This is a genomic window from Nitrosospira sp. Nsp2 (assembly GCF_003050965.1).
In the GTDB taxonomy this organism is placed as follows: Bacteria; Pseudomonadota; Gammaproteobacteria; order Burkholderiales; family Nitrosomonadaceae; genus Nitrosospira.
In genome coordinates this window covers 1-57,671 of record NZ_QAOU01000006.1, presented here as the reverse complement: position 1 = coordinate 57,671, position 57,671 = coordinate 1, and the positions used below count along the sequence as shown (strand labels likewise).

The 57,671-nt window shown below is 55.7% G+C and carries 51 protein-coding genes, 1 tRNA gene and 2 pseudogenes (1 of these 54 running past the window's edge); 22 read left to right on the top strand and 32 right to left on the bottom strand.

Annotation, left to right across the window (positions count from 1 at the left end):
* Window positions 1-5,419, top strand: the 3' end of a protein-coding gene (locus C8R31_RS12590) for a LysM peptidoglycan-binding domain-containing protein (RefSeq protein ID WP_107694426.1). It extends 7,196 nt beyond the left edge of the window; the window shows 5,419 of its 12,615 coding nt (coding positions 7,197-12,615); its start codon lies beyond the left edge, outside the window; the stop codon is at window positions 5,417-5,419.
* A gap of 670 nt (window positions 5,420-6,089) precedes the next feature.
* On the opposite strand, the gene C8R31_RS12585 is transcribed toward C8R31_RS12590, so the two are convergent.
* The 3 genes and pseudogenes from C8R31_RS12585 to C8R31_RS12570 form a co-directional block, all read right to left on the bottom strand.
* Window positions 6,090-6,659: an N-acetylmuramidase domain-containing protein gene (locus tag C8R31_RS12585; RefSeq protein WP_258192707.1), complete on the bottom strand. Its 570-nt coding sequence runs from the start codon at window positions 6,657-6,659 to the stop codon at window positions 6,090-6,092.
* 36 nt (window positions 6,660-6,695) lie between these two features.
* Window positions 6,696-7,776: pseudogene (locus C8R31_RS12580) on the bottom strand (IS3 family transposase).
* Between the two features lie 206 nt (window positions 7,777-7,982).
* Entirely contained in the window at window positions 7,983-9,794 is a 1,812-nt protein-coding gene (locus C8R31_RS12570) for a di-heme-cytochrome C peroxidase (RefSeq protein ID WP_146164592.1), read from the bottom strand.
* Between the two features lie 514 nt (window positions 9,795-10,308).
* Here C8R31_RS12570 and C8R31_RS16805 point away from each other — a divergent pair.
* Together C8R31_RS16805 and C8R31_RS12560 are read left to right on the top strand one after the other, a co-directional pair.
* Window positions 10,309-10,476 carry an SOS response-associated peptidase family protein gene (locus tag C8R31_RS16805; protein ID WP_107694421.1) on the top strand — a complete coding sequence of 56 codons (168 nt, stop codon included), beginning with the start codon at window positions 10,309-10,311 and terminating at the stop codon, window positions 10,474-10,476.
* Between the two features lie 79 nt (window positions 10,477-10,555).
* Window positions 10,556-10,765, top strand: coding sequence for a hypothetical protein (locus C8R31_RS12560; protein WP_107694420.1), 210 nt, complete (start codon window positions 10,556-10,558; stop codon window positions 10,763-10,765).
* A gap of 586 nt (window positions 10,766-11,351) precedes the next feature.
* Here the strand turns inward: C8R31_RS12560 and C8R31_RS12555 are convergent.
* Window positions 11,352-11,855, bottom strand: a complete 504-nt coding sequence (locus C8R31_RS12555; RefSeq protein ID WP_181320590.1) for a class I SAM-dependent methyltransferase — start codon at window positions 11,853-11,855, stop codon at window positions 11,352-11,354.
* Window positions 11,856-12,019: 164 nt separating this feature from the next.
* Between C8R31_RS12555 and C8R31_RS12550 the strand changes: the two are divergent.
* Window positions 12,020-12,800: pseudogene (locus tag C8R31_RS12550) on the top strand (IS3 family transposase); the annotation flags it as partial.
* A gap of 146 nt (window positions 12,801-12,946) precedes the next feature.
* Here C8R31_RS12550 and C8R31_RS12545 read toward each other — a convergent pair.
* Complete coding sequence (locus C8R31_RS12545) at window positions 12,947-13,813, bottom strand: hypothetical protein (protein WP_107694418.1); 867 nt, start codon at window positions 13,811-13,813, stop codon at window positions 12,947-12,949.
* Between the two features lie 426 nt (window positions 13,814-14,239).
* On the opposite strand from C8R31_RS12545, the gene C8R31_RS12540 reads away from it, so the two are divergent.
* Window positions 14,240-14,479, top strand: a complete 240-nt coding sequence (locus C8R31_RS12540) for a helix-turn-helix domain-containing protein (RefSeq protein ID WP_107694417.1) — start codon at window positions 14,240-14,242, stop codon at window positions 14,477-14,479.
* Between the two features lie 149 nt (window positions 14,480-14,628).
* Entirely contained in the window at window positions 14,629-15,378 is a 750-nt protein-coding gene (locus tag C8R31_RS12535) for a hypothetical protein (protein ID WP_219907527.1), read from the top strand.
* A gap of 420 nt (window positions 15,379-15,798) precedes the next feature.
* Here C8R31_RS12535 and C8R31_RS16080 read toward each other — a convergent pair whose 3' ends face one another.
* Window positions 15,799-15,954: a hypothetical protein gene (locus C8R31_RS16080; protein WP_181320589.1), complete on the bottom strand. Its 156-nt coding sequence runs from the start codon at window positions 15,952-15,954 to the stop codon at window positions 15,799-15,801.
* A 32-nt stretch (window positions 15,955-15,986) separates the two neighbouring features.
* On the opposite strand from C8R31_RS16080, the gene C8R31_RS12530 reads away from it, so the two are divergent.
* Window positions 15,987-16,367: a hypothetical protein gene (locus C8R31_RS12530; RefSeq protein WP_258192697.1), complete on the top strand. Its 381-nt coding sequence runs from the start codon at window positions 15,987-15,989 to the stop codon at window positions 16,365-16,367.
* A gap of 63 nt (window positions 16,368-16,430) precedes the next feature.
* On the opposite strand, the gene C8R31_RS12525 is transcribed toward C8R31_RS12530, so the two are convergent.
* The 6 genes from C8R31_RS12525 to C8R31_RS12490 form a co-directional block, all read right to left on the bottom strand.
* Entirely contained in the window at window positions 16,431-16,961 is a 531-nt protein-coding gene (locus C8R31_RS12525; protein ID WP_181320588.1) for a terminase small subunit, read from the bottom strand.
* A 192-nt stretch (window positions 16,962-17,153) separates the two neighbouring features.
* Entirely contained in the window at window positions 17,154-19,646 is a 2,493-nt protein-coding gene (locus C8R31_RS12515) for a DUF3987 domain-containing protein (RefSeq protein ID WP_181320586.1), read from the bottom strand.
* Window positions 19,643-19,957, bottom strand: a complete 315-nt coding sequence (locus C8R31_RS16800; protein WP_107694413.1) for a CHC2 zinc finger domain-containing protein — start codon at window positions 19,955-19,957, stop codon at window positions 19,643-19,645. The genes C8R31_RS12515 and C8R31_RS16800 overlap by 4 nt, the downstream gene beginning before the upstream one ends.
* Complete coding sequence (locus C8R31_RS12505; protein ID WP_219907526.1) at window positions 19,954-20,424, bottom strand: helix-turn-helix domain-containing protein; 471 nt, start codon at window positions 20,422-20,424, stop codon at window positions 19,954-19,956. The genes C8R31_RS16800 and C8R31_RS12505 overlap by 4 nt, the downstream gene beginning before the upstream one ends.
* 151 nt (window positions 20,425-20,575) lie before the next feature.
* A complete protein-coding gene (locus C8R31_RS12500) occupies window positions 20,576-21,346 on the bottom strand; it encodes a hypothetical protein (RefSeq protein WP_107694412.1) in 771 nt (256 codons plus the stop codon).
* Window positions 21,347-21,706: 360 nt separating this feature from the next.
* A tRNA-Arg gene (locus C8R31_RS12490) sits at window positions 21,707-21,782 on the bottom strand.
* Between the two features lie 30 nt (window positions 21,783-21,812).
* Between C8R31_RS12490 and C8R31_RS12485 the strand changes: the two genes are divergently transcribed.
* From C8R31_RS12485 to C8R31_RS12475, 3 genes are all read left to right on the top strand, one after another.
* Window positions 21,813-23,075 (top strand): MFS transporter, encoded by a 1,263-nt coding sequence (locus C8R31_RS12485; protein WP_107694411.1) that lies wholly within the window; start codon window positions 21,813-21,815, stop codon window positions 23,073-23,075.
* A 167-nt stretch (window positions 23,076-23,242) separates the two neighbouring features.
* A complete protein-coding gene (locus tag C8R31_RS12480) occupies window positions 23,243-23,785 on the top strand; it encodes a peroxiredoxin (protein ID WP_181320584.1) in 543 nt (180 codons plus the stop codon).
* 48 nt (window positions 23,786-23,833) lie between these two features.
* Window positions 23,834-24,229, top strand: coding sequence for a TraR/DksA family transcriptional regulator (locus C8R31_RS12475; protein ID WP_107694410.1), 396 nt, complete (start codon window positions 23,834-23,836; stop codon window positions 24,227-24,229).
* A 64-nt stretch (window positions 24,230-24,293) separates the two neighbouring features.
* Here C8R31_RS12475 and C8R31_RS12470 read toward each other — a convergent pair whose 3' ends face one another.
* The 7 genes from C8R31_RS12470 to C8R31_RS12440 form a co-directional block, all read right to left on the bottom strand.
* Window positions 24,294-24,944: a Smr/MutS family protein gene (locus tag C8R31_RS12470; protein ID WP_107694409.1), complete on the bottom strand. Its 651-nt coding sequence runs from the start codon at window positions 24,942-24,944 to the stop codon at window positions 24,294-24,296.
* 32 nt (window positions 24,945-24,976) lie between these two features.
* The gene (gene trxB / locus C8R31_RS12465) at window positions 24,977-25,927 is read right to left on the bottom strand and encodes a thioredoxin-disulfide reductase (RefSeq protein ID WP_107694408.1); all 951 of its coding nucleotides are present in this window, start codon (window positions 25,925-25,927) and stop codon (window positions 24,977-24,979) included.
* 42 nt (window positions 25,928-25,969) lie between these two features.
* Window positions 25,970-28,558, bottom strand: a complete 2,589-nt coding sequence (alaS, locus tag C8R31_RS12460) for an alanine--tRNA ligase (protein ID WP_107694407.1) — start codon at window positions 28,556-28,558, stop codon at window positions 25,970-25,972.
* A 63-nt stretch (window positions 28,559-28,621) separates the two neighbouring features.
* The gene (locus C8R31_RS12455) at window positions 28,622-28,996 is read right to left on the bottom strand and encodes a hypothetical protein (RefSeq protein WP_258192696.1); all 375 of its coding nucleotides are present in this window, start codon (window positions 28,994-28,996) and stop codon (window positions 28,622-28,624) included.
* Complete coding sequence (gene recX, locus C8R31_RS12450; RefSeq protein WP_107694406.1) at window positions 28,993-29,445, bottom strand: recombination regulator RecX; 453 nt, start codon at window positions 29,443-29,445, stop codon at window positions 28,993-28,995. The genes C8R31_RS12455 and recX overlap by 4 nt, the downstream gene beginning before the upstream one ends.
* Window positions 29,446-29,491: 46 nt before the next feature.
* Window positions 29,492-30,511 (bottom strand): recombinase RecA, encoded by a 1,020-nt coding sequence (gene recA / locus C8R31_RS12445; RefSeq protein ID WP_107694405.1) that lies wholly within the window; start codon window positions 30,509-30,511, stop codon window positions 29,492-29,494.
* A gap of 129 nt (window positions 30,512-30,640) precedes the next feature.
* Entirely contained in the window at window positions 30,641-32,005 is a 1,365-nt protein-coding gene (locus C8R31_RS12440) for a tetratricopeptide repeat-containing serine protease family protein (protein ID WP_181320582.1), read from the bottom strand.
* 141 nt (window positions 32,006-32,146) lie between these two features.
* Between C8R31_RS12440 and C8R31_RS12435 the strand changes: the two genes are divergently transcribed.
* On the top strand, window positions 32,147-32,758 hold the full coding sequence (locus C8R31_RS12435) for a TIGR00645 family protein (RefSeq protein WP_107694543.1): 612 nt from the start codon (window positions 32,147-32,149) through the stop codon (window positions 32,756-32,758).
* 26 nt (window positions 32,759-32,784) lie between these two features.
* Here the strand turns inward: C8R31_RS12435 and C8R31_RS12430 are convergent, their stop codons facing one another.
* From C8R31_RS12430 to C8R31_RS12400, 7 genes are all read right to left on the bottom strand, one after another.
* On the bottom strand, window positions 32,785-33,294 hold the full coding sequence (locus tag C8R31_RS12430) for a CinA family protein (RefSeq protein WP_107694403.1): 510 nt from the start codon (window positions 33,292-33,294) through the stop codon (window positions 32,785-32,787).
* A gap of 118 nt (window positions 33,295-33,412) precedes the next feature.
* Complete coding sequence (locus C8R31_RS12425) at window positions 33,413-34,060, bottom strand: phosphatidylglycerophosphatase A (RefSeq protein WP_107694402.1); 648 nt, start codon at window positions 34,058-34,060, stop codon at window positions 33,413-33,415.
* A complete protein-coding gene (gene thiL / locus C8R31_RS12420; protein WP_107694401.1) occupies window positions 34,041-35,012 on the bottom strand; it encodes a thiamine-phosphate kinase in 972 nt (323 codons plus the stop codon). Before thiL ends, C8R31_RS12425 begins: the two co-directional genes overlap by 20 nt.
* Before the next feature lie 67 nt (window positions 35,013-35,079).
* The gene (nusB, locus tag C8R31_RS12415; protein ID WP_107694400.1) at window positions 35,080-35,553 is read right to left on the bottom strand and encodes a transcription antitermination factor NusB; all 474 of its coding nucleotides are present in this window, start codon (window positions 35,551-35,553) and stop codon (window positions 35,080-35,082) included.
* Window positions 35,554-35,562: 9 nt separating this feature from the next.
* Window positions 35,563-36,045 (bottom strand): 6,7-dimethyl-8-ribityllumazine synthase, encoded by a 483-nt coding sequence (gene ribH / locus C8R31_RS12410; protein ID WP_107694399.1) that lies wholly within the window; start codon window positions 36,043-36,045, stop codon window positions 35,563-35,565.
* Window positions 36,046-36,136: 91 nt separating this feature from the next.
* Complete coding sequence (ribBA, locus tag C8R31_RS12405) at window positions 36,137-37,255, bottom strand: bifunctional 3,4-dihydroxy-2-butanone-4-phosphate synthase/GTP cyclohydrolase II (protein WP_107694398.1); 1,119 nt, start codon at window positions 37,253-37,255, stop codon at window positions 36,137-36,139.
* 19 nt (window positions 37,256-37,274) lie between these two features.
* Entirely contained in the window at window positions 37,275-37,868 is a 594-nt protein-coding gene (locus tag C8R31_RS12400; protein WP_107694397.1) for a riboflavin synthase, read from the bottom strand.
* 469 nt (window positions 37,869-38,337) lie between these two features.
* Here C8R31_RS12400 and C8R31_RS12395 point away from each other — a divergent pair, with 469 nt between their 5' ends.
* A complete protein-coding gene (locus tag C8R31_RS12395) occupies window positions 38,338-39,612 on the top strand; it encodes an ATP-binding protein (protein ID WP_107694542.1) in 1,275 nt (424 codons plus the stop codon).
* Window positions 39,609-40,169, top strand: a complete 561-nt coding sequence (locus tag C8R31_RS12390; protein ID WP_107694396.1) for a response regulator transcription factor — start codon at window positions 39,609-39,611, stop codon at window positions 40,167-40,169. Before C8R31_RS12395 ends, C8R31_RS12390 begins: the two co-directional genes overlap by 4 nt.
* A 19-nt stretch (window positions 40,170-40,188) precedes the next feature.
* Here the strand turns inward: C8R31_RS12390 and ribD are convergent, their stop codons facing one another.
* From ribD to dnaA, 6 genes are all read right to left on the bottom strand, one after another.
* Window positions 40,189-41,277: a bifunctional diaminohydroxyphosphoribosylaminopyrimidine deaminase/5-amino-6-(5-phosphoribosylamino)uracil reductase RibD gene (gene ribD, locus C8R31_RS12385; protein ID WP_107694395.1), complete on the bottom strand. Its 1,089-nt coding sequence runs from the start codon at window positions 41,275-41,277 to the stop codon at window positions 40,189-40,191.
* A 114-nt stretch (window positions 41,278-41,391) separates the two neighbouring features.
* A complete protein-coding gene (gene nrdR, locus C8R31_RS12380) occupies window positions 41,392-41,871 on the bottom strand; it encodes a transcriptional regulator NrdR (RefSeq protein WP_107694394.1) in 480 nt (159 codons plus the stop codon).
* A gap of 106 nt (window positions 41,872-41,977) precedes the next feature.
* The gene (gene glyA / locus C8R31_RS12375) at window positions 41,978-43,228 is read right to left on the bottom strand and encodes a serine hydroxymethyltransferase (RefSeq protein ID WP_107694393.1); all 1,251 of its coding nucleotides are present in this window, start codon (window positions 43,226-43,228) and stop codon (window positions 41,978-41,980) included.
* A 156-nt stretch (window positions 43,229-43,384) separates the two neighbouring features.
* On the bottom strand, window positions 43,385-45,811 hold the full coding sequence (gyrB, locus tag C8R31_RS12370; protein WP_107694392.1) for a DNA topoisomerase (ATP-hydrolyzing) subunit B: 2,427 nt from the start codon (window positions 45,809-45,811) through the stop codon (window positions 43,385-43,387).
* Window positions 45,812-45,917: 106 nt separating this feature from the next.
* Window positions 45,918-47,027, bottom strand: a complete 1,110-nt coding sequence (gene dnaN, locus C8R31_RS12365; RefSeq protein ID WP_107694391.1) for a DNA polymerase III subunit beta — start codon at window positions 47,025-47,027, stop codon at window positions 45,918-45,920.
* 200 nt (window positions 47,028-47,227) lie between these two features.
* Window positions 47,228-48,631, bottom strand: coding sequence for a chromosomal replication initiator protein DnaA (gene dnaA / locus C8R31_RS12360; protein ID WP_107694390.1), 1,404 nt, complete (start codon window positions 48,629-48,631; stop codon window positions 47,228-47,230).
* Window positions 48,632-48,801: 170 nt separating this feature from the next.
* Between dnaA and rpmH the strand changes: the two genes are divergently transcribed.
* The 9 genes from rpmH to C8R31_RS12315 all read left to right on the top strand — a co-directional run bounded on the left by rpmH (window position 48,802) and on the right by C8R31_RS12315 (window position 57,263).
* Window positions 48,802-48,936, top strand: a complete 135-nt coding sequence (gene rpmH, locus C8R31_RS12355; protein WP_107694389.1) for a 50S ribosomal protein L34 — start codon at window positions 48,802-48,804, stop codon at window positions 48,934-48,936.
* A 14-nt stretch (window positions 48,937-48,950) separates the two neighbouring features.
* Window positions 48,951-49,310, top strand: coding sequence for a ribonuclease P protein component (rnpA, locus tag C8R31_RS12350; protein ID WP_258192695.1), 360 nt, complete (start codon window positions 48,951-48,953; stop codon window positions 49,308-49,310).
* Entirely contained in the window at window positions 49,298-49,507 is a 210-nt protein-coding gene (gene yidD, locus C8R31_RS12345; RefSeq protein ID WP_107694388.1) for a membrane protein insertion efficiency factor YidD, read from the top strand. Before rnpA ends, yidD begins: the two co-directional genes overlap by 13 nt.
* A gap of 71 nt (window positions 49,508-49,578) precedes the next feature.
* Window positions 49,579-51,276: a membrane protein insertase YidC gene (gene yidC / locus C8R31_RS12340; protein ID WP_107694387.1), complete on the top strand. Its 1,698-nt coding sequence runs from the start codon at window positions 49,579-49,581 to the stop codon at window positions 51,274-51,276.
* A 93-nt stretch (window positions 51,277-51,369) separates the two neighbouring features.
* Window positions 51,370-52,725, top strand: coding sequence for a tRNA uridine-5-carboxymethylaminomethyl(34) synthesis GTPase MnmE (gene mnmE / locus C8R31_RS12335; protein WP_107694386.1), 1,356 nt, complete (start codon window positions 51,370-51,372; stop codon window positions 52,723-52,725).
* A 246-nt stretch (window positions 52,726-52,971) separates the two neighbouring features.
* Window positions 52,972-54,882 (top strand): tRNA uridine-5-carboxymethylaminomethyl(34) synthesis enzyme MnmG, encoded by a 1,911-nt coding sequence (gene mnmG / locus C8R31_RS12330; protein WP_107694385.1) that lies wholly within the window; start codon window positions 52,972-52,974, stop codon window positions 54,880-54,882.
* Window positions 54,879-55,511, top strand: coding sequence for a 16S rRNA (guanine(527)-N(7))-methyltransferase RsmG (rsmG, locus tag C8R31_RS12325; RefSeq protein ID WP_107694384.1), 633 nt, complete (start codon window positions 54,879-54,881; stop codon window positions 55,509-55,511). Before mnmG ends, rsmG begins: the two co-directional genes overlap by 4 nt.
* An 81-nt stretch (window positions 55,512-55,592) precedes the next feature.
* Entirely contained in the window at window positions 55,593-56,405 is an 813-nt protein-coding gene (locus C8R31_RS12320; RefSeq protein WP_107694383.1) for a ParA family protein, read from the top strand.
* Between the two features lie 18 nt (window positions 56,406-56,423).
* On the top strand, window positions 56,424-57,263 hold the full coding sequence (locus tag C8R31_RS12315; protein ID WP_219907524.1) for a ParB/RepB/Spo0J family partition protein: 840 nt from the start codon (window positions 56,424-56,426) through the stop codon (window positions 57,261-57,263).
* Window positions 57,264-57,671 lie beyond the last annotated feature (408 nt).

The window sequence follows — 57,671 nt, the reverse complement described above, 5'->3', positions numbered from 1 at the left end:
CTATCACATGCTCGGCTTTGAGATCGCAGCGGGCGGCGGCTTCAACGACAGCGGCGAGGGCCTGCCCGCGACCCCGGCCAGCGCAGACGGCGATCCCGACGATGGGCTGTGGCGCTACCGGCAGGTGATGGCAATCTATCCCTTTGCCAAGACGCAGGTTGTCGCCATGCCCGCGGCATTGCCGGGAGCGGACGGCGATCCCTATGCGGGGATCGCGGCGGGGGCAGCGCTTTCGCTCCAGCTCGCCTTCCAGGACGTGCTCGGCAACCGGACCGCGGGCTCGGTGATCGCGGGCATCGCCGGCGCGCCGTCGCTCACCGGGCCGGTCGGCTATACGGACGAACTCGTGTCGCTCGCCGGCTGGCCGGCGCTGCTTGTCTCCTACCGCTTCGTGGCTCAGCAGCCCAATCTGATCGTGGCGCTCGGCGTGTCGGCCAGCAAGTTCCTGCCCGACGCATCCGCGGCGCCGATGATCGCGGCCGCACCGGACCCGACGCACAGCCCCGCGGCGACGCGCGCCGGGCAGGCGCAGGCGCGCTACGGTGAGATCTACTACCAACTCCTCCAGGCCGACGTCGAATGTGCGCTGACCACGACGCTGGGCCCGGTGACCGATCCCGCGACGCTTTCGAACACCGTGCGCGCCACGCTGCGCGGCGTCGCGGCATCGGCCTATGTCTATCTCGGCAACGCGCAGGCGCTGGCGCTCACGACTGCGGGCTCGGCGCAGGGGTACGCCAATCTCACGGCGCTGACCACCGCTTCGACCACGAGCGGCGGCGCCGGCTACCCGGCCTCGTTCGACGATTTGGCGACGGTCAACGCCAATGCAGAAGTTGCGCTGATCTTCGGCGACGACGCGCAGATTCAGGTCCCAGTCTTCAAGACCACGTTAGCGGGCGAAACCCCGGCTGCGTATATCGAACGCGCCGGAGTTGGCGACACCGCGAGCTTCGTGACGGCCAATGCCGCTGTCGGGCTGATGGTCGGCGTAATCCTCAACACTGGTTCGCGCAGCGTCCCGGCGGAGGATGTCGGCCTTTCGCTCGCGGCGCTGGCCGACGCGCTGGGCTGCGCGATCGTAGATGGGCCGGGCAATGTCCCGGGCCTCGCCACCGCGAACGTCAAGGCACTGCTCGTTCAGGACACGACGCTGGCGATCGGCAACTACAGCATGGTCACCGGCGCTTCGGACACGCTGGAAAGCGCGGCGGAGGCGCTGGGAACGCTCGCGAGCACCACCTACACGCCGGCCGACGTGGCCGCAGCCAACCCCTATGTGGCGCCGATCTTCGTGGCGACGGCGACGCTGACCATCGCGAGCGCGCTTGCCGTCGACGGCGATACGCTGGCCAGCTTCGCGACGCGCTTCGGCGAAGCGTCTCCGGCGGCACTGCTCGAGGCGAATCTGCAGACGCCCGGCGTCTGGCCGGGATCGACTGCGCTGTTCATCAAGAACATCCAGTACACGCTCGTCGCGGGTGACACGCTGGCGTCGATCGCGAGCGCGAACAATGCGGCGCTGGGATTGATCCTTTCGAACAACTGCACGGCGCCGTTGGCCCATGCCGCCACGCTCGTCATCCCCTGGTCCGCCGATGCGCGCGCAGTCACGGCGGGCAGCTATGCGGCGTCAGAGAACGTGCTGTTCGCCGACATCGTCGCGCAGTTCGACGGGTGGAGCATGGCACAACTCGCCATCGACAATCTGAACTGGCCTGCGCTATTCGCACCCACGCCGATCAAGATCGGCCAGCAGACGGTGACGCCCGATCTCGACGCGACGTTCGCGTCGCTTGCCGCCGCCTTCAGCCTCGCACCGGGTGACTTCGCGCAACAGGTGGGATCGCTTCCCGGTATCGTCAGGCCTGGCGCGGTATTCATCACGCCGGCATGGACCGCGCGCGTCAACGAGACCCTGGCGGCATGCGCGCAGCGCTACGCTACCGATCCCGCCTCGCTCGCTGGCGCGAACGCCAGCCTGCTTGGGCTGCTCACGCCCGGCGCGACCTTCACGGTCGATGGCATGACGGTGACGGTCTATGCGAACGACAGTTTCGCGCTGATCGCCGCGCGCCTGAATGCAGCGCTGTTGGCAGCCAAGCTGCCGCCGATCAGCGTGAACGCGATCGGCACGGCCGCCGCCGCGGTCCCGCTGCTTAGCCGCACGCTGCTCGGCGTCCCGGCGCCCGCGACGATCGGCGCGCAGGTCACGCCGGCCGATGCGCAGCCGATCCTGAGCTTGGCGGTCGACCTGGTGATCTCGCGCGATCCGTCGCGCGCCGCGCCAGCCTTTGCCGGCGCGGCGCGCGTCGTCTCGGCGAATGCGGCGATCGCGGCGGCGCCCTTCGCTGTGACTGATGGGGCGCCGCAGTCGCTCGTCCAGTTCGCCACCGATTTCGAGGCGGCCTTCCCCGGGCACAAGCTGGCCACCGGGCCGCAGCATACCCATTTCTCGCCAGTCGTATCGAAGCCGTCGCTGCGCGCGGCGGCGACCGGCGGCGCCGGCTCAACGTCGAGCGGATCGGTGCGGGCGCTGTGGGTGGCCAATTTCTCCTCGACCGGGATCACCTACAAGATCGATCCGGCCCAGGCGCGCTTCTTCGCGATCGAGCCGCTTTCGACCTATGCCTTCTCGGCCGACAACATCACCGTCCCCACTTATGCGAGCGCCACCGGGCTGGGCGCCCCGAGGACGATGAACTTCCGCAGCAGCGATCCCGAGGACTGGAACCTCGTCTTCCTCCAGGCGGTCGACCTTGCGCTCTCGCCTGCTTACGCCGCTGCCGCACAGTCGGATGGCAAGGCCGCAGCGAGCCTTGCGTCGATCATCGCGGCCAAGGCCGATATTGCGATCGGCCTCTCCACGCTCGTGGCCTCGATCGAGGCGGGCCAGAGCGATGGCCTGCAGGACGCCATCGATACGATGAAGCAGCAGCTGCTCGTCGAGCTCGGCAGCCTCTATTCGAATCAGGCGCTCGTCCAGTTCGGTGTAGATGTCAGCGGCAGCGCCGGGGCGGGAAATCCACCGCGGCTGGCTGGCAAGATGAAGGCGAAGGTGCTCGCAACGCCCGACGACAATACACCTGTCGATCCCGATCACCCGTTCGCCGCCCTCGCTGCTGCGGCCGCAGTTGCGGCGGGCTATCTCGCCGCCGCCGTAGCGGATGTGCCCGATATCGTGCGGGCGGGCGTCGTCACCAACTATTCCGCCGGCTATCCGCGGACCACGCTCGCCGGGGACACACTGACAACGATCGCGCAATATTACAGCGTCTCTGCGGCTGACCTCGCGGCCGGACTGACGCTCGCCTCGGGCAGCGCGGCGCTGTTCCGCGCGACGATGCCGGTCAACGTCTCGACGGTGACGGTGCCCGCGACGCCGACCACGGTGAGCGCCGGCGCCGAGTGGCTCGGCACCACCGTCACCGAGCTGCTCGCCGCCAATGCCGACCGCCAGGACTTCTTCGCGCCCAATAGCCACTTGGTGATGGGCGGCACGACGTACACGCCGCAACCCCAAGACACGTTGAAAGACGTGGCCAGCAAGTTCGGCGGAATGGACGTGCTAGCCGGCGACATGGCCGACGTCGACGCGGGAACTCTGCAAGGCGGCTACATGCTGAACAGCGCGGCCCCGCCCCGCGCGCTCCAGACGCTGCCCCAGATCAGCCTGCAGAGCAGCAAGGCGGAACTGAGTCAGGGCTCAACGCTCACCACGGTGCTCACGGTCAACAAGCCGTCGCAGCAGCGCAAGCTCGTTCTCGACCTCGACTTCGTCCCCAACCAGCTCGAGTTCGATATCTACGGGATCGCCGGCGTCGCGGGTTATGAAGGTTCGTCGTGGCTGTCCTTCGTGCTGCCGCTCGATCCCACGCCCAGTCACATCGGGCAGGTCGCAATCCCGATTGCGCTGCGTGGATATCCGGTTCCCGCCGTCATCTCGGGCCAGCAGGCACTGCGCCCTGGCGAAGGCGGTGTGCCCGACAGCACGCTCACGCAGTGGAATTACCAGTTCAACGCCCAGCGGCCGTTCGCGGCGCAGGACGAGATGACGCTGGAGATCACCTTCAACGATGCAGATGCCTCCACGCTAGCGCCGCGCGGCGCGGCGGACCGCACGCAGGTGATCCAGGTGCTCGCGGGATTCAGCGCGATATGGCCGGCGATCTCGAAAGATCTGGCCGCGCTGCCGCTCCTCCTCGGCTCGCCGACGCCCGATGAGCAGACGGTCGCACGCAACGCCCTCGCCGCGCTGGCCTGGGTCGCGGGCCAGGTCCAGCAGGCTTGGCTGGCCCTGGCGAGCGCACGGGCCACTGCGCCGGTGCCCGCGTCGTTCGAGTATGGTTTCTCCACGCTGATGGCCGGCGACGGGAAGGTCGATGCGCTCGTGCTCGACCGGATGGGCCAAGCGACCAACTTCTCGCAGAGGCCGGACGACTTCCTGTTCCTGACGGATGCTTCCTATGCGGCCGCGCTTGCCAACAAGCAGATCCCGACCGGACTGGCGACGGACTTCGCCGATCACGGCTTCACGCTGAGCAGCAGCGCCGCAGTGACGCAGTCGCCGACGACTCCCGCCTGCGACTGGATGATCATCGACAGTGGCGATGGGAAGGCGGTGCCGCCGATTGTGCCGCAGACGTTCCGGCTCCTGCTCTCCTCGGGCCCGGCGCTGCAGGTCTGGCGCCAACTGCTCTGGCCGCAGCTCTCGCTCGGCAGCGGCAGCAATGCCGTGCAACTTCCCTGCACCCAGGCGGGAACGCGCCTCACTTATTCACTCACCCTCGCGCAGGAAATCGCCGAGGGCGCGTCGTTGGACCTGCAATTCTGCTTTTACCGCCTCGACGCGATGACACTTTCGAATGCCTCGGGCGGCTTCTGGATTTCGCGCAACGCGAACCTGCTCGACAATGTGAACCAGGGCTTCGTCTACACGACGCCGCTCACGCGCTTCCCGACGCGCATCACGCCCTTCATCCAGCGTCCGGATGCGGTGGCGCTGGCGGGGAGTTCGCTCGAAGAGGCGCTTTGCACGCTTTTCGACAAGCTGTTCGCAGGCCAAGCCGCGCTCGTATCCTCTGGGGAGTCGCCGACGCGCAACATCCGCGTGCAGGCCGAATATTGGCGCTCACCTAGCGGCGACAATCCGATAACCGATCCGCTCAGCTATCGCAATCCATTGGCGCTGGTGCCGATCTTCGCCTTCAACGCCGCCACCGACTGGCAGCAGAATCCGACGAGCTTTTGCGGACAGCTGGCTGCGGCAATGAGGCAGAACGCGGAATCACTCGGCATCGTCTCGGTGCCCGGCGACCAATGGGTTATCGACCTATTGATCTACAGCGACGGCGACGACGACCATCAACCGCTATTGTCGATTGGTGATCATTATTTCCCCGTATGGCCTCAATTCTAAAGTGCAACATCAACCTGTACAGTGTGCTGGGTGTAGAACAAATGACCTACCCCAATAAACCGTACCGGCGGATTCAATCGCTCAGTGCAACACCCTATTGACTCTCTCTCCGCCAATTAACGAGTAAACGCGCCGTTTATTTCCTTTAATTTTCTCTTACCCGCCTTTATACCCCCCAAGTCCTTTGCGATTGGGTGGTGCGATTTGCCCCACTAAAGCGGGACAAGGCGGTCGAAGCCAACCCAAGCTCAAGCATCCTTCCAAAGCAGCTTTCGCGGAGCGAAACCGAGTTTCGCCTTCGCTGCGCTGGTCGACGAAACAGCTTATAGGGACGGTTGAGTCATTTCAAAACCGGGGAATAGGACTTAAATCGATACATGGACCTATTGATACAAGCTCACCAAGCGGAAAACCCGTCTTCCATATCTTGCTGCATTGGCGGAATTTGAGCGTGGGATCATCCGAGAACGGACTACTATTATCGCTCAACGGCGGAGCTTAAAATCTGATCATGGTTGTCCGTTCTACTCTCCGGATGCCAGGCTTTTTGAACTGATTCCCCGGCTATGGCTATCGCTGCGTTACACGCCATTGTCCGGGACTTGGGCATGACATCGTTATAGTGAGGACTGCGAATAAAAGACGTCGGACAGGTAAAGATATATTCAAGTTAGCTTGCTAAACTCTCAAGGAGTTGGTCATCAATCAATCCGGTAACTTGAATTCCTGCTGACAATTGATATGATTTCACTGCGCTTACTGTTCCTGCTCCTAGTAGGCCGTTGATTCCTCCCGGGGAGAATCCTTTATATGTTAATAAAATTTGCGCGGCACGGACGCTTAAATCTGGTAATTTTCCACTGCTGTATTGCTGGTAAAAATGATTGAGTAAGCCATCATAATTATGGGCGGCATAGTCGGGGCCATTATAGCGTTCGGCAAACCCTGACCAATCGTGTGTCCGAAGCAACTGATCCAAGTTATTGGTGTTAATGGACTTAGCCATCGCTAATAATTGCTCATCCTCGCCCGAAACCATAGTAGAAACCATTGTTTCGACATCGTCAAACCCAGCCTGTTTGAAATTCTTTCCTAGGATTTGTCCAAGACCCCAAGAGGCGCTTTGAAGTGCGGCGGCCCTATCTAACTGGATCGCGACTGCCAGCCGGTCATACTGGTGAGCACCGCTTGGACCATAGCCGCCCAAGGTTGGGGCGCTAATGTCCGAGTGACCTGCTATAGTTTTTTGTAGCCAGTTCGATAGTGAGTCTTCAGCTCAAGCATTCTGATTTTGCAATCGTTGTACGCCTGCTTCAGCCGGTGTTCGATTGCCGAGCACAGAATGCGGACGCTCGTTGTTATAAAACTGTCGCCATTTCTCGATTAGTATTTTTGCCTCCTGCCGCGTCAAGAACCATTCCCGGTTCAGGCATTCATCACGCAGCTTGCCGTTGAAGCTTTCCACGAATCCATTCTGCCAGGGACTGCCCGGTTTGATATAGGCTGGTCCGACGTTCTGGTCTCGCAGCCATTTCATCACTGCAGTTGCAGTAAATTCCCCTCCATTATCTGACCTGATAAAGGCTGGCTTTCCGTAGATGCGCATCAGTCTTGAAAGGGTCAGGATGACATCCTGGTTGCGCAGGGATTTACCTACCTCGATTGCAAGGCGCTCTCGCGTATGTTCATCCAGAACGCACAGCATCTTCAGTGCATTGCCATTGGCCAGGCGATCATGCACAAAATCATAGGTCCAGACACTGTTGGGCCGGGTTGCACCTGGAATGCGCATATCAGTGCCGCAGCGACGTTTTCTAGGCCGGCGCCTGGGCAGGTTCAATCCCAACCGGCTCCATAATCGCCATACACGGCCCATACTCTTGTCCGTCATAACTGCTATACGCCGGTAACCAAATCGCGGATAACGGCCCGACGCTTCAATTAGCTGTGCGGCAATAACATTGTCTTTGTCGGGCTGCTTTAGCTCATAACTGCCAATACGCCGACTCACCCCGGCAATCCGACATGCTGACCGCTGTGATAACCCCTTGTTTGTCAGAATCTCAAGCGCCTCGCGTCTGGTTGCCGGGGTCACCATTTTTTTGTTGCAATCTCCTTTAAACCCTCGATTGCCAGTACCTGTTCGGCAACAATCTTTTTCAGTCGCAAATTCTCCGCTTCCAGTTCTTTAAGCTTATGCGCATCCGATACTGTCATGCCGCCAAACCTGGATCGCCAATGGAAAAACGTCTGCTCGGTAATGTTGGCTTACGGCAGATGTCTCGGATAACAACCCCGTCGACTTCTCCTTCACGCAAAATTCCAATGATCTGCTCTTCACTGAATCGCTTCTTCATTTTCGCCTCCATGTGAAAACTTAACATGAAGACTCACTCAGCGCGTGGCTACAAAACTCCTAGCAGGTCAAGATACTAAACTCATCACCACTGTCCATACGACCGTGAGTCCTACCGTGGATCAGGTAAGAAAGAGAATAGCCCTATACCCTCTTATCGGGCAATCGCCACAAATGCCGTTATTTACAAATGCCAGTATTTACTCTTCATAACGTCTTAAGGTATTCGACCAGCTGAAATCTCTGATCATTGGTAAGACTATCTGTACCGTAAGAATCATGCCCCGCGTTAGAGTTTCCGGGCAGTGAAGTGTCAAACTCAAATGCGCCATGCTGCCTGCCAGTCGTAAAGCCAACATTCACCAGATCAAATTCACGTGTTGCAACGAAGAATTTTGTTACGCGATCCTTTGCCGGAAGCAACAACTGGTAAAGGTTCGGAATTGATCCGTTGTGTAGATAGGGCGCCGTCGCCCAGATTCCATCTAGCGGTCGGGCCTTGTATGCGAGGGCATTGATATTGTTCTTTCTCTTTTCGAGGAGATTGCGCGCATCGCTCCACAATTTGCTCCGGGTGCCAAGTTCAATCTTCGACTTTGTTGCCTTGGATTGTGCCTGATGCCCGTCAGTGTGTAGATGGTTGCTTTTGATAGAAGCTAGAAGATCTCTCGCTTCGGCGTCGATTTCATCTGGCACTGCTTCCCAATCATAGGGCGCTAGAATAGCCCCGACAACGATCTTCCCAACCAAGTCCATCGTGGCAACCTCTGAGGATAGCGGAGCCGAAAGCAGAAACGGCATCTCGACGCCTTCAAGAATGCCAGACTTTGAAGACAAATCCCGCGCGTTGGTTGCCATCAGTGGGTCAGTGCCGACTTCGGAAAGCGGGGTCATCGTGACATTAATTCGGCGGAACGGCTCGTTACGGGGCGTTATCGCGTGACACCTTACGCAATTGGCTTGATACAATTTGGCACCCTTTGCCGCTTTCTTGGCATCAATTTTCGAGAGGTCGCCGGGCCAGACCGGAGAGCGCAACGTTGCGACTCTCTTTTCCAGCGCAATTTGATTGACTCGCTTTACAGTGGATTTGAAGTACAGCGGCGGCAAAAACGTTCGTTTTATATCCGTATGGGCAAAGACTCCCATTGCTTCGCCGACATTGCGGGCGAGCCGTTCGATCTCCAGGGTATTAGGTGCCGACCCATTCCATTGCACCACATTATGCCAATGGGTGCCCCACAGGAAGGGGTAGCTTACCGGCGCGTTTGCTTTATGGGCATTGCCCCAATCGCCCAAGTCAATCGCGGTAGCACGATTAAAGATCATGCCGAATGCATCCAGGCGTGCACGTCCCCAAGCTACGTTTGAATTGCTGGAAGTCAAAAGCTGATTAAATTCATCCGAAAAATCCTTCAAATAACGATACAGTAGAAGTTCATTTTCTTGCGAATGCGTAGGGGAAAGAACTCTGTTCGCAAACCGCTTAAATTTTGCGTGCGTTGGTGAAGTAGATGTCTGTGATACCGCGATGCCTAGCTCACTAATGAACGCCCAGAAGTCCGCATCAGTGGGGCCGCCGTCGATCTGCAATGTTCTACCAGCGAATTTGAACTGGCTGGTATGGCACGCGGAGCAGTTCATTCCTACCCAATCATTGTTGTCGGCATCGTCTTTAACAAACCCGAGTGGCAACCCGTCGGGATTATTGCGTTTATCCGCGTTGGGCAGGTAACCGAATCGAGCGAGATTATCTACTCGAAAAAGGGTCTCGTTATCGGGTTGTTCAAGCGCGAGAAACCAGCTATAAGGCATCAACTGCGAGCCTTGACTAGTCGTGTAAAACACGGTGCGATCAGAACTTGCCCACCCCTGATTCATGTAGACTGGTTTAACCTCTTGAGCCTGCGCTCCTCCAAGCCAGCAAAATAGTACGAGTATAAAACGTGGGTCCGTCTTCAAGAACCGACGGCAGCTATTCATAGCTTTACCCACCAATTCACAGCTTACGTTGTACATTTAGTGCCTTCCTTTTAACGATAGACATACAAACTTGCGAAGTGACGAAACGTGACTGTCGTGCAAGACAAAATGCGATAAGCATAGGACCTACCCTACGCCCCAAGGCAACGTCAAGACGTTGCCACCGTTACTTCAACGGCCTGTAATGTTTCCAACTGAACATTACATTTTCAATTTTTTTAAAGTCAGCTACAAAGCCGCTATCAAGTTATGCCTTCGATACTTTTTGAATTCACGCTTGCTGTCGGCAGGTCGTCGATGTCGATCCCGTCCAGTCCATAGGTGTTAACCACGAATTCCTATTATTCGGAACCCGCTGTGTCTGGAAAACTGAGTTCGGCCGGCGGCGTCATGATTGTTCTGGAAGGTCAACGATGCCGTGCTCCCCTTAGCCTGGAGATAGCGGATGACGGCTGATTGCAGCGTTTGCAGACATCCTGATTGCCGCAGGCGAGCGAGCCGCTTTGTGAAAAAGGTCAATCAAGAACAGTCCGGTTAAGCTGCGCCGAACCTGAGAATTATCAGGGAAGTCCGCGAAGGTCGAGTGATCGTACCGGCGGGCGGTTGGTACGAATGGTCGCTGGAGAATGGTAAGAAGCAGCCTTGGTACATCACTTGGAAAGTAAATGAACCGATATTCATGGCTGGGCTGACGAACTTCCGGCCAAACGTCGAGTAAACCTTGGAAGCCGGTTTCGTGATCGTGACTGAAGACTCAGGAGTCGGAATGGTCGACTGCACGACCGACGACCCTAGTAATGGAGCCGGAGGATGCGTTAACCTGGATAAATCCCCATACCTCGATTGAAGAAGCCGAGATATATCGCGCAGACGAGATCGATCCCGACCGAACAATTGGTCTGGTGGAAGGTGGACCGGGCGGTAAACCGGCCAATCCAAACAACGAGGGCAAGCACTTGCTAGTGCCGATAAGCGAAAGCGCTTTACCTACCGCTTCAAGTCTTTGAAGAAACTTCTCATTCCGCGGGCATACAGATGGCACCGCGAAGACATAAGCTCATTCAGAGCGCCTAGTAACCGACGCCATCGTTCTTCCGGTAACGCGGCGCGTGCACATAAGAAGACCAACGTTTCATCAAGGCGACAAATTTGCTGCTCGCGCACAGGAAAACGATTCGCGAATTCCAAAAGGCGGCTATGGGCAGATCTATAAAGTAAAACTCGGGGTCCATGTACTGCAGCACAGCTTTTGCCCCGGTGCCTATTCCTGCGAACCCCACTCTGATTAGAGCTGTGCTGGCGATAGGCAACCAGTGGTATTGGCAATGCAGCCAGGGATGAAGTAGTGCCAATTAGCAACGAGATCCACTAATTCATCGGGCAGTCGAGTCCGACAGGCTGTGCTTCGTAGCTGTTCGCTGATATAACGTTCCCCGTTATATGTGGCTAGAGCGTTAGATAAGAACAACGGCACGCTCATCTGAAATAAGGACATCATAACTCCACTACCGCTGGCATATCATCAGATCTTTACCTCGGTCCAGTCCGGCTTTGAGCATCAACCATTCCGCGAGTTGCCAGACCTTTGACAGGCTACGACGGGCCAAGGGTGGCGGTGGCCCCAAACATGACTGTTAGTTCGTTGGTATCGCGGCTTGCCCGGAACAGCCCGTCTGCCTCTCGTATGGTCGTGGTGAGGCTTGATACCGTAAGTCCTGCGTCCTTTGCGGCGCGCTGCAATGAGGTAGCATTGAACAGATGAAGATGACGGGGTGGGTCTAACGCTAACCAGTTACTGCGGAACCACGTATGGCCCCAGCTTGCGACGTTGGGCGTAATAATGACGAGTTTTCCATCTGGCCGAAGGATGTGCCGACATTCCTTGAGCAGCCCGACAGGATCGTGCACGTGCTCGATGGTGTGGCTGGAGACAACAGCACGGAAAGAGTTCTCCGGGAAATTCTGCTTATTAAGACTGCCGAGATGGACCCTCAACCCTCGCGCAGAAGCAACTTTTACCGCCGTTGCATCCAAGTCAAGCACCCCTCCACCGCCCATCCCAATTGCTAAAAAACTCCAGCTGGCGTCCGCTGCCACAGCCGATTTTCCAGGAGCTTTGCACCCGATCGAGCCTGTACGTACGTACACGGGACTGAAATCAAGTGTGGCCTTTCGAGCCGGTGACCCTACCCCAAAAAACCGTACCATTTAAAAGTAGAATTTCCGGCATGATTTTGACCATACTGGAAAGGAGTCATGACGTGAAGAGAAGCAAATTTACCGAGCAGCAGATTGCGTTTGCCTTGAAGCAGGCTGAGTTGGGCACGCCGGTTGAAGAGGTCTGCAGGAAGATGGGCATCAGCGACGCGACATTTTATAACTGGAAGAAGAAATACGCTGGAGTGGGCCCGTCCGAGCTGAGGCGGTTGAAGCAGTTGGAGGAAGAGAACGTCAAGCTCAAGCGGCTGGTAGCCGACTTGAGCCTGGACAAGACCATGCTGCAGGATGTGCTGTCAAAAAAGCTCTGAAGCCTTCCCGCAAGTGCATCCTGATCGATGACTTGCGCAACCGCTACCGCGCCAGCTTGAGGCAGGCATGCGCTTTGCTGCGCCTATCACGCACCGTATACGTTTACAAGTCGCGTGCCCGTGATTCATCGTTATTACTCATGCGCATCAAGGAAATTGCGGCAACTAGAGTGCACTATGGTTACCGCGGATGCATGTCCTGTTGCAGCAGGAAGGCTTCAAGGACAATCACAAGCGTGTCTACCGGCTGTATCGGGAAGAAGGGTTGTCGTTACGGCTCAAGCGTCCCAAGCGCAACAAGTCGGCCCGGCTGCGCCAGCCCAAGCACTCCGTTACAGCAATGAATCAGATCTGGAGCATGGATTTTGTCGCGGATGCGCTGTTCGATGGCAGGCGCCTGCGCGCGCTCACCATAGTAGACAACTATACGCGGGAGAGTCTGGCCATCGAGGTGGGCCAGAGCCTGACAGGAGAGGATGTCGTGAACACGCTCAATCGCATTGCGACCAGACGTCTTGCCCAGCACCCCTGCGTAGCTCCCTTGGCCTCTCATCTTGCAACTCATCCGTGTCGTGTTCCCAATTGAATATTGCGGGCTAAAAAGGTTTTGCTATCTGAAATCTCCGTCGCATGAGGGCAACTTCTCCATGTATTCCTTTTTCACGGAGACCCTGCCCCACTTGAGTCATTTTTAGAAGCGCATCTGATCGCCTCGGTAAAACCCCGCTCCCCGATTTTGAGGATCAGTTCAAATAACACGTAGCTGATCATGCTGCGCGGAAGTTGGAGATCTCGTTTGAAAGCTGTTAACGGTAGATCCTTTTCTCGGCAGCGATTGGCCCGACGCTGACACGCCGATACCATGTACTTCGCAGCATACGCCTCGCTCTTCTTCTCTCTGCAGAGGAGATCAGATGTATTGGTCGCCCCATACCAGATGATGTTGTAGCACTGGGCGACGGAATAGTCTCTCAGGATATTCCCCAGCATCGCGGTGATTGCCTCATCACCCCGAATTCGTATGCTCCTTTTTTTGGCGCAATAATCGTAATATTCCGTGCACTCGGCCATTGCGATCTCATACCAGATCGCATCCGTTTGCCGCTGCCAATGCTCGGGCCAGTTTTGGGTTAATGCACGAGATTCGATCTCCTCAACCAGCCGCAAGTTCTCTTCCATGTTTCCTGTCCAGTAGACTCGCTGCGGATCGAAAGTCAGCCGCGAGTCTTCATAAAAAACGGTACCGGGCGACGAATGCTCTGAAATACTGATCAACCCTGCCTTGCGGAGCGAGGTTAGCAGGCTGACGCCGTATGAGCCGTTTGGCGCAAAAGGTACCTCGGATTCATCAAGGCTCCCATAGAACCCATCCTCATCAATCCGGCAGCACTTCGAGAACGCAAGAAACGCTACCGCTGTCGACAGCGGCAACTCTTCGATTGAATAACTTGAGCAAGCATGCTGCCGTCGCTCGGCAATAACCGCCTGAGCTATTTCGGCCTCACGCTTCGCCCTGTCCTCTTTCATCCATCGATAAAATCGTTCTGTGCAAGACGGGCAATGGCATTGGTTGTTGTCCTTATGCGAGCACGAGGAGCAATGAACCAAGCCTGGCAAAGTCAAATTATATCGACTGGGCAAGTCCTGAATCATCACGCTTCCACAGACGGGGCAAGACCGACCAAGAATCCGCGGAGGCAGCACCCTTAAAAGCTGGTGGGGCGTACATTTGATTTTAAACCGCTCAATCAGCCCGGATGCTTTCCCGCCAGCGAGATAATCTGAAATCAGAGTCTCGGTCTCCGTTTTGCTCAGGTGCGCGATAGCCGGATGAGGAATCTGCTTTTTCATAACGTCGGTATCAAGGTTATTAACTGGAAATATAGTGGAAATAAGTATAATTGTCACTCATAGAGCGTGGCCTGATAGTAACCTGATCCAGACAATCTGGGGATGATCAGAGATGCAAAGCAATCAGATCCCCGGCTCTTGTTTGGGAAGAAACTGGCGCAGTTGCGCAAGGCACGCGGTTGGTCCCAGGAGAAACTTGCCCTGGAAAGCGGACTGGCGCGGAGCTATCTGGGGGGAATCGAACGGGGGCGGCGCAATATTGCGCTGCTCAACATTTTCCGATTGGCGGAAACGTTGAAGGTGCCGGCATCTGCGCTGATGGATTTTGAAGATCTGTCATGAGATTTGCCCGAGGAATTGTATTGCGGTTCGGACGTTAAGCCTCCTGAATGTCGGGGCGGGCTTCTTTAAACAAGAATGTAAATAATTGATCCGCTCAGCGAGGTCAGCAATTCAATTGTTTCTAACTTAACAGGCCAACGCATAAACCGATGGGAAAAAGAAAGCCAGTACTTTACCGGCTGATGCGTTTTACGCCATTTGCTGAATTGCCACGGCGCAAGAAACGCGACCGGTACGTCAGCCTGCGCTGGAAGATCGTGCGGGATACCGGCACATACGGGGGGAAGTTCACCTCCCGTCTTATGCTTGATGAGCCGGGCCGGCCCCAGCTATATATGCAATGGTTCAAGGTCTATTTTCTGGGGACCGATGGGGTCACCATCTGGAACGCGCTCATCCATACCGCGACTTTTGAGTTCTGGAGCCGAACGAGTGAACTTGCCTCGGATCGCGCGTTATCCCTTCTATCAAGGGAGCAACAAAATCAAGAGGGCAGGCCGGAGTTTGAAGGTCCCTTCATGAGGGATGGGAAAATGTATTACACGCTGGCTAAACGCACACCACAAACTTATGACTGTTTCGGGGGACTGACCTTGCGCGAATACCAGAAGAAAACGGAGCTGGAAATAACCGAAAACGAGCCGCCGCCAATTTACGAATCATTCAAGCTTGATCCACTGTATGAATATGGAATCGGGTTGCACGCAGTTGTAGAGGCGGAGGAGATCAATCGGGAAGTGATCGAGAGAACGATCGACAGGTTTCTCGAAGTAGGTGAGACGGATTGGCAAAGCACACATCCGGTTCCGCGAGAAGCCTTGCCCGTAGTGTCTCTAGAGGCGGCACTTGCCAAGGTTGAGTATCCGGGCGTCTTGCTTGGCTTGGCGGAGCGTTCGTAACCAGGAACTACAAATTCAGGCCAGCTGGTGCGTGCAGGTGTCTGGCTTGGGAAACGGCTTAGTCGCCTCTAGGACCGGGCCAGCGATGGAATTGGAAACAATCAATAGCGTAACGGAACGTAGTGCTCGAACTACTACAGCTTATTTCACGCTGCTATAGTTCGGCCCCTCTCCAGAGCGGCATGTATGAAAATTCTGCGCATCTTTGAGGGGATGGCCTCAACCAGAGCCGAAAATCTCTTCATGGGCCTTGTAGGGCCATTCCTGTCGATTTGCCTATTTTTACTTCACTTCCGCATTGTTTCGGTGCTAAAAAGCGGTGTTATCGCCCACAAACAACGTCAAAAGGGAAGGCGGCCGGCTTATCCAGTACGTCAACGTATTCGGTAACAGTACGGCAACGTATTCGGTAACAGTCCGTCAACGTATCCGGTAATGGTCGCCCTCTTCCGCCGCGTTGATATGTGCTGCTTGATCCACGGACAACTGCTCCTTGGCAACTCCTTCCTGTAGAGGTAGCGGTTCAACCGCATCAACTGCCACCACGTCATCCAGAAAAGCTGTACCAAGGTCCACTAGTTATCAACCGAAAAAAACGTAAGATCAACATGAAGCCGGCGTGGTCGGGCGAGCAATTGAAGGACAATCAATGGGAGAAGCACGATGAACAAGGCACATCGTTTCTGGTCGGATTACTTCTTGCCCTCGCATTCGAATTGTCTTTAGCCGGCCCACCGATTCTCGTCGATCGTCAGACGGGCAAGTATCTCGGCAATCTGAGCGGCAACCAGTACGACGCGAACAGCACGAGCAATCCCTACGGACGTTACGGCAGCGAGTATTCAGCCCACTCCGTCAACAATCCGTACGGTCAATACGGTTCGCGCTATTCCAACGACTCGCCGAACAATCCCTACGCGACTAACGCGCCTGCAATTGTCGCGCCCGCGGCTCCAGGATTGGGCATACAGCCCTTACCAGGCTTCTGATTGGCTACACGGAGAGTGGACGGGCTGACCTTCATCAAGTTTTCCGGGCTCCAGTTGCCCGGTTCACTTTCCATCCGCCGACACAAACGATATTTCGATATTGCTGACCGAGGACTGAGGGCTGTTTTCCTTCCGGAACAGGCCGAGGTGCTTGAACAGCCGGTCCTGAGCGCTGTTCTTGTCCCACAACTTGATCTTGCAAACGCGCCCTATCACCTTACCCTCGGACATCATCTGGCCGATCTCAATCGATGAGATAGCAGCAGCTGTTGCGTGATCGAGTTCATGGATAGATTTTGGCGATCCATCTGAATTGAAAAGCTTGCGTATGTCGGAGAAGGCGAGCGCCGAGGTTGCACGTAGCACATTTTCTGTATTCGCTTCCAACCAGCTGACGGCTATCTTTTCTTTTTCCTGGATAGCCTGCTGCACCTTAGCATTGCTTAGCAGTCGGGATGCACAGGCCTCAGCCGCGTTACCCCTGGCGTTGTAGCCCGCACGGACATAAGCCGCAGTAGCGTTGAGGTCAATGCAGTACTCATTGGCGAACCTTTGCTGTTTTAACGTTAACTGAGCTTGCTTTACACTGCGCATTTCGCTCCTCTTGTCATTTAATAGAAGCTTTGCCATCTAATGCCTTTGCGGCTTGCGCCAAGTAGTATTGCCGTTTCTCTTCATTGGTTCTGCACTGTTGTAACACGTCAGCGACACTTGCGTTATCGGTCTCATGGATACAATCCAGAAAGCTGAGGATCTGGGCCTCTTCGAAGAGCGTCAAGGGAACCATCACATCGGTTTCGGTCCCATTTTCCCCAAGTTCCCTGATCGGGTACTGCCATTACTGCCGTTAGAGGCTTGCGAATCTCCAGATTTGCCCGGTTTGGGTACTGCCATTACTGCCGTTAGACTTCTATTGTCGGTATTGGCAGTATCCTGATTTCCCGTTTTCAAACTTTTACGGTTGTCACGTTCGGGACTATCTATCTGTACTACGCTGCCAGTATTTTTAAAGTCACCGATCTTTGGATTGATATAGTAACGCCACGAACGTCGCCCAGTACCGGGTCCCATTCCTCCTATTTCTTGTGATTGTAACCAGCATTCATCTTCAAGCCATTCCAGCGCGGCCCGAACTGTCTCCTCGCTGGTAAGATAGCGCCACTGATTACGCCGAACGTCCCGCGCCGTAAATCCATTGGCCAACTTGCCAGCTCGCACCTTTTCCGCCAATGCCTGAGCTGATCGCAACCCATTATCAATGAGAAGCCCGTAGCACCGTCTCGCGTGGGCTTCCAGATATTTGCACCATGCCTCTGCACGCCCTGCGGCTTCGCCGGTTACCGGCCCGCAGTTTCCTTTAGCCGCGCAGTCGACGAGATGCAGGATCAGGGCGATCGCCGGAAAGAGTTTGTCAAACTTGGCCAAATGCTGGGCGATGATGGGCTGGTCTTCATTGGGAAGCTTTACCCGGTGCAGATCATTGGAGAACTCGATGAAGATCTGCTGGGCTTCTGTGTCGAAACAGAAATGCGGGAAGTTTACAAAGTAGTCGGCAGGCTCTGCCCCGAAGGCAAGCGGATCGAAGTCCACCAGGGCTTCAAATATGGCGAGAACAGAGTCGCGAGCATCCTTATTCGGGATGCGGTCGCGCCACTCCCAAATCTGAGGATCTGGATATACCAGGATCTGAAACCGTTGCAGCATGCCATCGTTCGCCAGTGAATCTACCGCTTGCTCAAGGTAACGTGTCAGCTTGTCTGGTTGTATGCCCCCGAGGATGGATACGCATAAATTAGGAATATGAATGGAGCCACGTCCGATTCGGTCTGTGTCAAAGCTGCTATCGCCGTTCCATGCCTCCAGGTAGAAAGCCCGGTCACCCTCGTGCCCGCTCCGATCCCACGATGCCAGCAACCCCACCAGCTCATCCCGTACGACCAGCAACCCCGCCGGGTTCTCCCGCAACATCTCACCTAATTTCTCGATCGTGGTGTCGTTAGTCTTATACCGCCGCAACACAGGTGCTTGTGTTTTAATCTTTTTCCGGTGATCTTTTAGTTTCTCGGCGACGTCATCGAGCTTCTTCTTTCCGGAATCTTGCGTCTGGCCGGCAGCCGTATCGTTAGGCTCCGCATTTTTGTCACCTGCCAGGCTCGACCTTATGGCTTCTTTTGCTGCGCTCTTCAAAGATTCCTGGAGAACTTCGCCTTCAGCTTCGAATACAGCCTTATCCGTCTCGAACTCATCCATTCTTGCTTGATGTGCCTGCACGGCATTTGCGATCAGCAGGTCGAGCGGTTTTAGGGCCGCGTTCAAAGCTGGAGTTTTTTTGGCCGACGGTAAACCGACGCAACCACCCCAAACGTTTGGAACAATGCACCAGGAATCCTTTGTCTTCGGTTTGATCGCGCAGCGCGCTCCAATGAGACTACCCAGAGATACCATCACTGCCCCCGCTATGAAGTCCGCAGGACAGGAGGGCATGCGCGCAGCTTCATCTTGAACCCAGCTGTCCAAAGGACCCGGCAGAAGTGCCTGCGCATCGAATGGGGGAACGGGCGGTAACGGCGCCTGGATCGGTTTTGGATCATCCCATTTGCAGCACTTCGCGCGATTCAACGAGCTGCCGTCTGAGGTCCACGTGGTCTGTTTCTCCGCAGTTTCCGATGTCGAACCTGACGCTGGATGTTGCTCTACAGTAGGTAACTGATGAATATCCGCTGCGGTTGCCATTGGATGAGCAGCCAACCAGTCCACTGCATCTCCTTTAACAGGCAACCCCAGTAAAGAAACGTCCACTAGCTGAACAATGCAATCTAACTGTCTCAATGCGTCCGCCATTGCAATACCATACCGCTGGCCCGCTTCGTCGTTATCAGCCCAAAGTTTGACCGGTCGACCAGCTAGAGGCCTCAGCTCGGCTTTTCCCACAGAATCTGCAGACCCCGTGGTAGTGGCTAACACACCGCGTTTTGAAAGAGCGTCGACGCACCATTCGCCTTCGGCAACGATAACCGGATCAAGAGGACGTTTTGCTAGCTCTCGAAGGTTATAAAGCGGTTTCCCGCGCGGGTAATCTGGTTCGCCCAATATGTATTCTTCGCCATCGAGCTTCATTGGCCGGATCCATTTGTCCCCGTTTGGATGCTTGAGGCGGATCACACAGTGGAGGAGGTTGCCATCTTGGTCCGTGTAAATGTGCAGGGCTTGCGGCAGATAGCCTTTTGCCAGCATATGTTTTGCTAGACGCCCTGCCGCATTTTTCGCGGTTTCGCTCATGTCCGCGTCCCCCATGCTCCCAGTTGCTTTGCCGCCTCGCGGAATTTCAACCCATATCGTTGCATGTGAAAGGAAAGAACATCGCCGCCGTGTTTTTGGCACGCCATGCAACGGAAGGCACCAGAAACAAGGTGTACCAGGAGGCTGGGCCGGGTATCGTGGTGTAATGGACAAAGCGCGTTCTTCCATTCGCCTCCGCCGGATAATTTTAGCCCCTGACCCTTATAATATTTGGAGGGTATGGGGAGCAGGTCTCGTCTAAAAGAGGAGGGGGGCCAGTTTCCACCCCCAGCGCGACTCGTCAGTTTCATTTCCGCCTCCTGTAATGCTTGTCTTCCGTTCGCTGATGCTCATCGTCGTTTTGTGGTTCGTCCCCCGGAGGTCCAGACGAGAAATCCGGTGGATCAGCGGCGTGACCCTTCGACCTGCGATAGCGCGTGGGGGCGGAAGCTTGACGCTGTTCTGATAATGACCCTCGCGGGTTTGTCCGGGATTTCGGACTTTGATCGATCTCGTCCGAGGAATGTAATGCGATAGTGGTAACTTGGGTCTCAATGCGGCCTTGGGTCCTGCGCTGGAGAAACGCATCAAGGTCGGATTTGCGATACCTCACAAGCCGGCCGACTTTTATATAGGGAATGTTGTAGCGCCCCGTGCAGCGCCAGACAGAAAGTGTGTTGTCGGCTAGCCCGAGATAGTCTGCAGCTTGCGAATTAGAAAACAGGGGATCTTCGGACGAATCCGTGAGGCGTGATGCGAATATTACTTGAGCAGTCAATGATATTCCCTCGTATTACGCTGGAAACGTCCCAGCTATCGAGGGGATATTAGGGGAAGTTAAGCTTGAACCACCAGCAGGATCCTACCGAATTATTTGGATTATCCTCCCCGAAGGTTAATAGCTAAAAACGTATAACAACCTCCGGGTATTAGGAAACAAGCATACGTACGTAGTCAGAATCGATCTCCTTGCGGTCAAACACAACGTCTGCTGTCACCGCCACAACCTCATGCAGAGGCTGTCCATATTTTTGGTTGAGATAATTGGAAAGGACACGAATAAAGTAGTGAAGGTCGGCATTTGCGGAGTGCGGCTTGTTAACTATCGGTTCTTCCCCGGCATATTCCGCTGCCCTTCGCGATACATCAGTCAAAATGCCAGAAATGCTCGGCAAAACTGAACTAATAGCTAAGCGCCCATTTAAAACATTACTGGTTCCATCCGAAAATTCCTGCGAATGCGTAATTTCCCGATCCTCAATAAGTTCATGCATTGCATACTGAGAAAACTGAGGTGATACCTCCAATCGATCGCGAAGTTCTACAGCTCCATCGGCTATTTTCTGTAAATCGGCTTTTTGTTCTGCGGGTCTTTGTTTTGGATTATTCCGCCAGCCGCTGATGCCCCTCTCGCACGTCCGAAAGAACTGAACATACTCCGCTTCGCCTTTAACTCGGCTCGCGAGAGGGTTCCACGCATCTTTCATTCTCAGGTCTGTTGTTAACCGTCCAAGCAATGCCGTACTTTCTCCACCAGGCAGAATCGACCAGAGGTAGAATGCCGGCTTCAATTCACCCTGCGACAGTACATACTCTACTGGGTCGTCACCTAAAATTGTGTGTGGCGGGCGCCGAAGGTCATTGATCTGAGCCTTATGGCCTTCTACAAGTATGCGCGGTGCCCATTCGGCGTATTTCATAGCATCCCTCCCTCGCTGCACGTCTAGGTTTGTCTAAACTGGTTAATCACTTTTCCCGTTGTACTCGAAATATTAGTGCGCTTTAATCTCCCGGCCACTAGCATCGCGCTTGTCGGGGCGTTGACACTACTCGTACAGAATCCAGATTGAGCCGCGTGTAAACTGCCGTCATGTTTAAGTTTTTATGGTTAAGGCTTTTGCCGATAATGGCTAAACTTGCACCCCTGCTTGGCCTGCCAGAAAGCGTGGCGACGAGCTATTGGAAACGGGAGATTTAGGGTCTACTAACCTGTGACGTAACCCCGGTGTAACCCCGATGGGATGTTGATTTACGAATATGAACGTAACTCGCTGAATTTATGGCGCCCTGAACACGAATCGAACGTGTGACCTACCCCTTAGGAGGGGGTCGCTCTATCCACTGAGCTACCAGGGCCGTGACAGCATTTTACGCTAATATGCCGGGATGAATAAACCGGCTGAAGAACCTCAAGAAAATCCCCCTCCCAAAAATCTGCCGCGCACCGTCATCGTTCTTGGTCTTGTCAGTTTTTTCAATGACTTTGCTTCGGACATCGTGATACCACTCATCCCGATATTGCTCGCGACGGTGCTGGCCGCCGGACCGGTCGCCCTGGGCTTGATCGAGGGCGTGGCCGACGCGGTAGCAAGTCTGATCAAGCTATGGTCGGGACGCCACTCCGACCTCATGAGCGGCCGGCGCAAGGGACTGGCCGTCGCTGGCTATACCCTTTCAAATATTGCGCGGCCGTTGCTGGGGCTGGCCGGTTCCTGGCCGGTGATTCTGGTGCTGCGTAGTATCGACCGGGTGGGCAAGGGCTTGCGCAGCGCACCGCGGGATGCACTGGTGGCAGACGCGACTCCGCCCGGGATGCACGGCTACGCCTTCGGCTATCATCGGGCTATGGATAATGGCGGCGCCGTGGCAGGGAGTCTTGCCGCCGCTGCGGTGCTGACATGGTCGGGCTTGAGCCTCACGGACGTCATCCTATGGTCGGCGGTGCCGGGCTTTGTTTCGGTGCTTCTGCTAGGGGTGGGGGTGGAGGAAGAAAACAAGGGGAAACCCGCCCCTGACCATGCCGCAGCTCCAGGCCCTGCTCCTGCCCCTACTCTTATTACGCCGCCGCCGTTGCGCTGGTCGGTCTTATCGTTGCCCATGCGGCGCTATCTGCTGGTGCTGATGCTGTTCACCTTCGCGCGCGCCTCGGAAACCTTCATCCTGCTACTGGGGCACCAATTGGGCGTCGGCACGGTCGAATTATTGTTGCTTTGGGCCGCATTGAATCTGTGCAAGGCCGCCACCTCCACTTGGGGAGGACGTCTGGCCGATAGCCTGGGGCGTGGGGCGCTGATGCTGCTCGGCTGGACAACCTTTGCGGTTTCGTTCCTGATGCTTGGCACGGTAGAGCACAGTGTGGGGCTGTGGTCCGTAAGCATCTTCTACGGCCTTTGCGCAGGCATGAGCGAGGGTGCGGAGCGCGCGATCATCAGTGACTATGCTGGCCCCCGCGATCGCGGAACCGCCTTCGGCTGGTATCATCTGATGGTGGGCATCGCGGCAATTCCGGCCGGGCTGCTGTTCGGGTCGATCTGGCAGTTCCAGAGTGCCGCTATGGCGTTCTTCTTTGCTGGAAGTCTCGCGGCGCTATCCGCGCTGTTGTTGCGGATGTGGGCCTGGCCCGTTCGCAAACCGCAGCCGATCAGATGAGGCAGATATGTTGGTGGTTTGTCGCGACGGCAGGCCCAGTGATTGAGCCTGGGATAATGGAGCACCGAAAATGCCGCGGGACTGGATGATGGGTTACGCTCTGCTAAACACTCAACCCGCTCCCGCTCAAACCTCACACCTCATTTGATACTTTTTAGGGACATATTATGAAATCACGGACGATGTTTACGCTGCTAATGGCAGCGACGCTGTTCTTCGCGAATCATGCCGCACATGCAGCAGGACCCCAGGTTGGGGGGGCCGCGCCGGACTTCAGCCTGCCCGATCAGAATGGCCAGATGCATAAGCTGTCGGAGTTTCGCGGCAAGTGGCTGGTGCTGTACTTCTACGTCAAGGACGATACGCCGGGCTGCACCGAGCAGGCTTGCAAATTTCGCGACGATATCCATCAGCTTGGAGAACTGGGCGCGCAGGTCGTTGGCGTAAGCGTGGACAACACCGCCAGCCACGCGGACTTTGCCAAAAAATACAGCCTTCCGTTCCCGCTTCTGGCGGATAGCAAGGGCGAGACGGCCGCGCGTTATGACTCGCTTCGCGGCGATGGCAGCATGGCTAAGCGGAATACGTTCATGATCGATCCGCAAGGCAGGATTGCTAAAATTTACCTATCGGCGAGCACTTCTCGCAATTCCGCTGAGGTGATCGAGGACCTAAAGAAGCTGAAGAGTGGGCAGAGACCGAATTCGTGAGCTATGTTATGAAAGCGGACATTGATATCACTAACGGGAAAACCTACCATGGCAGACCTTACGGACGATCAACTGGCGCAAATTAAAGCGGTTCTGCAACGGCGCTATCTGGAACTGAGGGAGGAAATTCGAAGCGAACTGGAGCGCTCGGGCAACGAGCATTATGCCGACCTGGCCGGCAGCGTTGCTGATCCCGGCGATGAGTCGGTTGCCGACATGCTGGTGGATGTCGATGCGGCGCTCGTGGATCGCCAGGTGCGCGAGATACGCGAAGTAGAGGAAACCTTGAAACGTTTGGCGGAACCGGGTTTCGGCGACTGTATCGATTGCGGAGGAGAAATCGGCTTTGAGAGACTATTGGCGTACCCCACTGCCCGGCGCTGCGTGCGTTGCCAGAGCCTGCATGAAAAGACTTATTCTCACGAGCCGAATCCTACGCTCTGATCCTCTGAGGTGGTGGCTGCCCAATCCTGACCGATTCCGACCGCGCGAGCTCGTAACAATGCAGCTACTTTCCCGTTGCGGCCAAAAGCACCAGCACGGCGCCGCTGCCGCCCTCCTCCGGTCTGGCCTGGCAGAAGGCCAGCACATCCGCTCGTTGCGCCAGCCAATTCCCCACCCGGGTTTTGAGCACAGGCTCATGGTTCGGCGAGCTAAGCCCCTTCCCGTGTATCACGCGCACGCAACGAAATCCTCGTTTGCTGCTCGCATCCAGAAATACCGCCAACTCCTGCCGCGCTTCCTCGCGAGTAAACCCGTGCAAATCGAGTTGTGCCTCGATTTTCCAGTAACCACGCCGCAATCGCCGCAAAGTCTGGCGCGATACGCCCGGCCGCAAAAATGCCCACTCATCGCCCGCGCCGATCTCCAGCGCAATATGATCGGATAGCGCTTCACCGCCTGCGGATTGCTCGTGGGCAGGAATTTGACGTGGTATGGGCGGGGGATGCTTGCTGGGCAGAGGGGCTTTATCGGAAGCCGCCAGCCTCGAAACGCCCTGGACCGCCTGACGGAACAAGGCGGCCCCGTCATCGTTGGAGGCATTATCACCCACCCCGGCGGCCGGCTCCTTCGTGAAGGTTGCTGCGGGACCCTTTGCAGGGCCGCTTGCCGGCCCGGGTAACGCACTAAACGCAGGCTTTTTGTCCCGCCGTTTCATGGGAGATTTTCAAGCCGCAGTTGCTCTGGCGTTCACGACAACCCGTCCAGATATTTTTCTGCGTCCAATGCAGCCATGCAGCCCGTGCCGGCACTGGTCACGGCCTGCCGATAGATGTGATCCTGGACGTCACCCGCTGCAAACACTCCCGGAATGCTGGTGGCGGTAGCGTTGCCCTCGTTCCCGCTCCGGGTGAGGATGTAGCCGTTTCTCATTTCCAGCTGGCCCTGGAAAATGTCGGTGTTGGGCTTGTGGCCAATGGCGATGAATACGCCCTGCAAAGGGAGCGTTTTGGTGGAATTGTCTTGAACGCTCTTGATACGCATGCCGTTAACGCCGGAGGTGTCGCCCAGCACTTCGTCCAGCACGTGATTGAGTTCCAGCTTGATGTTGCCGTCTTTCACCTTTTCCATCATTTTGTCGATCAGGATCTTTTCCGAGCGGAATTTTTCCCGCCGGTGCACAACGGTCACGTTACGCGCGATATGGGAGAGATACAGCGCCTCTTCCACCGCCGTATTACCACCCCCGATTACCGCGACGTCCTGCCCCTTATAGAAAAATCCGTCGCAGGTTGCGCAACCGGACACCCCACGACCCATGTATGCATCCTCTGAGGGTATGCCAAGATACTGCGCGGAAGCGCCAGTGGCAATGATCAGCGCATCGCAGGTATAGGTGGCCGCATCGCCGATAAGCGTGATGGGCTTCTCCGTCAGCTTGGCGGTATGGATGTGATCAAAAAGGATTTCCGTATTGAACCGTTCCGCATGTTGTTTGAAGCGTTCCATCAGTTCGGGACCCTGCACGCCCATTGCGTCCGCAGGCCAGTTATCGACTTCGGTCGTGGTCATGAGCTGACCGCCCTGTGCGAGCCCGGTGATGAGCACCGGGTTGAGATTGGCGCGGGCGGCATACACCGCAGCGCTATATCCGGCAGGGCCGGAACCGAGGATGAGAAGGCGGGAGTGTCTGCTTGTCATTCTTTGAGTTCTTAAGGTTATTTAAAAATTAAGCTACAAATGCTAGAGCCGTTGCTCAACCCAGCCGGCCACGCTGTCCAATGCCGCCGGCAGATCGTCGGGCTGGGTTCCGCCTGCCTGAGCCATGTCGGGGCGGCCGCCACCCTTGCCGCCGACCTGCCTGGCGACGAAATTGACCAGCTCGCCTGCCTTCACCTTTGCGGTCAGGTCAGCGGTTACGCCGGCCGTAAGCTTGATTTTTCCATCTTCGATCGCGGCAAGAACGACAACGCCGGATTTGAGTTTTTGCTTGAATGAATCCACCGCTTCGCGCAAGGCTGAGGAGTCTGCATCTTCCAGGCACACCACAAGGACTTTCACCCCTTTAACCTCACGAATCTGCTCGGTCAAGTCATTGCCCTGAGAGCTGGCCAGTTTCGATTTCATGCGCCGGAGTTCCCTTTCCAGCTCCTTGACGTTATCGAGAATTTGCGTGATACGAGCGGCGGCTTCGTGCGGATGGACCTTTACGGCATCGGCCACGTGCTGCAATTGCGCTTCCCGCTCCTGTATATAAGCCAGGGCGCTCTCGCCGGTCACCGCTTCAATCCGGCGCACGCCCGCCGCCACACCGGATTCAGACACGATTTTGAAGAGCCCGATATCACCCGTGCGCTTGACGTGAGTTCCCCCGCATAGCTCACGCGAGGTCCCGATCGCCAGCACTCGCACCTCATCGCCGTACTTTTCCCCGAACAGCATCATGGCGCCGGTTTTTTTTGCCTCCTCGATGGGCAGCAGCCGGGCTTCCGTTGCCGCATTGGCAACAATTTCAGCATTCACCAGTTGTTCCACCGCGCGAATCTCCGCGTCGGTCACCGGCTGGTTGTGTGCAAAGTCAAAGCGCGTCTTGAGAGAATCGACCAGGGACCCCTTTTGCTGAACATGAGTGCCTAATACCTGGCGTAGCGCCTTGTGCATCAGGTGAGTAACCGAGTGGTTACGCTCGGTGCGTGCCCGGGCCGACCCGTCGACCTCCGCGACAACCGCGTCGCCGGTAACCAGGCGGCCGCTGCGCAGCAAGCCTTTATGGCCAAATACGTCCGCCTGGATCTTCTGGGTATCGCCTACGATAAAGGTGCCGTTGGCCGCAAGCAACTCGCCGCTGTCGCCCACCTGTCCTCCGGATTCCGCGTAGAACGGCGTATGGTCCAGTACCACGACTGCTTCATCGCCCGCATCGATGAAGTGCACGCGGCTCCCTTCCCGGTAAATGGCAAGGATTCGGCCTTCGTAACGCAGGCTTTCATAACCGTGGAATCCGGTGGAGGGTCCGCTATATACGATTCCTTCCTGCATGGTGAACCTGCTCGTCGCACGGGCCCGCTCGCGCTGGCGCTCCATGGCCTGCTCGAACCCGGGCTGGTCGATTGTAATGCCGCGCTCGCGCGCGATATCGGCTGTGAGATCGAGGGGGAAACCGAAAGTGTCATAAAGTCGAAACAGGGTTTCACCATCCAGCAGGCGGTCCCCACGCCGTAATGCCGTCTCCAGCACCTGCATGCCGTTTTCCAGCGTCTCGGCGAAACGTTCTTCTTCCTGCTTCAGCACCGCCGCGACGCGGACCTTGGCTTCCACCAGCTCCGGGTAGGCCTGCCCCATGGTTCCCGCAAGCTGTTCGACAAGTAAATAAAAGAAGGGCTGTTTCTGCCCCAGCTTGTAGCCGTGGCGGATGGCGCGCCGGATGATGCGCCTGAGCACGTACCCGCGCCCTTCGTTGCCGGGAATCACGCCATCGGTAATCAGAAAAGAACAGGCACGGATGTGATCGGCGATCACTTTGAGCGAGCTGCTGGACCGATCGGCCGTGCCGGTGGCTTGCGCGGCCGCACGGATCAGTTCCTGAAACAGGTCGATCTCGTAATTGCTGTGAACCTGCTGCATTACGGCGGAAATACGCTCGAGCCCCATGCCGGTATCAACCGATGGCCTGGGCAGCGGGTGCAGCGTACCGGCGCCGTCGCGGTTGTATTGCATGAACACCAGGTTCCAGATTTCGACGTAGCGGTCGCCATCCGCTTCGGGTGTGCCGGGCGGACCGCCGGCGATCTCAGGGCCGTGGTCATAAAAAATTTCGGAACATGGACCGCAGGGACCGGTTTCACCCATTTGCCAAAAGTTGTCCGAGGTGGCAATACGCGTCAACCGCGCCGGATCGAGGCCCACCTCGCGGATCCAGATGTCGGCCGCTTCGTCATCCTCGGCGTATACCGTCACCCAGAGCTTTGCCGGAGGAATGGAAAGCGTAACGGTTAGAAACTCCCACGCAAACTTGATGGCATTGCGCTTGAAATAATCGCCGAAGCTGAAATTGCCCAGCATCTCGAAGAAAGTATGGTGGCGCGCGGTGTAGCCCACATTCTCCAGATCGTTGTGCTTGCCGCCCGCGCGCACACAGCGCTGCGAACTGGCCGCCCGCACGTACGGCCGCCTGTCGTGACCAAGAAATACATCCTTGAACTGCACCATGCCCGCGTTCGTAAACAGCAGCGTTGGGTCATTGCCAGGAACGAGGGGGCTCGACGCGACGACCGTATGGCCGTGCGACTCGAAAAATTCCAGAAATTTCTGCCGTATTTCGCTGCTTTTCATCTCGGCTTCATCCGAACAATGGTGAATAGGTGTCCATGCGCCCTCCACCGCCTTCGTTAGTTTTCAGCGCCGCTCCAACTCCATGAGCGTCGTTCCAAGCGATTCTCCATTGATAATGGCGATATTCCCCACCTTCACCTTCACATGAATTTCTTCATTCATCTTTGGCAGTTCGCGTTCCGTCAGAATGGTGATTTCTCCGGTGTCATCTTTCAGCACGTAGGACTTCAGATTAAACAGCGGGACCCGCGTCACGTCTTTTGCCACCCCATGGAGCGTGACCTCCTGGCCGTCGAAATTGGCTGCGGATGTGTTGAGCTCGCTGATGGACGTGGCGTTGTTGGCACTGCACGACCCCAGCAGAACCGCTATTGCCCATCCTGCCAGAATCGCCCGGACCGCGCGCCCAGCTAACCGCTGAGTATCCCGCTCCGTCAAGTCATTTCCTCATCCGAATGACGCAGGACATGATGTATCACGTCCGCTGCAAACCCCCGCCCCATGAGAAAACGCGCCTGCCTGCCAAGTTCCTTCGCATCGGCGGGGGCAGCGTTAAACCTTTTCCGCCACACTTCCAGCGCGCGGTCCCGCTCGGTTTCTCTAATGTTAGGCAACGCCGCCGCGATTAGATTCTCGGGAATGCCCTTCTCGCGCAACTCATTCACAATACGACGGCTTCCGAACTTGCTTTGGCGAACGTGTACCACCTGCTCCACCACGCGCGCGGCCGAAAGGAAGCCGCATTGTTCAAGCGCATCCAGCACCGCGATGAGTTCTTCGGAAGATTTGGCATGGGGTCCGAGCTTTCTTTCCAGTTCCAGGCGGGAGTGTTCCCGCCGGGCAAGGTAGCCTAGAGCGCGGGTTTTGAGGCTTGGCCTGCGCGTCATGACAAATCCATCGGCGGCAGGAGCGTTCGTTCCCCCACCTCCGCCATCAGGCCACGGCGGCCGTTTCAGCGGGGTTGGCGACGCCCACCGCGGCGCGTATTTTCGATTCGATTTCCGCCGCTATCTCGGGGTGTTCTTTTAGAAATTCGCGCGCGTTATCCTTGCCCTGGCCGATTTTGTCGCCTTTGTATGCATACCAGGCGCCGGACTTCTCGATCAGTTTGTGCTGCACGCCCAGCTCGACAATTTCGCCTTCGCGCGAAATGCCCTCTCCGTAGAGGATATCGAATTCCGCCTGTTTGAAGGGCGGCGCAACCTTATTCTTGACCACCTTCACGCGTGTTTCGCTGCCGATGACCTCTTCGCCTTTTTTAATGGAACCGGTGCGACGTATATCAAGGCGAACCGACGCGTAGAATTTTAGTGCGTTGCCGCCGGTCGTCGTTTCCGGATTGCCGAACATGACGCCGATCTTCATGCGTATCTGATTGATGAAAATCACCATCGTGTTGCTGCGTTTGATATTGGCGGTAAGCTTGCGTAACGCTTGCGACATCAGTCGCGCTTGCAGTCCCATTTGGGGCTCGCCCATTTCACCTTCGATTTCCGCGCGCGGCGTCAGGGCCGCAACCGAATCAACTACGACCACGTCGACGGAACCGGAGCGCACCAGCATATCGGCAATTTCCAGTGCCTGCTCCCCATTGTCCGGCTGAGAAATCAGCAACTCCTGGACATTGACCCCGATTTTTTGTGCATATTGGGGATCCAGGGCGTGCTCCGCGTCGATAAACGCCGCGGTACCGCCAACTTTCTGCATCTGCGCGATGACCTGCAGCGTAAGCGTGGTTTTGCCGGAGGATTCCGGACCGTAAATTTCCACTACCCTTCCGCGAGGAAGGCCGCCCACACCCAGGGCAATATCGAGCCCAAGTGAACCGGTGGAAATAACCTCAACGTCTTTGGCGACGTCACTCGCACCCAGGCGCATGATCGAGCCTTTGCCAAACTGTTTCTCGATCTGGGAGAGAGCCGCGGCGAGCGCTTTGCTTCTGTTTTCGTCCATGAAAATTTCCTTTATGAATGGGATCAATTATCGCATAGGTGGTTCAACCGGAAAAGCGCGAAGAGAATGACAATGTGTTTCAGCGCGATGTTTTCCTGCTTGTCCTGCCGACACGCAGCGGAAATATTTTCAGGGCAGAATATAAGTATTGAAATACTGCTCGGCCCTTTTTGTATCCAGCTTGCGCAGAGCCTGATAGACTCCCCTTACCTTGACGCGTTCGCCCAGTATTGCGTAATCCACGCCAAGTTTATACCACGCATCAGCGTTCTCCGGCTGGACACGCACTGTCTCCGCATACGCCTCTGCCGCCTCTCCGTATAGCTTAAGATCGTCATAGGTCATGCCCAGGTCATACCAGGCGGCGGCGTTCTCAGCATCCAGGCGCAGCGCTTCCCGGTAGGCGTGGATAGCATGTGCGTGTTGCTTGCGGTCATCGTATGCGAGCCCCAGGTCGTACCACGCTTGAGCATTCTCGGGCTGCATGCTTAGGGCATCCCTGTAGGCTTGAATCGCATTGTCGTAGTCTTTCAGATTGGCGTAGGCGACACCGAGGTGATGCCAGGCGTCGCCATACTCCGACTGATTGCGTATGGCTTCGCGATACGCTCGAACTGCTTGTTCATATTGCTTCAGGTTAGCGAAAGCCATGCCCATGCTGAACCATGCAGCGGCGTTTCCGGAATCAAGGTTGACTTCCTGCTGCGACAGTTTCAACAATCCTCGCCAGTCGGCGCTCTTTTCGAGCGTTAACGCGCGGTTAAGCCAGGCTGATTCATCTTTTTTTATCATTTCCGGACCAGGCCGCACTTTAATCGGTAATTCACCTATCCAATCCGCCGGCAGCGCAAACGTGACATCGCCGCCTTTGCCCTCGGGGTGCGAGAGTATACCGATCAGCGCACCATGGGCGTCGAATAGACCACCCCCGCTAAAGCCTGAAGAAACCGGGACGGCGATACGCATGTATTGCGATCGCAGATAAGGCCGCAGGTTGGAAATTACCCCTTTGCTGAGGATCGGTTGCGGCGGATTCCAGTCAATCGGCATGCCTATAGCATAAATGTGCTGGCCGGTCTTAACGTTTAATGCACTACCCAGGGTAGCGGCCGGCCCCTGCAGACCGGGCACATTCAACAGGCACAGGTCGAGATCCGGTTGCGCAGATTGCAACGTCGCTTCGTAGCGTTTGCCCGAATGGACGACGTGCCCATTCTTGCCTTTGCCCGCGACATGGCACGTGGTGATCACTTGCCCGGCTCCAATCACGACACCGCTGCCTTCGCCAACGGAATTACTGCGGGCGTCACCCATGTTCACCCCGACCACGGACGGCGAGACTCGCGCAAAAATTCGCGCTTCCGGTGTCTCCCGGGCGGCGTCCGCCGATGCACAGGTCGAGAGCAACGCAATGACAAAGGTCTTCAGGATCGCGGATACGCGTCTTTCATGCGTTCTGGACGACAAATTCAATATCACAACCGTATCATTCATCCGACTGAAACCGATATCGTGGGGCGTAACAGCGGATTGCACGAGGCATGGCACTAACCGTGTTCGCATCAAACCGATACGGCGGTGTAAAATGCCGGGTTTACCGCAAATACCAAATCTATGTCTATTAAAGAGGATTACATGGACGCTCCTCCCGCGCGTTCCCGAAAAATTCAACCGCTCGCCTATTTCATTTTCACCACGCGCTGGCTGCAATTGCCGCTGTACCTTGGGCTGATTCTTGCGCAATGCGTGTACGTATACCACTTCTGGGTCGAATTGCTCGATCTGATCGGAGCGGTGATGGGTAATCAGGCTGCATTACAGCATATTCTGGATGCGGTTGCCGTTGAAGGCGCCCCTCGGCCCTCCAAGATCAACGAAACCACCATTATGCTGGTTGTGCTGGGTTTGATCGATGTGGTGATGATTTCCAATCTTCTCATCATGGTAATCATCGGCGGCTATGAAACCTTCGTTTCTCGCATGAATCTCGAAGGGCACCCTGATCAGCCGGAATGGTTGTCCCATGTCAACGCATCGGTGCTCAAGGTCAAGCTCGCCACGGCGATTATCGGCATTTCGTCGATCCACCTGCTCAAGACCTTTATCAATGCCAGCGCGTACGACGAAAAGACCATTTTGGCGCAGACCGGAATCCATGTGGTTTTCCTGTTTTCCGCCATTGCGATTGCCGCCAGCGACCGCATGATGTCTCATGGCGCGCGCAGCCACGACGGGGATTCACACTGAACAAAAGATTGTCATCCCATTGGGTGTTATCCCATTCGCGGCGGGATGCAATGTAGCAAGTCTATGACGCCTTGCAGGGCTTCCGCTACGGATTGACGCCTTACATCCTCGCGGCCGCCGGCGAAATACCGGGTCTCAGCGCAGGCCAATCCGTCTTTCATCATCCAGGCGAAACATACCATGCCCACCGGTTTTTCCGCCGTGCCGCCTTCCGGGCCGGCGATGCCGGTGATGGAGACCGCGACATGCGCATGGCTGTGCGTAATCACACCGGCTGCCATTTCTGAAGCCGTTTGCTCGGATACCGCTCCATACTGTTCAAGGGTTGCAGTGCTCACGCCCAGCATTTCATGCTTGGAGACCGAGGCGTAGGTGATGAAGCCACGGTCGTACCAGCTGGAGCTTCCGGCGATGGAGGTGATGGTCTGCCCCAGCCATCCGCCCGTGCAGGATTCGGCTGTGGCAAGCATTAAGCCCTGCTGGGCCAGAGCGACGCCGGCCTTTCTCGCCAGGTCCTGAAGCGTGAGATCATCCATTCGGTCTGTTCCCCTGGAAAATCTGTTTTCTCAACACACAGGTCAAGGAATGCCGAACAACGCATTCACAAGACAACCGGCAATCACCGGGCCAGTGCAATACACGGCCGCAAATTACTTAAATTAAAGAACCTATTCCAAGCGCTTTCCACGCCGCCAGGCAAAGCAATGTCAGGAATGCGGCCAGCAAATCATCGAACATCACGCCAAAGCCGCCACGCAGCTTCCGATCGTAGTATCCGATGGGCGGTGGTTTGATTATATCGAACAAACGAAACAGCAGAAATGCAAATGCCTGCCACACGATAATAGGTGGCGTAAAGTACAGTACCAGCAGGAAAGCGGAAATTTCATCCCAGACCATACCGCCATGATCGTGATTGCCCAACGCCCTGCCCGTGACACCGCAAGCCCAGACGCCAACGAGAAACATCACCGCGATCAGGACGAGGAGAGCAAGCGGATCGAAGAAGTAAGCAAATATCCAAAACAAGGGGAAGGTAGCGAGGGTCCCAACGGTGCCGGGGGCAATACTGCTCAAGCCAGCGCCGCCGCCAAATGCAATGAAATACGCCAGGCGGGTTCGGATAAATGCTTTCGTGGGCCTTTTGGAGTGGATGCCTGACGCTTCGGCGTGAGGCGAAACGCCGGAGCGGTCCGGTTCCTCCGGTTTCCCCGCTGGCGGGACGTCAGCTTCGGACACCGCACCATCGGCTCGGCCAACACTCGAATTCTCGACCGTTTGATCAGGCGCGGAAATGGTCATATCCCGTCGTCTCCAGCGTTACAGCCTCGCCAGCGGCATCAAGCACGACCAGCCCTTCTCCCATGCCGATTTTGCCGACACGGGTCAGTGGCAGTCCCAGCTCGCGGGAAAGGGTTTCAATTTTTGCCCTCTTTGACCTCGCCGCGCTAAAGCAAAGCTCATAGTCATCTCCGCCGGCCAGCAGGCATTTCAGCGCCAATGGATGAGGAAGACATCTTCTTAGCGGTGCCGAGCAATTTATGTCGGGCAAGCTTATGATGGCGGAAGCTTTTGAACACTTCAGAATATGCCCCAGGTCGGCCAGCAATCCATCCGAAATATCGATTGCGCTGCGCGCCAGGCCGATCAAACGCTGCCCCAACCCGACCCTGGGAGTGGGCATATTCAGCGCGGGCAGGCAAGCTTCGATTTCGCGCGGTTCAAGCGCGATATGGCCTTGCTGGTGAGCCAGCGCCAGCGCGGCATCGCCCAGATGGCCCGATATCCAGATATCGTCCCCCGACCTGGCTCCGCTCCGACGCAGTGCCTTGCCTCTCGCCACCTCGCCAATGATGGTTACGCAAATGGTTAATGGTCCTCTTGTAGTATCTCCACCGATAAGATCAACCTGATAAGCATCAGCGAGATTGAAGAAACCGTCAGAGAACGCTTCCAGCCATTTGTCGTTCTCGCGAGCCATGTTCGCGGGCAGCGCGAGCGAAAGTGTCGCCCATCGCGGCCTCGCGCCCATCGCGGCCATGTCGGAAAGATTCACAGCCAGAGATTTGTGCCCCAGCCCGCGCGGGTCGGCGTCGGCAAAAAAATGCTGTCCTGACACCAGCACGTCGGTTGAAATGGCCAGTTCCATCCCGGCGGAAGGCTGTATCAGCGCCGCATCATCCCCTATCCCTAATACGGCGCCTGGGGCCGCGCGATAAAAATACCGTTGAATGATGTCGAATTCTGAGAGCATTCTTCGAAACGTGGCGCAAGACGGTACGCGTTAGATCAAGGACAAGGTCATCCTCAGATGAGGCCCCTCAAACTCTTGCATGAACTTCGGTCGTTCTTAGCTTCGCCGCCAGTTTATCCAGCACGCCGTTCACGTACTTGTGCCCATGCGTGCCGCCATAGGTTTTCGCCAGCTCCACGGCTTCGTTGATAACTGCTCGATACGGTATTTCCAGATGATTCGCGAGCTCATGGGTACCCAATAGCAGAATGGCAATCTCCACCGGGCTCAGCTCCTTGAAGGGCCGATCAAGATAAGGCTGAATCTGCTGTTCCAGCTCCCCTACGTTCGTAATCACGCCGCGCAGCAGACTTGAGAAGTATTCCCCGTCGGTTTTAGCGAACTCACTCGTTTCTCTCAGCTGCGCTTCGATGGCCTCGGCAGGGCCGCCGGCGACACAATATTGGTAAAGTCCCTGCAAGACCAGTTCACGAGCATGGCGGCGACGGGTTTTGCGGCCCGGCTTGGCTGCCCTTTTAATCACCGGTTTGGTTTGTGTCATTCGATGTGTTTATTGGGTTACTTCCTCAAGCTCTCGTAGCAGGTTAGCCATCTCGATCGCCGCCTGTGCGGCTTCGGTTCCTTTCTGGCTCATGCGCGCTAATGCCTGATCGTCCGTTTCTGTGGTAAGTATCCCGTTAGCAACGGGAATGCCGGTATCGAGTTGTACAGCGGCTAAACCGTTGGCGGATTGATTCGAAACGATTTCAAAATGATACGTTTCGCCCCGGATGATCGCTCCCAACGCGATCAGAGCATCAAACTGGTCGGTTAAAGCCATTTTCTGCAGGGCCAACGGTATTTCCAGCGCACCCGGCACAGTCACCAGCAGCATGCCGGACTCCTGCACGCCGCGTTTGATCAACTCCGCCGTGCAAGCGCTGAGCAAGCCTTCGCTCACCTCGATGTTAAAACGGCTCATGACGACACCGATCCGCAGATCGTCGCCGTTGAGGTCCGGCTCAAGCTCAAGAATATTGTCGTAGCGCCCCATATTATTCCTTTACAAAATCGGTCTGCAACAAAGATAAGTTCTGGCCGTCACGTTGACGCTGTCAATTAAAACCATGCCGAATTGCTTCTAGCTAATTGTCCTGCTTCCAGCTTTTATCTACCGGTTCCAGATATCCAGCTACTTCGAGCCCAAACCCGGCCATGCTCGGCATTTTGCGCGGTATCGCCAGCAACCGCATCTTGCCTACATTGAGATCCTTCAGTATCTGGGCCCCGATACCGTAGTCACGCAAGTCGGTGCGGGCGGGGACCCGAGGCCCTGTTTTTGTCGGGGTGACACGATCCAGCAACTCGGGCCCGCTTTCCGCGGGATGGAGCAGTACTATTATGCCGCTTTCGGCATCCCCGATCACCTGAAGGGTATCATTCACGTTCCACGAATGGGTATCGTCGTTTACGTCGAGAAGATCAATTACCGAAAGCGGCTCGTGTACGCGCACCAGCGTTTCAGCGCCCGGATCGATAATGCCTTTGACAAGCGCCAGGTGGGTTGCATTCGCGGTCTTGTCCAGATAAGCGATCAGGCGGAACTCGCCATGGGCCGTTTGAACGGGGCGTTCGGCCACGCGTTGGACGAGACTTTCCGTGCGGCTCCGGTAATGGATGAGATCAGTGATCGCGCCGATCTTGAGTTGGTGCCTTACGGCGAACTCAACCAGATCTGGCAGACGAGCCATGCTGCCATCTTCGTTGAGTATTTCGCAAATGACCGCGGCCGGGGTAAGGCCCGCGAGGTTTGCCAGATCACACCCCGCCTCGGTGTGGCCCGCCCGCACGAGCACGCCCCCGGACTGGGCCATGAGCGGAAAAATGTGTCCCGGCTGGACGATATCTTCGGGCTTTGCGTGCCGGCTCACCGCAGCCTGAACAGTTCGCGCGCGATCATGGGCCGAAATCCCGGTCGTGACCCCGCTGGCCGCCTCGATTGAAACGGTAAAATTGGTGCCCAACGGCGAGCGGTTGGCAGCGACCATGAGCGGCAGATTGAGCTGGCGGCATCGCTCATCGGTCAGCGTCAGGCAGATTAATCCGCGGCCATGCGTCGCCATGAAATTAATGGCTTCAGGGGTAACGAAATCCGCTGCCAGCACGAGGTCGCCCTCATTTTCGCGATTTTCCTCATCCACAAGGATGACCATTTTGCCGGCCCTGATTTCGGCAATTATTTCCTGGATGGAACTGATAATCATGTCAAACTTTAGCCAATACTTATATCCGGTTGCCGATCAGTCGCTCCACGTAGCGCGCGAGCATATCGACCTCGATGTTGACTTTGGCGCCTGTGTCGAGGCCTTTAAGCGTCGTCGCCGCCAGGGTATGAGGGATAAGATTGATCTCTATCTTGTCCTGCGCTAGTGTGTTAACCGTCAAGCTTACCCCATTCACGGTGATCGAACCCTTTTTAGCAATATATTTTAATAAGGGGAGCGGCACTCGAAGCACCAGCAGATGACTTTCGCCGATTGGCGTAAACTCGATTACCTGGCCGATTCCATCGACGTGACCGCTTACCAGATGACCGCCAAGCCGGTCGGATAGCCGCAGCGCCTTTTCAAGATTTACTTCGACGCCCTGCTTATCCATACCTACTGTGCAGTTCAACGTTTCTCGAGATAGGTCCACGGAGAACAGGCCATCGGAAATGGTGGTAACGGTTAGGCAGACCCCATTTATCGCGATGCTGTCCCCGGTTTTGACGTCGCTTAGATCCAGGGGACCGGGCGCGACGCGCAAGCTTACGCCATCCTCCAGGGGCATGACGTGTTTAATTTCCCCAACAGCTTGGATGATTCCAGTGAACATCTAATCCTTCCTGCTTTCAAATACAATATCGGGCAGCCGATGTCGTATGGTGTGCGGCAATTTGCCGCATGGCCGCGAATGGGAATATACGATAATGTTTGTCATCTCAGAACGGGTCCGTAACGCATCCAGCAGCATAAGTGCGTCGGTCTGCTCTCGCAGACACGACGGGGTCAGCTTTCCGAGACCAGCGACCCACAATAAAGGATGAGCGTCGGTTGGTCCTGCGAGCGCTCGTTTAGACTGGCTCGGGACGTAGAGGGCGCCGCCACCCTTAAGAACCATACGCGCCCAGCCATTACGAAGTGCCCGAGGTGAGTGCCCGAGGTACGCCGATGCGTTTCTGACATCCGAAGTTGGCCTCGTCCCGAAGACAACGCATATTTGTTTTCGCTGTCCACGGAACAGGGACGTTTTCCGGGGACTTTTTTGTCGAATGATACAAGCAGCGCAAGCACAAGCGACGCAAATGTTCAGTGATCTCAGCCAATCGCCGCTAAGCAAGAACCTGCAGCGGTTGTTTCTGCTCCGAAATATCGTAATTTCCGTTCAGTGCCTGACCTTTGCCTTGGCATATTGGGTACTTGAGATGAACCTGCCCTGGACCGAAATGGTCGCGGTAGCGGTCCTGCTCGCGGTCCTGAATCTCGCCACCTGGATTCGTCTGCGCCGCAAGTGGCCGGTTTCAAGCGTCGAGTTTTTTGCGCAGCTTTTGATGGATGTTTTTGCTTTAAGCGCGCTGCTGTATTTCAGCGGCGGTTCGACCAATCCGTTTATCTCCCTCTATCTGTTACCGCTGACGATCGCAGCCGCCGCGCTCCCCTGGGCTTATACATGGGTAATGGCGGCGATTACGATAAGCTTTTACACGCTGCTGCTATTTTATTACGTGCCGCTACCGCACGATCATGACGAGCATGGCAGCGAGTTCATTTTGCATGTGTCGGGAATGTGGCTGGCCTTTGTGTTAAGCACTGTATTAATCGCCTGGTTCGTTGTCAAGATGGGCATATCCATTCGCGAGCGGGACAAGGACCTGGCGCTGGCACGCGAACAGGCGTTGCGCAATGAGCAGATCATCGCGTTGGGGACGCTGGCTGCGGGAGCAGCGCATGAGCTTGGTACACCACTGGCAACGATGGCGGTGGTAACGGGAGAGCTACAGCACGAAAATACCCAAAACAGCGAATTTCAAAATAATATCAGGATACTGCGTGATCAGATAAGTCATTGCAAGCGCACTCTGACGCAATTGCTGGCCGATGCCGGCCAGGCGCGGGCGGAAGACGTCAGCGGCCAGGCGGTGGATAGTTTTCTAAACCAGGTGCTTGATAAATGGCAACTGATGCGGCCATCCGTCAAATTCACTTACCGCGCTAGCGGGGTAGAGCCCCCGCCTCAGATTCTCAACACGCAATTGCTGAGCCAGTCCATTCTCAATCTGTTGAATAACGCCGCTGATGCGTCTCTTAAGCATATAGAGGTAGAGGTTAAGTGGAATCATAGCGAACTGCATCTCCAAATTCTTGACTATGGTGAAGGCCTGAGCGGGGAAGCTGTACAGCGGGCGGGACAAGCTTTCTTCACCACGAAGCCGCGAGGGCAGGGTTTTGGAATCGGCCTGTTTTTGGCCAATGCAAATATAGAACGTTTCGGTGGCAGCGTGCGCCTGATGAATCGGGAAGGTCGGGAGGGCGGCGCGTGCACCGAAGTAATACTACCTCTGATACGGCAATCAATATGACAACGCAACCTGGAATGGAAGTGGACGACCGCCCCACATTGCTGGTGGTGGATGATGACTTGACTTTTTGTACCGTACTTGCCAATGCAATGGCAAAGCGCGGATTCAACGTTTCGTGTGCACACACCGTGGAGCAGGCAGTGGAAGCCGCCGAAGCGTGCACGCCCGAGTTTGCGGTAATCGATCTCAGGCTACCCGGTACCTCGGGATTGGCTTTGGTTGAAAAACTGAGAGCCCTGGATCCGGGCACGCGAATTGTCATGTTAACTGGCTACGCCAGTATTGCCACGGCAGTGGAAGCAATCAAGCTTGGCGCCACCCATTACCTGGCGAAACCGGTCGACGTTGACGAAATCATGGTGGCGTTTGAGCGTACGACGGGAGATGCGGATGTGAAAATCAGCGCGCATCCATTGTCAGTCGGTCGACTCGAATGGGAGTATATCCAGCGCGTGTTGAATGAGAATAAAGGGAACGTTTCGGTAACGGCGAGAGTGCTCAACATGCACCGGCGCACCTTGCAGCGCAAGCTCACCAAATATCCTGCCAAGACCTGAGACTTATTCTAAAGACACGTTATTGGGTCAATTGGGCCGTGATCCGGAGATCGGGCCCTACGCTGCGTACGTCTTCAATTACAAGAGCCCGCTTCCGCTGCAGATCGGCTAATTCAGGCAGTTTTAGCATGCCGAGGCCCATATCGCCTATCAGATACGGTGCGAGATAGATGACCAGCTCGTCCACCAGCCCCGCGTTGATCAAAGCACCATTCAATCGCCAGCCCGCTTCTACCAGGACTTCGTTTATCTCGAAATCGGCTAGCTTTCGCATCATCGCGCCGAGATCGACATTATCGTTTTGATCGGGCAACACGATGACGCGAGCACCGACTTCATGCAACGCCCCGATTATCCCCTCGCTCGCGCTCGCGGTAAAAACGAGCTCGCCGGCGCCGCGCAGCAACCTCGCCTCCAACGGAATTTCGAGGCGGCTATCCACGACCACCCTTAGTGGCTGCCTGGTGGTTTCCAAATGACGGACCGTCAACCGGGGGTTGTCAGCCAGCACGCTGCCAATCCCGGTCATCACCGCGCAGGAACGTGCTCGCAATCTGTGCCCGTCACGACGCGCTGCCTCGCTCGTAATCCATTGACTGGCGCCGTTCTTGAGGCCGGTCTTGCCGTCGAGGCTGGCCGCGATTTTCATCCTTACCCATGGGCGGCCGCGCGCCATGCGCGCGGCGAAGCCGATATTGAGCGCCCTTGCTTCGGCTGCCATGAGACCGGTCTTCACTTCGATTCCAGCGTCCTGGAGCTTTGCATAACCGCTGCCTGATACTAGCGGATTTGGGTCTTCCATGGCCGTCACCAGCCTTGCAATTCCCGCTTTGATCAGTGCATCGGCGCAAGGCGGGGTGCGCCCATGATGACTGCACGGCTCCAGCGTGAGATAAGCGGTCGCGCCGCGTGCCGCCTCTCCCGCCGCGGCGAGTGCGTTGATTTCCGCGTGAGGCGCACCTGCGCGTTCGTGCCAGCCGCTGCCCACCACGCGGCTGTCCCGGACCAGAACACAGCCGACGCGAGGGTTGGGGCTGGTGCTGTAAAGTCCTTTTTCGGCCAGCCGTAACGCTTGGGCCATATACGCATGATCACTGGCGGAGAACATGGACAATCCTCAATTAGGCCTATCGCGGCGGCGCCCTGCAAATTCTCTCATTACGGCCTACATCGCCCGGTTCCCTCTTCCTGACAATGGAAGAAATCGCGGCCGAAACGAGGCTTACGTCTTTTTCGGTTCCTTACCTTGCTGCGGATGTTGCACTTCTTTTATAACGCTGCGGAAATCATCAACTCCCTGGAAGCTTCGGTATACGGAGGCAAAGCGTATGTAGGCGACCTTATCCAATTTGTAGAGTTCCTCCATCACCATTTCGCCAATTTTACGCGAAGGCACCTCTCGCTCACCCAGGCTCAGGAGTTTTTGCACGATACGATCTATTGCGGCATCCACATCACCGGTGGGAACCGGACGCTTATGCAATGGACGCATGAAGCTTGTCAGCAGTTTGTCACGGTCGAACTCTGCACGGTTGCCGTCCTGCTTCACTACCTGAGGCATCCGCAGCTCGACCGTTTCATATGTAGTAAAACGTTTGTCGCACGTGAGGCAGCGGCGGCGACGGCGTATTCTGTCGCCTTCTTCGCTCACACGCGAATCGGTTACGCTTGTATCCTCGGCATTGCAAAAGGGACATTTCACGCGTCACCCTCGGGAGCGGGCGAAGCTGAACCGGCGCGACGACGGTTCAGCCTTGAGCAGTGATCGCGCACAAGGGGAAACTGATCGACGCGTCGTCCCTTGCGCATCAGCGTTGATAAACGGGGAATTTGGCACACATCGATTTTGCCTGCTGCGCGACATGCGAAAGAACCGACGTGTCGGTAGGGGCGTCGAGCACATCGGCGATCAGATTCGCCAGTTGCTCCGCTTCCAGTTCTTTGAAACCGCGGGTGGTAATCGCGGGCGAGCCGATGCGAATACCGCTGGTGACAAAAGGTTTCTGGGGATCATTAGGGATGGCGTTTTTGTTGACCGTGATATGCGCCAGTTCCAGCGATTCGGCGGCCTGTTTGCCGGTGATATGCTTAGTGCGCAAATCCACCAGGAACATGTGGCAATCCGTTCGGCCGGAGACGATGCGAAGACCGCGCTCCTGTAATACCTTGGCCATCACGCGGGCGTTGTCTATCACCTGCTCCTGATAATTCCTGAACTCGGCGCTCGCCGCCTCTTTAAAGGCGACAGCCTTCGCGGCAATCACGTGCATCAGCGGGCCACCTTGTGTTTGCGGAAATATCGCCGAATTCAGGGCTTTCTCATGCTCAGGCTTGGCCATGATAACGCCCCCGCGGGGACCGCGTAACGTCTTATGAGTCGTACTGGTGACGAAATCGGCGATACCGACCGGGTTGGGATAAAACCCCGCCGCAACCAAGCCGGCGTAATGCGCCATATCGACGAATAAGTAAGCACCCACTTCATCTGCGATCTTGCGAAAACGCTTCCAATCTATTATAAGCGAGTAGGCAGAGGCGCCAGCAACGATCATTTTAGGCTTATGCTCGCGCGCTAGACGGGCCACTTGATCGTAGTCCAGCTCTTCGTTTTCGGGCCTCAGTCCGTATGCGATCGCATTGAAAATCTTGCCGCTGAGATTAACCGATGCGCCGTGGGTTAGATGGCCGCCATGGGCGAGGGACATCCCCAGAAAGGTGTCGCCGGGTTGGAGCGCCGTCAAATATACCGCGGCGTTCGCTTGGGAGCCGGAATGCGGCTGGACATTTACGTACTCCGCGTCGAACAGCCCTTTTAATCGGTCTATCGCCAGTTGCTCCACGACGTCAACATACTCGCAGCCGCCGTAGTAGCGTTTACCGGGATAGCCCTCCGCATATTTATTGGTCAGCACCGTTCCCTGCGCCTGCATCACTGCCGGACTGGCGTAGTTTTCCGAGGCTATCAGCTCGATATAGTCTTCCTGCCGTTGAATTTCCCCCTTGATTGCCTGCCACAAGTCCGGGTCGACGTTTTCGAGGGTATGTTTCGAGGGCCACATATCAGTTCAATCCTTTCAATATTTTTAGAAACGTATTGGCAGTGTAGCGATAGAAGTACGACAAACATGATCGGGATGAACCTCTAGCGCTGTTGGCACGGAAAAGCTCCGGGACCCGCCTCCTTTTGCACTGCCGCGCAACCGCGGCTGACACCGCTAAACATCCAGATTCCTCACCCCTAGCGCGTTGTTCTCGATGAACGCGCGGCGGGGCTCTACCACGTCGCCCATAAGGGTGGTGAAAATTTCGTCAGCGGCGATGCTGTCCTCTATTTGCGCGCGAAGCAGGCGGCGGCTCTTCGGATCCATGGTAGTTTCCCACAACTGTGCCGGATTCATTTCCCCCAACCCTTTGTAGCGCTGAGTGCCGATGCCTTTTTTCACCTCTTGCAGCAGCCAGTCGAGCGCCGGCTTGAAATCACTGATGAATTGCTTCTGTTCGCCGCGTTGGATATACGCCGAAGGCCCCATCAGCCCATCTAGAACCTGCGCGGTTTGCCTTATCTGCGCGTAGTCGCCACTTTCCAGGAAATCCTGGTCAAGGTAACTGGCGCGGGCATTGCCATGGTGCATCCGGGAGATCTTGAGCCGGAATGCCTCCGTCGCGGCATCGTACTCAGGCGTAATATTTACGGCCTTGACCTGAGCTGAGAGCCGGGCTGCGCTTTCGGCAGCGCCGGCTTCGCTGCTTAAATCGACCTCCGGATTACGCAGCAACGCATGCATCACCTCGCTGTCGATCAGGCGGCTCATGCGCTCGATTACCGCTTCCGCCAAGAGGTACTCATTGGCGATTTTTTCCAGCGTCTCTCCCTTGAGAGGCGGCTTATCTTCATGCGTATGCAATTCCGCATCGGCCAATGCCAATCCCAGAAGGTATTGCTTAAGCTCATGGTCATCCTTTACGTAGCGTTCCTGTTTACCATGTTTGATCTTGTACAAGGGGGGCTGGGCGATGTAAATGTGACCGCGTTCCAGCAATTCGGGCATTTGCCGGTAAAAAAAGGTGAGCAGCAGCGTGCGTATGTGCGAGCCATCAACGTCCGCATCAGTCATGATAATAATGCGGTGGTAGCGCAACTTGTCGGGGTTGTATTCATCCTTCCCGATGCCAGTGCCGAGCGCTGTGATAAGCGAGGCGATTTCCTGGGATGAGATCAATTTGTCGAACCGTGCTTTTTCGACATTCAGTATTTTTCCCTTCAAAGGCATAATGGCTTGGAACTTGCGATCGCGTCCCTGCTTTGCGGACCCGCCCGCTGAGTCGCCCTCCACCAGATAAAGCTCACACAAGGCCGGGTCTTTCTCCTGACAGTCCGCAAGTTTGCCCGGCAATCCCATTCCATCCAGAACCCCCTTGCGCCGCGTCAGTTCCCGCGCTTTCCGCGCCGCCTCGCGCGCCCTTGCGGCGTCAATAATCTTTCCACAGATGGTTTTCGCGTCGAGCGGGTTCTCCAACAGAAACTCAGCCAGTTTCATCGCCACGATTTCCTCTACAGCGGGACGGACTTCCGATGAGACAAGTTTTTCCTTGGTCTGAGATGAAAACTTGGGTTCGAATAATTTCACCGATAAAACGCAGGAGAGACCTTCGCGCATGTCATCGCCCGAAGTTTCGATCCTGGCTTTTTTGGCCAGCTCATTCTTTTCAATATAGTTGTTAAGGGTTCGCGTCATAGCCGCGCGCAAACCGGTCAGGTGCGTACCGCCGTCCTTCTGCGGTATGTTATTGGTAAAGCACAGAACCTGTTCGGAATAACTGTCGTTCCACTGCATCGAGACTTCCACCGCGATGTGGTCTTTTTCCCCCGAGGCATAAAAGATTTTGGGGTGCAGAACAGACTTGGTGCGGTTAATGTACTCGACGAAGCTTCTCACCCCGCCCACGAAAGCGAATGTCTCTTCCTTGGCGCTGCGCTGATCGACCAGATGAATTTTTACGCCATTGTTGAGGAACGACAGCTCTCGCAAACGCTTGGCAAATATGTCGTAGTGATATTCGATATCGCCGAATATTTCCTTGCTGGCCAGAAAATGCACTTCGGTGCCGCGCCGCTCTGTCTTGCCTGTGATGGCTAGAGGCGCTACCGGCACGCCCATACGGAATTCAATCTGATGAACCAGCCCGTCGCGCCTAATGGTGAGACGCAGCCATTCTGACAACGCGTTGACAACGGATACGCCGACCCCGTGCAGCCCCCCCGACACCTTGTAGGAATTGTCGTCGAATTTGCCGCCGGCATGGAGTTCCGTCATGACAATCTCTGCCGCGGAGCGCTTCAGTTCATCGTCCTGCTTGATCCCCGTGGGAATGCCACGTCCGTTATCCTGCACCGTTACCGAATTGTCGGGATGAATGATTACGGTGATTTCATTGCAATAACCAGCCAGCGCTTCATCAATTGAATTGTCCATCACCTCGAATACCATGTGATGCAATCCGGTGCCGTCGCTGGTGTCGCCAATGTACATACCGGGCCGCTTGCGCACAGCGTCGAGACCTTTGAGGATCTTGATGCTGTCAGAACTGTAATCCGCGGAGCCTTCACTTTTCTGCTGCCTGGAACGGTCTTTGTCAATCATTATTGATGTCTTTAAGTTTCACGTGAAACGCGGTTATTCGGACGTGTTTCTTCCCCGACTGTACTGTTGGCGACTTTTCGGCGGCTGCTGCGTCTTGCGATCGCTGCTATATCCTCATTGGCATGACGACATATTTGAAATTTTCTTCGCCCGGAATGGCGATAAGCGCGCTGCTGTTGGCATCCCCAAAAGAACACCGCACGGTTTCGCTGCTCAGGTTATTTAACACATCCAGCAGGTAAGTGATATTGAAACCAATATCAAGCGCTTCGCCATCATACTGAAGCTCCAGCTCTTCTTCCGCTTCTTCTTGTTCACTGTTGTTACACACGATGCGCAAGTTACCCGTGGTCAATATGAGCCGTACGCCGCGAAACTTTTCATTGGATAAAATTGATGCACGCTGGAGCGTTTGCAAGAACAACTGCCGGTTTATATCGAACTGTTTCTGATAGCCGGTGGGAATAACACGGTTATAGTCGGGGAACTTTCCGTCCACCACCTTGGATACGAGGACTACATTTGAAAAGGAAAAACGCACCTGATTTTGCAGAATCTCCACGATAACAGGTTCCTCGCTGTCAGCGAGCAACCTGGCAAGTTCCAGTACGACTTTACGGGGCAATATGACCTCATTTTTCTCCTGGTGCGTTTCCAGCATCATGAAGGCAAACGCCAGTCTGTGACCGTCGGTCGCCACCACCTTCAGGCAATTGTCTTCTATCAGCAAGAGCAACCCGTTCAGATAATATCGAATGTCCTGTTGCGCCATCGCATACTGCACCCTGGACAAAAGGTGTTTCAGTTGCCCCTGTTGCAGCGTTATCCTCGCCTGGGACTCCTTGCTTTCCGGGAAACGGGGAAAATCTTCGGCGGGCAGTGTTTGTAAATTAAAACGGCTTTTACCCGCTTTCGCTTGAAGCCTGTTTTCGCTTGCCTCAAGGGTTACCTGAGCCTGTTCCGGCAACGCTCGCAATATATCCTGAAGTTTTTTTGCGCCGACTGTGACGGAATACTCTACGTCCAGGGCGCTACCATCCTTTGCTGACGTGGTTATCTGGATTTCCAGATCAGTTGCAATAAATGAAAGATACTCGTTTTTTAATTCTATAAACACGTTGGACAGGATCGGCAAGGTATGGCGGCGCTCGACAATGCCCGTCACAGTTTGCAGCGGCTTTAGCAACGTATCCCTATCGGCTTGTATAAGTTTCATTATTTAAATCCACAATAATCGTTAATAGAAGCCGGTAAAGTCCGGTACAAATAAAATTTAAGCTTTTATATTAAGGAAATAACTAATTTCTCGTCCCTGTATAGATGAGGTATTGCCTGTGGACAGTTTGGGGGCAAAATTACCTGACGGCAAAAAGACCGAGTTATCCCCATATGATCCCCGTCATTACCCCACGGCTATCAACCGCGTAGAATGTGCAACAAGGTGTTGAAGTCCCGATTGATGGCTGGATCGGAAGCGCGTAGCTCAGCAATTTTTCGGTAGCCATGCAATACTGTTGTGTGATCTCTACCGCCAAATGCTTCGCCAATGTCGGGCAGACTGAGAGGTGTGAGCTCTTTGGAGATGGCCATGGCCATTTGCCGCGGTCGAGCGACGATGCGAGAACGCTTTTTAGAATACATTTCCGCGACCTTGATTTTATAGTAGTCCGCGACGGTCTTCTGAATATTTTCTATGGAAATCTGACGGTTCTGTACCGCGAGCAAGTCTTTCAGGGCTTCTCTCGCCAAGTCGAGGGATAATGAGTGCCCGGTGAATCTCGAATACGCGAGTACCCGCTTGAGCGCGCCTTCCAATTCGCGCACGTTGGACCGAATATGTTTGGCGATGAAAAATGCCACGTGTTCATCCAGAACAATGTTTTCCATGAGTGCCTTCTTCAGCAGAATGGCAACACGCATTTCCAGTTCCGGAGGCTCGACCGCTACCGTCAACCCCCAGCCGAAACGTGAAATCAGGCGTTCTTCCATACCTGAGATTTCCTTTGGGTAAGAGTCGCAGGTAATGATGACCTGCTTATGTGCTTCGATGAGCGCGTTGAAGGCGTAGAAAAACTCTTCCTGCGTCCGGTTCTTGCCGCCAAAGAACTGGATGTCATCGATCAACAGAAGATCAAGGGAATGGTAGTACCGTTTAAACTCGTCGAATGCTTTATGTTGGTAAGCCCTTACTACGTCGGAAACGTATTGTTCTGCGTGAATATACCGGACCTTGGCAGCACTGTTGTGCTCCAGTACGGAATTACCGATCGCTTGAATCAAATGAGTTTTACCCAGACCAACGCCCCCGTAAATAAAGAAGGGGTTGTAAGCAACACCCGGACGTTCGGCCACCTGGATCGCGCCTGCTCGAGCCAGTTGATTCGCTTTGCCCGTGACAAAACTGTTGAAGGTAAAGGCTGGATTCAACCGGCTGGGATTTTTTTCGTGTTTTTCTTTTGGATCTCTTGTTTTTTGCGATACGACCGGCGACGTGTCGAACGCGGCAGAAGCTTGGTTTTGAGCGCCTATAGTGCTTTTTGCTATGGGCTCAATGGGTTTGGCGGGACCCTGGTCGGCAAGTTTTAATTGAAAATGGACGTTGCAGGAAAAATATTCCTCGGCCATTTGTTCGATCCGCGGTACGAAATTGTCTTTTACCCATTGCATGACGAAACGGTTGGGCGCCACGAGCACGGGCTCGAACGCATTATGCGATGATTCCAGGGATAAGGGTTTTATCCAGGTATTGAACTGCTGGGCGCTCAACTCCTTCTCAAAATAGTCAAGGCAGGAAAGCCAGAAAGTATCTACTGCAGGCATGATCGTAATGACTTGTTAGGCGAACGGGACGGAGATTCGGCTGCGCGGGAAACATATTCTAGACCGTTCGAGACGACTTATCCACAGGGGCGGGAAAAAATATCGGTTGACATCAGCCTTCGTAAAGAGTTGTAATGCCGAGTTTTATTTATGACGCACAGGGGAAAACGATGAAACGCACTTACCAACCATCCGTGACGCGAAGAAAGCGAACTCATGGTTTTCGAGTTCGAATGAAGACTTCCGGCGGCGCGGCTGTTATTCGGGCTCGTCGGGCGAAAGGGCGTGTTCGTCTGGGAGTCTGACGCAGCGTAATTTATTGAGGAGTTTCACTATTCGCTTTCCAAAAACTCACCGCTTGCGCAAAGCAGAAGAGTTCTCCTCGGTTATTAGATTCAGGTGTTCTGCAAGCAGCGAGTTTCTACAGATCTTCGCTAAACCCAATAATCTGTCGCACTCCAGACTGGGAGTGGTTGTCGCGGGTAAAATCGAGCGACTGGCCGTAAATCGCAACAGGGTGAAGCGCTTGCTGCGAGAAGTATTTCGAGCTCGCCAGGGGGACTTGACCGGGCTGGACATAGTGGTTCGCTTGCGCAACCGCCTCAGCCACAGCAACTCGTTGAATATAGCGGGAGAAGCGGAACGGCTCATGGTTCAATTGCAGCGATGTCGCGGATAATTATAGGTCTGATCAAGCTTTATCAGTATTGCCTGAGCCCTTTTTTCGGGCTGTCTTGCCGCTTCAGTCCGTCCTGTTCACACTACGCATGTGAAGCACTTACCAGACATGGGGTGGTTCGCGGAGTATTACTGAGCGCGTGGAGAATATTGCGCTGCAATCCCTGGAATCGTGGTGGACATGACCCTGTACCATAGAAGCCGTAGTCAGGCCTCAAATAACCTTCGTACGTTCAGTCGTACCGTCAAAAACAAATTCGCGATGCAAGATGGATACACAAAAACTCGTACTTTTTCTAATCTTTTCCACCTCGATGTTATTTCTTTGGGATGCGTGGCAGAAAGAACAGCGCCCGCCATCCCCGGCTTCCACAACGTCTGCTACTCAGGGATCGGGTAACCAGCCAGGGTCACAGCCCGATACGCCAGTCCCAGGGGAAAAACTGGCTTCAGCTCCGCCCGGTCAGGGCGAGAGCCCCGTGGATAATGGGGCTCCCAAAGTGAGCGGGAAGCTGGAATCCGGCGAGAAAATCATTGTCAAGACCGACATGGTGATGGCGGAAATCAGTACCGCGGGGGGCGATCTTCGTCGTCTTGAGTTACTGGATCATCCGGATAAGGAAGATAAAAGCAAGCCATTCGCGCTGTTGCAAAGTCGAAGCGACCACATCTACGTGGCGCAATCGGGGCTGATCGGAGAAGGCCTGCCCAGTCATAAGACGCACTACACAGCGGAGCAGGGAACGTATGAGCTGGCAGCTGGCGCCGACAAGATCGAGGTACGGCTGGCAGCGCCTGAAAACGACGGGGTGCGGGTGACTAAGGTTTATACGTTTCACCGCGGAAGCTACCTGATCGACGTGAGCTTTGAGGTTTCCAACCAGCGCGCTACTGCGATCCAGCCTTTTTCCTATTTTCAGATGCTCCGCGACAGCCAGCCCCCGGTGGGTTCGGTTTTCATGATCCCGACCTATACCGGCGCCGCGCTTTATACCGAGCAGGAAAAATTCAAGAAAATAGAGTTTTCGGCGTTGGACAAGGGCAACGCGACCTATCCGAAGAATGCCGATAATGGCTGGATAGCGATGCTGCAGCATTATTTTCTCACCGCCTGGCTGCCCGAGGACAAACTGCCGCGCGAGTACTATGCTAAGCGCCTGGGCGAGAATGAATATTCCGCCGGCGTGATCGTGCCGGTAGGCGTCGTTGAACCCGGGAGCACCGTCAGGATAACCGTGCCGCTCTATGCCGGGCCGGAGGAACAGAGCAAGCTGGCCTCCATTGCGCCAGGGCTCGACCTCACGGTGGATTATGGCTGGCTGACGGTAATTGGAGCGCCGCTGTTCTGGTTGTTGTCGTTCTACCATTCCTGGACAGGGAACTGGGGTGTGGCCATCATTCTGCTCACAATGTCGGTCAAGCTGGCCTTTTTCCCATTGTCCGCGGCGGGCTACCGCTCAATGGCGAAATTACGCCTGGTTACGCCCAAGCTTCAGCGTTTGCGCGAGCAGCACGGCAATGACCGTCAACGCATGCATCAGGCGATGATGGATTTTTACAAGACGGAAAAAATCAACCCGATGGGGGGCTGTCTACCGATATTGGTTCAGATCCCGGTGTTCATTTCGTTATATTGGGTACTGCTTGCGAGCGTGGAATTGCGGTATGCGCCATTTGCCTTGTGGATAGAAGACATGTCGTCGCCCGATCCTTATTTTGTACTGCCGATATTGATGGGCATTTCCATGTTTGTGCAATCGAAGCTCAGCCCGCCCGCGGCCGACCCCATCCAGCAGAAAGTAATGCAGATCATGCCGTTCGCCTTCAGCGTATTCTTTTTCTTCTTCCCGGCGGGCTTGGTGCTGTATTCTCTGGTGAATAACGTGCTTTCCATCGCTCAGCAGTGGCAGATCACGCGCATGATAGAGAATGCCGCATTGACCGCGGGCAAGAAGAAAGCTGGCTGAAACGGCGGAAGCTCCTCACCTCACGGCAAATTTGCCGAAGCGCCTGAATTGCGCCTGTGCTGCGCCTGAAGGATTACCCATTCAGGTATTAGAATGGTGAACTCTGACATCATTGCCGCGATCGCCACTCCCCCCGGGAGAGGCGGCATCGGCGTAGTTCGCGTTTCAGGTGGAAGTCTGGGATCACTCGCCCTGAAAATCACGGGCTCTCTGCCCCCGCCTCGTCAGGCGACGCTCAGTAAATTTCTCGATGAAGCCGGCCTGGTCATTGATCAGGGAATTGTGCTTTATTTTCCTGCGCCTTACTCCTACACCGGCGAAGATGTACTGGAATTGCAGGGTCATGGCGGCCCGGCGGTAATGAATCTGCTATTGTCCAGCTGTCTTTCTGCAGGGGCACGCCTGGCGCAACCGGGCGAATTCACTTTACGCGCGTTCCTCAACAACAAGCTAGATCTTGCCCAGGCCGAGAGCGTGGCGGATATTATCGATGCCAGCACAAGTGAAGCAGCGCGCTGCGCCATGCGATCCCTGCAAGGCGACTTTTCCAATGCTGTTCGTAACCTGGTGGAAGCGCTTACCACCCTGCGCATGCTTGTCGAGGCCTCCCTGGATTTTCCGGAAGAAGAAATAGAGTCCGCTGGGCAAGGGGATTTACAGGGCAGACTGGAAGAAATACGGGCTCAGGTTGAGCACGTGCTCACGTCAGCCATGCAGGGAAGCCTGTTGCGCGAAGGCGTACGGGTGGTCCTGGTGGGGCAGCCGAACGTGGGGAAATCAAGCCTTTTGAACCGGCTAACCCGCGAAGAAACGGCCATTGTGACCGAAATACCGGGCACCACTCGGGACGCTATCCGCGAGACCATCGAGATAGAAGGGGTTCCGGTGCATGTGGTCGATACCGCTGGGTTAAGGGATACCCAGGACGCTGTTGAAAAGATTGGCATGGCGCGCACCCGCGAAGCCATTAGCAAAGCAAACCTGATTCTGCTGATAATGGACAGCCGGAGGGGTATCACGGCGGAAGACAGGGGAATTCTGGGAGAGTTGCCCTCTAACCTGCCAATCATTTGTGTTTACAACAAAATCGACCTGGAGCCAGCACCGCCTCATACCGAAGTGCCGGAGGTAGGATCAGCTGTTTATGTCTCCGCCAAGACCGGCTTGGGGGTTGAAGAGCTGCGCAAAAAACTTCTGGGAACGGCAGGTTGGCAGCCGCACGCGTCGGGCGAAGGCATATTCATGGCCCGCCAGCGGCACCTGTACGCATTGACGGACGCTGGCGCGTATCTGAAGAATGCCGCTAGCCTGGCGGGACAAGCAGTTCAGCTCGATTTGCTCGCGGAAGAGTTAAGGCTGGCACAGAAAAGCCTTTCTTCCATTACAGGCGAATTCAGCGCGGACGATTTGCTGGGGGAGATATTTTCCCGATTCTGCATCGGCAAATAGGCGCTGCGCTCGGGTCCGCGCGTTCAGGGCGGCGTTGAGCTGTGCCGCTGGCAGCGGCTGAACAGTATTGATTTATCGGGTTTGAATGTTCATCGGCTATTTGCCGGGAGGTAGATTGTTTCACGTGAAACATTCGGCGCGCAGCCTCCAGGCGTTCGCAGGTCCCCTCGCCCTGCACTTACACAACCCGGCGTTTTACCGTAGAATCCCGCCTTTCAACACCGCGGCCCAACCGGCCAGTTTAGGGTGACTTTTCCTGACCATTTCGACGTAATCGTAATTGGTGGCGGCCACGCCGGCACCGAGGCGGCCCTTGCCGCTGCCCGTATGGGGCAAAAAACCTTATTGCTGACCCATAATATCGAAACGCTGGGGCAGATGTCATGCAATCCGTCGATCGGCGGTATTGGCAAAGGGCATCTCGTCAAAGAGGTAGACGCCTTGGGGGGCGCGATGGCCGCCGCGGCCGATGAGGCGGGAATACAGTTCCGCATATTGAACTCGCGCAAAGGGCCCGCAGTGCGTGCGACACGCGCGCAGGCCGATCGCGTGCTTTACCGCCAGGCAATTCGCCGCCGCGTCGAGAACCAGCCCAACCTCTGGCTGTTCCAGCAGTCGGTAGACGACCTCGTGCTCGAAGGCGACCGCGTCACTGGCGTCGTTACACAGTTGGGGATAACGTTCCGTGCAAGAGCAGTGGTGCTCACTGCCGGCACATTTCTGGCAGGGCTCGCGCATGTCGGATCTGTCAATTTCCAGGCAGGCCGGGCCGGAGACCCACCCTCCGTCAGCCTGGCTGCGCGATTGCGCGAAATGAGACTGCCGGTGGGACGATTGAAAACGGGCACTCCCCCGCGCATTGACGGTCGCAGCATCGATTATTCAGCGGTGATCGAACAGCCCGGAGATACTCCGCTCCCGGTGTTTTCTTTTATGGGTAGCGCCGCGCAGCATCCACGTCAACTGCCGTGCTGGATTACGCATACCAACAATCGCACACATGACGTTATCCGCAAAGGTTTGGATCGTTCGCCGCTGTTCACCGGCGCAATTGAAGGCGTTGGGCCGCGTTATTGCCCCTCTATCGAGGATAAGGTCGTGCGTTTCTCCGCCAAGGAATCGCATCAGATTTTCCTTGAGCCGGAAGGCCTTGACACTCATGAGGTGTATCCTAACGGAATCTCCACGAGCCTGCCGTTTGACATGCAGGTTGAAGTGGTGCGTTCCATCAGGGGGCTTGAAAACGCGCATATCACCAGGCCGGGCTATGCCATCGAATACGACTATTTTGATCCACGGGGACTGAAAAGCTCGCTTGAGACGAAGGCGATCGATGGGTTGTTTTTTGCCGGGCAAATTAACGGCACCACCGGGTATGAAGAAGCTGCCGCGCAGGGCTTGCTGGCAGGCATCAATGCCGCGCTCAAGACGCAGGAACGAGAGCCATGGTGCCCCCGCCGGGATGAAGCTTATCTTGGGGTGTTGGTAGATGACCTAATTACCCTGGGCGTGACCGAGCCCTATCGCATGTTTACCAGTCGGGCGGAGTATCGCTTACAGCTCCGCGAAGACAATGCAGATCTGAGGCTGACAGAAATAGGACGCGGGCTTGGAGTGGTCGATGACTTGCGTTGGACCGCCTTCGATACTAAACGGGAGGCAATCGTGCGTGAGCAAGATCGCTTGAAAAGCGTGTGGCTCAAGCCGAGAACTGGTTCGGATGTTACAGCCGTTGCCGATGTGACGGAGGTGCTGGGCAGAACGATTGAGCGCGAGTATTTGCTGCATGAATTGCTCCGCCGCCCGGGCGTTTCCTATGAGAGCTTAATGACGCTGCCAGGAGCAGGCGAGCCCGTGGTTGACCCGATGGTTGCAGAACAGGTCGAAATCCAGGCGAAGTATCACGGTTATATCGAGCGCCAAAAGGATGAAGTTGCGCGCAACGCGCAATATGAGAACCTTCGTTTGCCGCAAGACCTGGATTACCGTACTGTGAACGGTCTTTCAAGCGAGGTGCAGCAAAAACTGAACCAGCATAAGCCGGAAACAGCAGGACAGGCGTCGAGGATTTCCGGCATCACCCCGGCCGCCATCTCCTTATTACTGGTGCACGTGAAGCGTGGATTTGCCGGCCACACTGCCAAGAAACGCGCATGAATCTCGCGGCACGGCTCGCGGGCGGAATCGCAGACTTGGGGGAGGCCGTCCCTCCCGAAACCCAAGCCCGGTTATTGCAATATCTTGCGCTGATTCAGAAATGGAACCGTGTCCATAACCTGACCGCGCTGCGTGAGCCGGAAATAATGCTGGTTCGACACGTGCTTGACAGCCTGTCGATCTTACCGCACGTCAGCGGGCCCTGGGTAGCGGATGTCGGCAGCGGCGCGGGGTTACCTGGTATCCCTCTAGCGCTGGCGCGGCCGGAGTGGCACGTGGTACTGATCGAAAGCGTTCATAAAAAAGCCGCATTTCTGCAACAGGCGCGAATAGAGTTGAAACTGAAAAATGTCGAGGTGGCTGCTGAACGGGTCGAGCATTATCATCCGGCAACCGCTTTCGATTCTGTTGTTTCTCGCGCCTTTTCCGACTTGGCCGACTTCGTCAGGCAGGCGGGTCACTTGTGTGCGGGTGGGGATGGGGGCGGCCGGCTCCTGGCTATGAAGGGCTTATATCCACATGAGGAGCTGGCTCAGTTGCCGGCCCAGTTCGTGGTGGAGAATATATTACCTATTGCAGTTCCAGGCCTCGGGTCAGAGCGGCATCTGGTTATTGTTAAGCGGGCCTAGCGTAGATATCAGGGTAGATATACGGGCGAGCATCGTCCAGCAGCCCGGGCAGCCCCGGGTTGCCGTCTCTGGAGCGGAGCGATGACGAGAATTCTGGCAATAACGAATCAAAAAGGCGGCGTGGGGAAAACAACCACCAGCGTGAATCTGGCAGCGAGCCTCGCGGCTGCCAAGCGTCGGGTACTGTTGGTTGACCTTGACCCGCAGGGTAACGCTACCATGGGGAGTGGCGTAGATAAGCGCGCACTGCCGCATACCGTTTACCAGGTGCTGCTCGGGAGCCGGAGCGTGGCCGAGGTAAGCGTGCATTCCACGAGTGGCAAATACGATCTCATTCCCGCCAACCGTGAACTGGCGGGCGCCGAAATAGAGATGGTGGACCTACCCCGGCGCGAAACTCGGCTGAAGGAGGCTTTGCACGATGTTGAACAAAACTATGATTTTATTCTCATCGATTGCCCCCCCGCGCTCAATCTGTTGACGCTTAACGGGCTGTGCGCCGCGTATGCCGTAATGATCCCAATGCAGTGCGAGTATTATGCTCTCGAGGGCTTAAGCGATCTTGTCAATACCATAAAAAAAGTGCGGGCAAATCTTAACCCTGCGCTAGAGATCGAAGGGTTGCTGCGTACAATGTTTGACCCGCGCAATATATTAGCCCAACAGGTGTCGGATCAATTGCAGCAGCACTTCGGCGAAAAGGTGTACCGCACGGTGATACCTCGCAATGTCCGATTGGCCGAAGCCCCGAGTTTCGGCATTCCCGCGCTTTATCACGACAAATTATCCAAAGGCACCCAAGCCTATCTGGCGCTTGCGGGAGAAATGTTAAACCGATATTTCCCTAGTGAAGCACCGTTTCAGCAGGACTTGGACAACACACTGGAAGCATAGGCGTAAAGCAGGAAGATCATGAAATCTAAGGGATTGGGCAGGGGATTGGATGCGTTGCTGGCGGGGAACGAAAACGTCAGGACAGGCGAGACGCTGCGGAATTTGAAATTATCGCAGTTGCAACCGGGCAAATATCAACCGCGCACGCGCATGGATAAGGAGTCGCTGGCGGAGCTCGCCGAATCGATAAAATCCCAGGGAATCATGCAACCAGTGCTGGTCCGCCCTATTTCAGCGGGCCGCTATGAAATCATAGCCGGGGAACGGCGCTGGCGGGCAGCACAGCTTGCGGCGATTTCCGAAGTGCCAGCGCTTGTTCGCGAAGTGCCTGACGAGGCCGTGCTGGCCATGTCGCTGATCGAGAATATTCAGCGCGAGGATCTCAATCCGCTGGAAGAAGCGCTCGGAATTCAACGACTTATAAAGGAGTTTGGCATGACGCACGAGGCTGCAAGCCAAGCTCTGGGTAGTTCCCGGAGTGCGGTTTCCAATCTTCTACGATTGCTCAATCTGCCATCGCCCGTCCAGGAATTGTTAATGGACGGAAAAATAGATATGGGGCACGGTCGCGCACTGCTCTCGCTTCCCCCCGCGAAGCAAATTGAAATCGCTAATCTGGTGGCGCATAAACAGCTTTCCGTGCGTGAAACCGAGAGGCTGGTACACCGGATCGAGCATCCCGCGCCAAAGCCAAAAGGACGTGCCAAAAACGACCGTGATCTATTAAATCTGCAGGAAGATGTTTCTGCGAAGCTTGGTGCGCAAGTTGTTATAAAACCGGGGAAAAGAGGTGCCGGAACCCTGGTGATCCATTACAGCAGCCTGGAGCAACTGGACGGGATATTGTCTCGCTGGTAATTCGAATTCGGCCAGGCGTGCGGCTCCCGCGCGTTCGGAGCGCCGCGCGTCGCCCGCAAACTGCTTGACTTGGTTGATCTTCGCGGATAGTCTTTACAGGGTTGTGGGTATGTAAAGTATATGTAACATTGGTATTGATATTGGTATTTCAAGGGGTATTTCGGGGATATCAGTATTTTAGTGTTGTTAAATTGGTAATGGTTCAGTATTAGGAAAGAGGGGAAATGCCGCAACCCTGGGAGGAAGAAGGGGAAGGGGGCGCTTCCTGAGGAAGAAGTAGTACTCGATCATCAACGCAACAGGAGAAATTAAAATGGCAACAACCTATGAAACGTCGAGCACGGCGAAGTCGGGAGGACGCGATTACGACATGTCGCTGTGGTACGACTCGAGGTGGTACAAATTTGG

Bases quoted from the DNA above. Each gene is read 5' to 3' on its own strand.
- C8R31_RS12540 (WP_107694417.1), top strand. From the start codon at position 14,240: ATGATCAGAGATGCAAAGCAATCAGATCCCCGGCTCTTGTTTGGGAAG.
- ribD (WP_107694395.1), bottom strand. From the start codon at position 41,277: ATGTTCTCCGCCAGTGATCATGCGTATATGGCCCAAGCGTTACGGCTG.
- C8R31_RS16800 (WP_107694413.1), bottom strand. From the start codon at position 19,957: ATGAAACTGACGAGTCGCGCTGGGGGTGGAAACTGGCCCCCCTCCTCT.
- C8R31_RS12475 (WP_107694410.1), top strand. From the start codon at position 23,834: ATGGCAGACCTTACGGACGATCAACTGGCGCAAATTAAAGCGGTTCTG.
- C8R31_RS12390 (WP_107694396.1), top strand. From the start codon at position 39,609: ATGACAACGCAACCTGGAATGGAAGTGGACGACCGCCCCACATTGCTG.
- glyA (WP_107694393.1), bottom strand. From the start codon at position 43,228: ATGTGGCCCTCGAAACATACCCTCGAAAACGTCGACCCGGACTTGTGG.
- trxB (WP_107694408.1), bottom strand. From the start codon at position 25,927: ATGACAAGCAGACACTCCCGCCTTCTCATCCTCGGTTCCGGCCCTGCC.
- mnmE (WP_107694386.1), top strand. From the start codon at position 51,370: ATGGTGAACTCTGACATCATTGCCGCGATCGCCACTCCCCCCGGGAGA.
- C8R31_RS12545 (WP_107694418.1), bottom strand. From the start codon at position 13,813: ATGAAAGAGGACAGGGCGAAGCGTGAGGCCGAAATAGCTCAGGCGGTT.
- yidD (WP_107694388.1), top strand. From the start codon at position 49,298: ATGTCGCGGATAATTATAGGTCTGATCAAGCTTTATCAGTATTGCCTG.
- C8R31_RS12435 (WP_107694543.1), top strand. From the start codon at position 32,147: ATGGACGCTCCTCCCGCGCGTTCCCGAAAAATTCAACCGCTCGCCTAT.
- C8R31_RS12560 (WP_107694420.1), top strand. From the start codon at position 10,556: ATGGAGCCGGAGGATGCGTTAACCTGGATAAATCCCCATACCTCGATT.
- C8R31_RS12440 (WP_181320582.1), bottom strand. From the start codon at position 32,005: ATGAATGATACGGTTGTGATATTGAATTTGTCGTCCAGAACGCATGAA.
- recX (WP_107694406.1), bottom strand. From the start codon at position 29,445: ATGACGCGCAGGCCAAGCCTCAAAACCCGCGCTCTAGGCTACCTTGCC.
- C8R31_RS12400 (WP_107694397.1), bottom strand. From the start codon at position 37,868: ATGTTCACTGGAATCATCCAAGCTGTTGGGGAAATTAAACACGTCATG.
- alaS (WP_107694407.1), bottom strand. From the start codon at position 28,558: ATGAAAAGCAGCGAAATACGGCAGAAATTTCTGGAATTTTTCGAGTCG.
- C8R31_RS12430 (WP_107694403.1), bottom strand. From the start codon at position 33,294: ATGGATGATCTCACGCTTCAGGACCTGGCGAGAAAGGCCGGCGTCGCT.
- rpmH (WP_107694389.1), top strand. From the start codon at position 48,802: ATGAAACGCACTTACCAACCATCCGTGACGCGAAGAAAGCGAACTCAT.
- gyrB (WP_107694392.1), bottom strand. From the start codon at position 45,811: ATGATTGACAAAGACCGTTCCAGGCAGCAGAAAAGTGAAGGCTCCGCG.
- dnaN (WP_107694391.1), bottom strand. From the start codon at position 47,027: ATGAAACTTATACAAGCCGATAGGGATACGTTGCTAAAGCCGCTGCAA.
- rsmG (WP_107694384.1), top strand. From the start codon at position 54,879: ATGAATCTCGCGGCACGGCTCGCGGGCGGAATCGCAGACTTGGGGGAG.
- dnaA (WP_107694390.1), bottom strand. From the start codon at position 48,631: ATGCCTGCAGTAGATACTTTCTGGCTTTCCTGCCTTGACTATTTTGAG.
- ribH (WP_107694399.1), bottom strand. From the start codon at position 36,045: ATGGGGCGCTACGACAATATTCTTGAGCTTGAGCCGGACCTCAACGGC.
- ribBA (WP_107694398.1), bottom strand. From the start codon at position 37,255: ATGATTATCAGTTCCATCCAGGAAATAATTGCCGAAATCAGGGCCGGC.
- C8R31_RS12315 (WP_219907524.1), top strand. From the start codon at position 56,424: ATGAAATCTAAGGGATTGGGCAGGGGATTGGATGCGTTGCTGGCGGGG.
- thiL (WP_107694401.1), bottom strand. From the start codon at position 35,012: ATGCTCTCAGAATTCGACATCATTCAACGGTATTTTTATCGCGCGGCC.
- C8R31_RS12480 (WP_181320584.1), top strand. From the start codon at position 23,243: ATGAAATCACGGACGATGTTTACGCTGCTAATGGCAGCGACGCTGTTC.
- C8R31_RS12395 (WP_107694542.1), top strand. From the start codon at position 38,338: ATGTTCAGTGATCTCAGCCAATCGCCGCTAAGCAAGAACCTGCAGCGG.
- C8R31_RS12535 (WP_219907527.1), top strand. From the start codon at position 14,629: ATGGGAAAAAGAAAGCCAGTACTTTACCGGCTGATGCGTTTTACGCCA.
- C8R31_RS12485 (WP_107694411.1), top strand. From the start codon at position 21,813: ATGAATAAACCGGCTGAAGAACCTCAAGAAAATCCCCCTCCCAAAAAT.
- recA (WP_107694405.1), bottom strand. From the start codon at position 30,511: ATGGACGAAAACAGAAGCAAAGCGCTCGCCGCGGCTCTCTCCCAGATC.
- C8R31_RS12525 (WP_181320588.1), bottom strand. From the start codon at position 16,961: ATGCGCAGTGTAAAGCAAGCTCAGTTAACGTTAAAACAGCAAAGGTTC.
- C8R31_RS12570 (WP_146164592.1), bottom strand. From the start codon at position 9,794: ATGTACAACGTAAGCTGTGAATTGGTGGGTAAAGCTATGAATAGCTGC.
- C8R31_RS12530 (WP_258192697.1), top strand. From the start codon at position 15,987: ATGAAGCCGGCGTGGTCGGGCGAGCAATTGAAGGACAATCAATGGGAG.
- yidC (WP_107694387.1), top strand. From the start codon at position 49,579: ATGGATACACAAAAACTCGTACTTTTTCTAATCTTTTCCACCTCGATG.
- nusB (WP_107694400.1), bottom strand. From the start codon at position 35,553: ATGACACAAACCAAACCGGTGATTAAAAGGGCAGCCAAGCCGGGCCGC.
- C8R31_RS12500 (WP_107694412.1), bottom strand. From the start codon at position 21,346: ATGAAATACGCCGAATGGGCACCGCGCATACTTGTAGAAGGCCATAAG.
- C8R31_RS12320 (WP_107694383.1), top strand. From the start codon at position 55,593: ATGACGAGAATTCTGGCAATAACGAATCAAAAAGGCGGCGTGGGGAAA.
- C8R31_RS12515 (WP_181320586.1), bottom strand. From the start codon at position 19,646: ATGAGCGAAACCGCGAAAAATGCGGCAGGGCGTCTAGCAAAACATATG.
- C8R31_RS12470 (WP_107694409.1), bottom strand. From the start codon at position 24,944: ATGAAACGGCGGGACAAAAAGCCTGCGTTTAGTGCGTTACCCGGGCCG.
- C8R31_RS12425 (WP_107694402.1), bottom strand. From the start codon at position 34,060: ATGACCATTTCCGCGCCTGATCAAACGGTCGAGAATTCGAGTGTTGGC.